50 protein-coding genes and 1 riboswitch (1 of these 51 running past the window's edge) are annotated in these 57,671 nt (G+C 62.9%); of the genes, 33 read left to right on the top strand and 17 right to left on the bottom strand.

Annotated features, from left to right (window positions below; translation table 11 throughout):
• The 4 genes in view from NUH19_RS11655 to NUH19_RS11640 are tightly spaced (at most 3 nt apart) and all read left to right on the top strand, a layout consistent with a single transcriptional unit that may run on beyond the window.
• Positions 1–355, top strand: partial view of an ATP-binding cassette domain-containing protein gene (locus NUH19_RS11655; RefSeq protein ID WP_262316729.1) — the final stretch only. Its footprint begins 512 nt before the window's first position; the window shows 355 of its 867 coding nt (coding positions 513–867); its start codon lies beyond the left edge, outside the window; it ends in the stop codon at positions 353–355.
• A complete protein-coding gene (locus tag NUH19_RS11650) occupies positions 345–1,058 on the top strand; it encodes a hypothetical protein (RefSeq protein WP_262316728.1) in 714 nt (237 codons plus the stop codon). The genes NUH19_RS11655 and NUH19_RS11650 overlap by 11 nt, the downstream gene beginning before the upstream one ends.
• Entirely contained in the window at positions 1,058–1,972 is a 915-nt protein-coding gene (locus NUH19_RS11645; RefSeq protein ID WP_262316727.1) for a hypothetical protein, read from the top strand. The genes NUH19_RS11650 and NUH19_RS11645 overlap by 1 nt, the downstream gene beginning before the upstream one ends.
• Positions 1,973–1,975: 3 nt before the next feature.
• A complete protein-coding gene (locus tag NUH19_RS11640) occupies positions 1,976–2,125 on the top strand; it encodes a hypothetical protein (protein ID WP_262316726.1) in 150 nt (49 codons plus the stop codon).
• 1,306 nt (positions 2,126–3,431) lie between these two features.
• Here NUH19_RS11640 and NUH19_RS11635 read toward each other — a convergent pair.
• Positions 3,432–4,841, bottom strand: coding sequence for a C69 family dipeptidase (locus NUH19_RS11635; RefSeq protein WP_262316725.1), 1,410 nt, complete (start codon positions 4,839–4,841; stop codon positions 3,432–3,434).
• Between the two features lie 76 nt (positions 4,842–4,917).
• Here NUH19_RS11635 and NUH19_RS11630 point away from each other — a divergent pair, with 76 nt between their 5' ends.
• Positions 4,918–5,625, top strand: a complete 708-nt coding sequence (locus NUH19_RS11630; RefSeq protein WP_262316724.1) for an alpha/beta hydrolase — start codon at positions 4,918–4,920, stop codon at positions 5,623–5,625.
• A gap of 367 nt (positions 5,626–5,992) precedes the next feature.
• Here NUH19_RS11630 and NUH19_RS11625 read toward each other — a convergent pair whose 3' ends face one another.
• Positions 5,993–6,820 carry a Cof-type HAD-IIB family hydrolase gene (locus NUH19_RS11625; RefSeq protein WP_262316723.1) on the bottom strand — a complete coding sequence of 276 codons (828 nt, stop codon included), beginning with the start codon at positions 6,818–6,820 and terminating at the stop codon, positions 5,993–5,995.
• Positions 6,821–7,511: 691 nt separating this feature from the next.
• Here NUH19_RS11625 and nagA point away from each other — a divergent pair.
• From nagA to NUH19_RS11610, 3 genes are all read left to right on the top strand, one after another.
• Complete coding sequence (gene nagA / locus NUH19_RS11620) at positions 7,512–8,669, top strand: N-acetylglucosamine-6-phosphate deacetylase (protein ID WP_262316722.1); 1,158 nt, start codon at positions 7,512–7,514, stop codon at positions 8,667–8,669.
• Positions 8,670–8,749: 80 nt separating this feature from the next.
• The gene (gene rlmH / locus NUH19_RS11615; RefSeq protein ID WP_262316721.1) at positions 8,750–9,229 is read left to right on the top strand and encodes a 23S rRNA (pseudouridine(1915)-N(3))-methyltransferase RlmH; all 480 of its coding nucleotides are present in this window, start codon (positions 8,750–8,752) and stop codon (positions 9,227–9,229) included.
• A 54-nt stretch (positions 9,230–9,283) separates the two neighbouring features.
• Positions 9,284–9,823 (top strand): TetR/AcrR family transcriptional regulator, encoded by a 540-nt coding sequence (locus tag NUH19_RS11610; protein WP_262316720.1) that lies wholly within the window; start codon positions 9,284–9,286, stop codon positions 9,821–9,823.
• On the opposite strand, the gene NUH19_RS11605 is transcribed toward NUH19_RS11610, so the two are convergent.
• Positions 9,807–10,634: an N-acyl homoserine lactonase family protein gene (locus NUH19_RS11605; protein WP_262316719.1), complete on the bottom strand. Its 828-nt coding sequence runs from the start codon at positions 10,632–10,634 to the stop codon at positions 9,807–9,809. The genes NUH19_RS11610 and NUH19_RS11605 overlap by 17 nt on opposite strands.
• A gap of 128 nt (positions 10,635–10,762) precedes the next feature.
• On the opposite strand from NUH19_RS11605, the gene NUH19_RS11600 reads away from it, so the two are divergent.
• On the top strand, positions 10,763–11,353 hold the full coding sequence (locus tag NUH19_RS11600) for a TetR/AcrR family transcriptional regulator (RefSeq protein ID WP_262316718.1): 591 nt from the start codon (positions 10,763–10,765) through the stop codon (positions 11,351–11,353).
• A gap of 248 nt (positions 11,354–11,601) precedes the next feature.
• Here the strand turns inward: NUH19_RS11600 and NUH19_RS11595 are convergent, their stop codons facing one another.
• The 4 genes from NUH19_RS11595 to NUH19_RS11580 all read right to left on the bottom strand — a co-directional run bounded on the left by NUH19_RS11595 (position 11,602) and on the right by NUH19_RS11580 (position 15,896).
• Positions 11,602–11,955, bottom strand: coding sequence for an ArsR/SmtB family transcription factor (locus tag NUH19_RS11595; RefSeq protein ID WP_262316717.1), 354 nt, complete (start codon positions 11,953–11,955; stop codon positions 11,602–11,604).
• A 9-nt stretch (positions 11,956–11,964) separates the two neighbouring features.
• Complete coding sequence (locus tag NUH19_RS11590) at positions 11,965–13,158, bottom strand: iron-containing alcohol dehydrogenase (protein WP_262316716.1); 1,194 nt, start codon at positions 13,156–13,158, stop codon at positions 11,965–11,967.
• Between the two features lie 412 nt (positions 13,159–13,570).
• A complete protein-coding gene (locus NUH19_RS11585; protein ID WP_262316715.1) occupies positions 13,571–14,512 on the bottom strand; it encodes a DMT family transporter in 942 nt (313 codons plus the stop codon).
• 211 nt (positions 14,513–14,723) lie between these two features.
• Positions 14,724–15,896, bottom strand: a complete 1,173-nt coding sequence (locus tag NUH19_RS11580) for a multidrug effflux MFS transporter (RefSeq protein WP_262316714.1) — start codon at positions 15,894–15,896, stop codon at positions 14,724–14,726.
• Between the two features lie 268 nt (positions 15,897–16,164).
• Between NUH19_RS11580 and NUH19_RS11575 the strand changes: the two genes are divergently transcribed.
• Complete coding sequence (locus tag NUH19_RS11575; protein WP_262316713.1) at positions 16,165–17,109, top strand: Dyp-type peroxidase; 945 nt, start codon at positions 16,165–16,167, stop codon at positions 17,107–17,109.
• Positions 17,110–17,189: 80 nt separating this feature from the next.
• Here the strand turns inward: NUH19_RS11575 and NUH19_RS11570 are convergent, their stop codons facing one another.
• A complete protein-coding gene (locus NUH19_RS11570; RefSeq protein ID WP_262316712.1) occupies positions 17,190–18,200 on the bottom strand; it encodes an aldo/keto reductase in 1,011 nt (336 codons plus the stop codon).
• Between the two features lie 197 nt (positions 18,201–18,397).
• On the bottom strand, positions 18,398–18,796 hold the full coding sequence (locus NUH19_RS11565) for a tautomerase family protein (RefSeq protein ID WP_262316711.1): 399 nt from the start codon (positions 18,794–18,796) through the stop codon (positions 18,398–18,400).
• Positions 18,797–18,897: 101 nt separating this feature from the next.
• Between NUH19_RS11565 and NUH19_RS11560 the strand changes: the two genes are divergently transcribed.
• Entirely contained in the window at positions 18,898–19,644 is a 747-nt protein-coding gene (locus NUH19_RS11560; RefSeq protein WP_262316710.1) for a LysR family transcriptional regulator, read from the top strand.
• 105 nt (positions 19,645–19,749) lie between these two features.
• The gene (locus NUH19_RS11555) at positions 19,750–20,571 is read left to right on the top strand and encodes a glycosyltransferase family 8 protein (protein ID WP_262316709.1); all 822 of its coding nucleotides are present in this window, start codon (positions 19,750–19,752) and stop codon (positions 20,569–20,571) included.
• Positions 20,572–20,668: 97 nt separating this feature from the next.
• Here the strand turns inward: NUH19_RS11555 and NUH19_RS11550 are convergent, their stop codons facing one another.
• From NUH19_RS11550 to NUH19_RS11535, 4 genes are all read right to left on the bottom strand, one after another.
• The gene (locus NUH19_RS11550) at positions 20,669–21,373 is read right to left on the bottom strand and encodes an MIP/aquaporin family protein (RefSeq protein WP_262316739.1); all 705 of its coding nucleotides are present in this window, start codon (positions 21,371–21,373) and stop codon (positions 20,669–20,671) included.
• A 53-nt stretch (positions 21,374–21,426) separates the two neighbouring features.
• On the bottom strand, positions 21,427–23,253 hold the full coding sequence (gene glpO / locus NUH19_RS11545; RefSeq protein ID WP_262316708.1) for a type 1 glycerol-3-phosphate oxidase: 1,827 nt from the start codon (positions 23,251–23,253) through the stop codon (positions 21,427–21,429).
• Positions 23,254–23,347: 94 nt separating this feature from the next.
• A complete protein-coding gene (glpK, locus tag NUH19_RS11540; protein ID WP_262316707.1) occupies positions 23,348–24,850 on the bottom strand; it encodes a glycerol kinase GlpK in 1,503 nt (500 codons plus the stop codon).
• 269 nt (positions 24,851–25,119) lie between these two features.
• Positions 25,120–26,904 carry a glycerophosphoryl diester phosphodiesterase membrane domain-containing protein gene (locus NUH19_RS11535; RefSeq protein WP_262316706.1) on the bottom strand — a complete coding sequence of 595 codons (1,785 nt, stop codon included), beginning with the start codon at positions 26,902–26,904 and terminating at the stop codon, positions 25,120–25,122.
• Positions 26,905–27,034: 130 nt separating this feature from the next.
• On the opposite strand from NUH19_RS11535, the gene NUH19_RS13120 reads away from it, so the two are divergent.
• The 3 genes from NUH19_RS13120 to NUH19_RS11520 are packed head-to-tail and all read left to right on the top strand — an operon-like array spanning position 27,035 to position 28,988.
• Positions 27,035–27,997, top strand: coding sequence for a GNAT family N-acetyltransferase (locus tag NUH19_RS13120; RefSeq protein WP_338085563.1), 963 nt, complete (start codon positions 27,035–27,037; stop codon positions 27,995–27,997).
• Complete coding sequence (locus tag NUH19_RS11525) at positions 27,994–28,554, top strand: phosphotransferase-like protein (protein ID WP_262316705.1); 561 nt, start codon at positions 27,994–27,996, stop codon at positions 28,552–28,554. The genes NUH19_RS13120 and NUH19_RS11525 overlap by 4 nt, the downstream gene beginning before the upstream one ends.
• Positions 28,551–28,988 (top strand): GNAT family N-acetyltransferase, encoded by a 438-nt coding sequence (locus NUH19_RS11520; protein ID WP_262316704.1) that lies wholly within the window; start codon positions 28,551–28,553, stop codon positions 28,986–28,988. The genes NUH19_RS11525 and NUH19_RS11520 overlap by 4 nt, the downstream gene beginning before the upstream one ends.
• A gap of 87 nt (positions 28,989–29,075) precedes the next feature.
• Here NUH19_RS11520 and NUH19_RS11515 read toward each other — a convergent pair whose 3' ends face one another.
• The gene (locus tag NUH19_RS11515) at positions 29,076–30,209 is read right to left on the bottom strand and encodes a hypothetical protein (protein ID WP_262316703.1); all 1,134 of its coding nucleotides are present in this window, start codon (positions 30,207–30,209) and stop codon (positions 29,076–29,078) included.
• Positions 30,210–30,361: 152 nt separating this feature from the next.
• Here NUH19_RS11515 and NUH19_RS11510 point away from each other — a divergent pair, with 152 nt between their 5' ends.
• The 5 genes from NUH19_RS11510 to NUH19_RS11490 all read left to right on the top strand — a co-directional run bounded on the left by NUH19_RS11510 (position 30,362) and on the right by NUH19_RS11490 (position 34,761).
• Positions 30,362–32,299 carry an elongation factor G gene (locus NUH19_RS11510; protein ID WP_262316702.1) on the top strand — a complete coding sequence of 646 codons (1,938 nt, stop codon included), beginning with the start codon at positions 30,362–30,364 and terminating at the stop codon, positions 32,297–32,299.
• Between the two features lie 285 nt (positions 32,300–32,584).
• A complete protein-coding gene (acpS, locus tag NUH19_RS11505; protein ID WP_262316701.1) occupies positions 32,585–32,941 on the top strand; it encodes a holo-ACP synthase in 357 nt (118 codons plus the stop codon).
• Between the two features lie 2 nt (positions 32,942–32,943).
• On the top strand, positions 32,944–34,071 hold the full coding sequence (gene alr, locus NUH19_RS11500) for an alanine racemase (RefSeq protein WP_262316738.1): 1,128 nt from the start codon (positions 32,944–32,946) through the stop codon (positions 34,069–34,071).
• A gap of 72 nt (positions 34,072–34,143) precedes the next feature.
• Entirely contained in the window at positions 34,144–34,386 is a 243-nt protein-coding gene (locus NUH19_RS13115) for an antitoxin (protein ID WP_338085562.1), read from the top strand.
• 18 nt (positions 34,387–34,404) lie between these two features.
• Positions 34,405–34,761: a type II toxin-antitoxin system PemK/MazF family toxin gene (locus NUH19_RS11490; RefSeq protein WP_262316700.1), complete on the top strand. Its 357-nt coding sequence runs from the start codon at positions 34,405–34,407 to the stop codon at positions 34,759–34,761.
• Between the two features lie 812 nt (positions 34,762–35,573).
• Here NUH19_RS11490 and NUH19_RS11485 read toward each other — a convergent pair.
• Positions 35,574–38,096, bottom strand: a complete 2,523-nt coding sequence (locus NUH19_RS11485) for a hypothetical protein (RefSeq protein WP_262316699.1) — start codon at positions 38,094–38,096, stop codon at positions 35,574–35,576.
• 117 nt (positions 38,097–38,213) lie between these two features.
• Positions 38,214–38,259: riboswitch (PreQ1 riboswitch) on the top strand.
• A 2-nt stretch (positions 38,260–38,261) separates the two neighbouring features.
• Between NUH19_RS11485 and NUH19_RS11480 the strand changes: the two genes are divergently transcribed.
• Positions 38,262–38,777, top strand: a complete 516-nt coding sequence (locus NUH19_RS11480) for a QueT transporter family protein (RefSeq protein WP_338085566.1) — start codon at positions 38,262–38,264, stop codon at positions 38,775–38,777.
• 208 nt (positions 38,778–38,985) lie between these two features.
• Here the strand turns inward: NUH19_RS11480 and cbpA are convergent, their stop codons facing one another.
• Both cbpA and NUH19_RS11470 read right to left on the bottom strand, forming a co-directional pair.
• The gene (gene cbpA, locus NUH19_RS11475; RefSeq protein ID WP_262316697.1) at positions 38,986–39,654 is read right to left on the bottom strand and encodes a cyclic di-AMP binding protein CbpA; all 669 of its coding nucleotides are present in this window, start codon (positions 39,652–39,654) and stop codon (positions 38,986–38,988) included.
• Positions 39,655–40,478: 824 nt separating this feature from the next.
• On the bottom strand, positions 40,479–41,456 hold the full coding sequence (locus NUH19_RS11470; RefSeq protein WP_262316696.1) for an L-lactate dehydrogenase: 978 nt from the start codon (positions 41,454–41,456) through the stop codon (positions 40,479–40,481).
• A 410-nt stretch (positions 41,457–41,866) separates the two neighbouring features.
• On the opposite strand from NUH19_RS11470, the gene pth reads away from it, so the two are divergent.
• From pth to lysS, 12 genes are all read left to right on the top strand, one after another.
• Positions 41,867–42,424, top strand: coding sequence for an aminoacyl-tRNA hydrolase (pth, locus tag NUH19_RS11465; RefSeq protein WP_262316695.1), 558 nt, complete (start codon positions 41,867–41,869; stop codon positions 42,422–42,424).
• Positions 42,425–42,471: 47 nt separating this feature from the next.
• Positions 42,472–45,954, top strand: coding sequence for a transcription-repair coupling factor (gene mfd, locus NUH19_RS11460; RefSeq protein WP_262316694.1), 3,483 nt, complete (start codon positions 42,472–42,474; stop codon positions 45,952–45,954).
• A gap of 201 nt (positions 45,955–46,155) precedes the next feature.
• Entirely contained in the window at positions 46,156–47,736 is a 1,581-nt protein-coding gene (locus NUH19_RS11455) for a putative polysaccharide biosynthesis protein (protein WP_262316693.1), read from the top strand.
• A 1-nt stretch (position 47,737) separates the two neighbouring features.
• The gene (locus NUH19_RS11450; protein WP_262316692.1) at positions 47,738–47,998 is read left to right on the top strand and encodes an RNA-binding S4 domain-containing protein; all 261 of its coding nucleotides are present in this window, start codon (positions 47,738–47,740) and stop codon (positions 47,996–47,998) included.
• Between the two features lie 70 nt (positions 47,999–48,068).
• Positions 48,069–48,410 carry an FtsB family cell division protein gene (locus tag NUH19_RS11445; RefSeq protein WP_262316691.1) on the top strand — a complete coding sequence of 114 codons (342 nt, stop codon included), beginning with the start codon at positions 48,069–48,071 and terminating at the stop codon, positions 48,408–48,410.
• 94 nt (positions 48,411–48,504) lie between these two features.
• Entirely contained in the window at positions 48,505–49,026 is a 522-nt protein-coding gene (locus NUH19_RS11440; protein WP_262316690.1) for a S1 domain-containing RNA-binding protein, read from the top strand.
• A 319-nt stretch (positions 49,027–49,345) separates the two neighbouring features.
• Positions 49,346–50,674: a tRNA lysidine(34) synthetase TilS gene (gene tilS, locus NUH19_RS11435; RefSeq protein ID WP_262316689.1), complete on the top strand. Its 1,329-nt coding sequence runs from the start codon at positions 49,346–49,348 to the stop codon at positions 50,672–50,674.
• Positions 50,667–51,209 (top strand): hypoxanthine phosphoribosyltransferase, encoded by a 543-nt coding sequence (hpt, locus tag NUH19_RS11430; RefSeq protein ID WP_262316688.1) that lies wholly within the window; start codon positions 50,667–50,669, stop codon positions 51,207–51,209. Before tilS ends, hpt begins: the two co-directional genes overlap by 8 nt.
• Before the next feature lie 90 nt (positions 51,210–51,299).
• Complete coding sequence (ftsH, locus tag NUH19_RS11425) at positions 51,300–53,435, top strand: ATP-dependent zinc metalloprotease FtsH (RefSeq protein WP_262316687.1); 2,136 nt, start codon at positions 51,300–51,302, stop codon at positions 53,433–53,435.
• A gap of 394 nt (positions 53,436–53,829) precedes the next feature.
• Positions 53,830–54,723: an Hsp33 family molecular chaperone HslO gene (gene hslO / locus NUH19_RS11420; RefSeq protein ID WP_262316686.1), complete on the top strand. Its 894-nt coding sequence runs from the start codon at positions 53,830–53,832 to the stop codon at positions 54,721–54,723.
• The gene (gene dusB / locus NUH19_RS11415) at positions 54,716–55,720 is read left to right on the top strand and encodes a tRNA dihydrouridine synthase DusB (RefSeq protein WP_262316685.1); all 1,005 of its coding nucleotides are present in this window, start codon (positions 54,716–54,718) and stop codon (positions 55,718–55,720) included. The genes hslO and dusB overlap by 8 nt, the downstream gene beginning before the upstream one ends.
• Positions 55,721–55,773: 53 nt before the next feature.
• Positions 55,774–57,261: a lysine--tRNA ligase gene (gene lysS / locus NUH19_RS11410; protein ID WP_262316684.1), complete on the top strand. Its 1,488-nt coding sequence runs from the start codon at positions 55,774–55,776 to the stop codon at positions 57,259–57,261.
• Positions 57,262–57,671: the final 410 nt, after the last annotated feature.

Here is a 57,671-nt window from a genome sequence, read left to right as displayed (position 1 = left end):
GCTCGCGACCTACGCGCAGCGGCCGCGAACCTTCGTCATCGCGACGCACCTGATCGAGGAGGTCGCGACGCTGGTGGAAAACGTCAACGTGCTGGCCGGCGGCGAGATCGTGCTGGCCGAAGACGTCGCGACCGTGCTGGCCAAGGGGCGCATCGTGTCCGGTCCCGCCGGCCTGGTCGCGGACTACCTGAGAGACACGCCGGTGATGCGCAAGCAGGCACTGGGCGGAATGCTGACGGCCTATACGCTGGACGCGCCGTTGGAGCGGCCGCTGCCGGCCGGCGTGACGCTCGACGCCATGGACCTGCAACGCCTGATCATCGAGCTGACGCGGGGTGAGCGGCATGAAAAGTAAGGCGCTCTTTCGCAGCCTGGCCAACACGGTGCTGGTCAGCATGGTGGTGATGGTCGTGACCACGGCGATCGTGATCGTGGGGCTGCCGTTGCTCTTGGACCAGCACGACTTCAGCCTCGGCGACCTCTTGATTGCCATCGACGTGGCGTTCGGCGGCATGATGCTGATCGACGTCGGCGTCGACCAGGCCTTCCAAAACGGCGTGACCCGCCGCACCATGCGCCGGGTCGGTGCAGCGCTATTGCTGCCGCTGGTTGTCTTGGGGGCCGCCGCGCTGCTGGTGATGCAGGCGGTGGTGCGGCTGATCGGCGCCAATCCGGTCAGCCTGGTGACGCCGTACGTGAAAGGGGTCTTCGGTGGCCCGGTTTGGGCGCCGGTTTTGGTCGGATTAGCCATGGCGCTGTTCGCGTTGCTCGGCGTGATCGGTGGCCTGGCGATGCGCGGCCGCGGCAAGCGGGTGACCACCTGGATCAGCGTGGTGGCCTTCACCGTCGCCGGGCTGTTGATCGGCACGGCGATGATTCTGGGCGACACGACGATTCACGCGGCGGTGTTGACCGGTCCAAGGCTGGCCATCGGGCTGCCGGCCGCCGGTGTGGCGCCGCGGCCGTGGCTGGCCGCCGCGTGGCTGCTGGCGCTTGACGCGCTGGTCGGCTGGCTGGCCTGGCGCGGCGTGGCCCAGGTGGAAACGGGGGCGAAGTGATGAAATTACGCGCAATGCTGAGACTTGAATTCAAGGAGACGCTGGCGATTTTCGGTGTTTTCCTGGCGGCGCTGGCGGGATTGACCGCCGCGTTTTGGGCGCTGTTCTACGTGATTCTGCCAAGCGACGGACCCGACACGGTCGGCACCCCGCTGATCGTGCCGAGCGTCGTGATTTTCCTGGCCGTCGCGGTGGCCAAAACCCCACGGTGGCTGCGCCTGGCCGCTTCGATGGGGGTCGCGCGGCGCAGCGTGACCGCCAGCCTCCTGGTGACCTGGGCGACGCTGGCCGCCTTGATGACGGCCATCATGTGGGGCTACGCGCGGCTGCTCGGGACGCCCGAGACTTTCCTGCACGAGCTGGGCTACCCGGGGGCCGAGACCGCGACGCTGTGGCTGGCCAACAGCCTGTTCATCTTCGCGCTGTTGCTGGGCGCCGCCTTGGTCGGCGTGTTCATCAACGCGCTGCACTACTACGTCAATCCCTACGCGTTCGGCGTGGCGGTGCTGGCGCTGCTCGCGGTGTTTTTCCTCGGCTTCGATCCGGTGGTCAAAACCATCGCGCCGAGCGACAGTGCGGCGGCGCAACTGACCCGGGCCCTGGCCAGCGGGAGCTTTGACCACCAGCTCGACCCGGCGGCGGCGACGCCGTGGCTTTTGCCCGGGCTGGCCGGCATTGTGCTGGTGCTGCTTTTGCTCGCCGACGTGGTGCTTTTGGCCGGCACCGACCTGAACGTGACCGGTCCGGTCTGGACCCGGCTGCTTGGCGGCCGCCACCGCCAGCCGCTGCGCATCGCGCTGATCGTGCTGGCCGTCGGGGTGCTGCTGTTCGCCCCGATGCTGTTCATGACCCGGGTGTTGTTCTTAATCGTGGTGGCGGTGTTCCTGGCGCTGCCGGCGATGAGCCAGAGGTGAAACATGGCTAGAAAAATCATTGGCACGTTGCTGGCCCTGGCCCTTTGGGCGGCGCTTGCGCTGACGGCCAGCTGGCCGCTGCGCGTGGCGGTGGCCGTCGCACTGTTGGTCACCATCTGGTGGCCGGAAAAGGAGGCAACGCATGGGCAATAATTCTACCAATAACCGGCCCGGCCTCGGGTCACTCCAGGGTGGAGAAGCGCGGACTTAGCGGATCGAATAGCCTAGCGCTAGCGATGAGGCGGGTCTTGCCTCAACGCTAGTGCGTAGCTATTCGCATCCGCGTTGCGCGGCGTAGCCCGACGATCCTTCTGGACCTGCTGCTGGTCGTCGTCTCAACGGCGACGCTGCTGCGGGTGCTGCGCGATCCACTGGGGTCGCCGGTGACGTACGTGGTGGCCGCGGTGGTCGCAGTCGCCGGCCTGGCGCTGACCGTCGTGCGGTTCCTGCGCGGCCGCAAGCCGTGACTAAGCGCGTGAGGCGCGAACGCGTCTGCCGGTGGCAGGCGCGTTTTGGCGTGGTGAGGGCAAACAAAAACCGCGTCAATCAACGCATCTATGGCGTTGACGATCACGGTTTTGCTAGTCCAGCACCTACTCCTAGGGCCCTCCGGACTTGATCTCGTGTTTCTAGTATGCCGGGTTGAATTGTAGGCGTCAACCTTTTGAAAGTGAATCCTAATCTGACGCGGTTTTACGGCGAAAAAAGCGTTTTGCCTGGGCCGTCGGGCTACGCCAGGCAACGCGGGAACGGCTAGCTAGGGCCGGCACTCGAGGCCAAATGCAGGCCTCAAGCGCCAACCCTACGCTAGCCGTCCCGCTAAACCCGCGCTTCTCCGCCCTGGGTCGTCGGGCTACGCCAGGCAACGCGGGAACGGCTAGCTAGGGCCGGCACTCGAGGCCAAGTGCAGGCCTCAAGCGCCAACCCTAAGCTAGCCGTCCCGCTAACCCCGCATTGCTTCGCCCTGGATCGTCGGGCTACGAAGCGCAACGCGGATGCGACTAGCTACGCACTAGCGTTGAGGCAAAACCCGCCTCATCGCTAGCGCTAGGCTATTCGATCCGCTAAGCCCGCGCTTCTCCGCCCTAGTTCGTCGGGCTACGCCAGGCAACGCGGGAGCACATAACTAGGGCCGGCACTCGAAGCAAAGAACGCTTCAAGCGCCGACCCTACGTTATGTGTCCCGCTAAGTGCGCCTTGCTCCGCCCTGGATCGTCGGGTTCCGCCAGGCAACGCGGGAGCGGCTAGCTAGGGCCGGCACTCGAGGCCAAGTACAGGCCTCAAGCACCAACCCTACGCTAGCCGTCCCGCTAAACCCGCCTTGCTCCGCCCTGGATCGTTGGGCTACGCAAGGCAACGCGGGAGCACATAACTAGGGCCGGCACTCGAAGCAAAGAACGCTTCAAGCGCCGACCCTACGTTATGTGTCCCGCTAAGTGCGCCTTGCTCCGCCCTGGGTTTAGTCGTGCAGCGTGAACTGCAGGGCCATCCGTGGGGCGGCGAGCTCGACCATCTGGCCCAGCAGCTTGTTGCTGTTTTTGAAGGAGATGTCGGCCATTTTGGCGTTGGCCTCGGTCAGGTAGGCCTTCAGATCCGCCTGCGTTGCGGCCGCCGCGTCGGTCTGGCGCTGCAGGTAGCGGCAAGCGGCCACGGTGTTCTCCTCGAAGACGTTCTCTTGGTCCTCGAACAGCGTGAAGTCGGTGTCGCCGAAGGTCGCCATCAGGTTGGACAGCCAGTACATCTTGGTCGGGTCGAACTCGGCCGTGGTGTCGCGGTAGGTCGCCGGGGTGTCGTTGACGTTGGCGTAAAACGGAATCACCGCGTTGAAGGTGTTCGGCCCGAACGCCAGCCAGTGGATGCCGGCGATTGCGGCCGGCACGTTGTTGCGGATCTGCAGGATGTGCAGCTCCTGGTTGCGGTTGATGCCGATCGGGCGGAACCGCTTTTTCTCCTCGGCTGTGCCCTGGCCGCCGTAGACGTCGTAAGGCGTGTTTTGGTAGTGGGAGGACAGCACCAGCTTGACGTCTTCAATCGAGATCTTGTGGTCGGTCCGGCAGATGAACGGCAGGTCCTGGTCGATTGGGGTGGTGTCGAACTCGGGGTTGAAGTACTTTTGGCCGTACCAGGCCCGGGGGTTGTTGTAGCGGGTGTCCTTGAAGGAGGCCGAGCCGAAAATGTGGCGGAGGTTGTAGCCTGCCGGATCCGGGTTCAGCTGGTTGTCGTCGACCAAGGCCTTCAGGTCGGCCGAGCACAGGGTGTCTGCGGAATCGAAGTCGAAGTCCGTGATGTTGAAGCGGTTCGGGGCAACCACGTAGGCGTCGTCGGGGATGCGAACGGCGGCCCAGTGGTGGCCGGCGATGCTTTCGAAGTACCAGACCTCATCCTTGTCGGCAAAGCAGATGCCGTTGGTCTCGTAGGTGCCGTACTGGGTCAAAAGTGTCCCGAGGCGTTCAACGCCTTCGCGAGCACTGTGGATGTAAGGCAGCGTGATGGTCGGCATGTCCTCTTCGCCCAGGCCCTCTTCAACCAGCGGGTCGATGCCCAGGATCCGGCTGTTGGTGGTGATGGTTTCCGTCGAGGTCATCGCGACGTTCTCGCTGTTGATGCCGGCGGCGGCCCACAAGCCGTGACCGTCAACGGCCTCCGGGGTGGCTGTGTAAGCCAGCGGGTTGTCCGGCAGGTCGAGGTTGAAGGTGCTCAGGACGCTTTGGTAGTGGCGCGGCTGCTTGTCCGGGGTCACCAGCACGAACTTCTGCGGGTGCAGTGGGGCGTTGCCGTCTTCGTTACGCGCGATGATGGTCGACCCGTCGAGGCTGGCCTTCTTGCCGACGAGAATGGTGGTGCAGGAACCTTTGATGCGTTTGGTCAATTCGCTCAACTCTTTTCTGAATGATGCTTCTATTGTAAGCCGTTCACGCGTGGTATGCTACCTAAGAGGTGATTCGATGAGAAAATGGCAACGGCTGTTACTCAGCTTCGTGGTGGCGCTGGTCCTTTTGGCCGGCATCGGCCACGTGGTGCTGACCCGCCAGGAACACGCCCCGACGGCCGCGGCCCGAGTCGCGCAAAAAGCGGCGACCACGACCGCCGGGACGCTGTTCTTCGGCCCCAAGGACGCCAAGCTGACGGTGGTGGTGTACCCCGGTGCCTTCGTTGACCCCGGCGCCTACAGCATCTGGGCCAAGCGGGTCGCGACGGCCGGCTACCGCGTCGCCATCGTCAGCTTTCCCTACGACCTGGCGGTGCTTGGCGCCAACCGGGCCGCCCGGGTGGTGAAGCCCGGCACCCGCTACGTGATCGGCGGCCACTCGCTGGGCGGCGTGATGGCCAGCCGCTATGCAAAGGCGCATTCGCGCGGGTTGGCCGGGGTGTTTTTCCTGGCCAGCTACCCCGACGCCAAGGGGGCCTTGAAGGCGGTGCCGGTCATCTCCTTGACCGGCAGCCGCGACGGGGTGCTGGACTGGGCGGCCTACAAGAAGGCCAAGGCCAACTTGCCCAAGGCGACCAGCTACCGCCGCCTGGCCGGCGGCAACCACGCCGGGTTCGGCGCTTACGGCAAGCAGGCCGGCGACCAGGCGGCGACGGTGAGCAATGCAGCGCAGCAGCGCTGGATTGCCAAGCAGCTGGTGGCGTGGCTGAATACGCTAGAGTGAGGCGAACGAAGGCCCGATGCGCAGCTGCGCATCGGGCCTTCGTGGCGCCGGGGGGGACGCTTGGGGTTTGCTTTGGAGGAGAGAGGTTGTTTCATCTCTATGTCTAATAGCTTACCCGGCATCTGTGACCAAAGCGTGAGGATTTCCTCAAGAAAAACTTGGCTTGCTTAACTTTTGGTTACGGCCGCGGCCAAGCCAGCACCGTGGCCGCCCAGCCGGCCGGCGCGTCCGGACTCCGGTGGTGCTGGGTGCGGCGAGGGCGGGTCTTGAGACCGGAACGGGCGACGGGAGCCCTACGCGTTTCGCCGCCTCGGCCGGCGCCGTCACCAGTGGTCCGTCCGGTCGCCGTCCGACTTGTCGGCGCGACCTACGCCAAATCCGGGAACAGCCGGGCCGCAATCTCGGTGACCGGCGAGTCGTTGTTGGTCGCGTCCAGCACCAGGCCGGCCGCCTGCTTGGCCGCGGGGATCGCGTTTTGCACCGCGACGCCCAGGCCGACCTTGGCCAGCATGCTCAAGTCGTTGGAGTTGTCGCCCAGCGCGATGATCTCGTCTTGGGCGATGCCGATGCGCCGACCCAGCGCCAGCGCCGCGTCGCCCTTGTCGATGCCGGCGGGGTTGAACTCCACGTAGCGGTTGGATGAGTAGGTGACCGTCAGCGGCGTCTCAATCGCCTTGGCCACCGCGTCCTTCAAGGCGGCGCGGCGCGTCAGGTCGCGATTTTCGAAAATCACCTTGGCGATGCGGCGGTCGGCAAACGCGCTGAGGTCGGCGGCGGCCAGCTCGGTGTAGGCGACGCCGCGGTTCTTCAGGTAGGCACGTTCGTCCGGGTTGGCGTTGACCACGTAGACGTGGTGCATGGTGTAGATGTGGGCACAAAACGCGCCGCTGGCCATCGCCAGGCGGTAGATGGCGTCGGCCACCGCGCTGTCCAGCGCATGGGCGATCAAAATCTGGTTTTCGGCGTTGTCGACGATTGCCCCGCCGTTGTACGAGATCACGTACTGCCCGGCGATTCCGGCCAGGCCAAGCGTTTGCAGCAGCGGCTGCACCGACGCGAAGCCGCGGCCGGTGTTGGGCACGAACTTGACGCCGGCCTGCCCCAGCCGGTGAATGGTGGCGATATCTTGTTGGGAGACTTGGCCGTCGTCTTGCAGCAGGCTTTCGTCCAGGTCGCTCACGATCATTTTGTACATGGGTTGCCTCCTTGACTGTGCCTCCAGCATACCACATCAGGACCGCGGCCTTCTTAAAAACATCGGCCGCTGGCGCGAGTCACATTGCTTGACGACAAATTGGTATGGTGTTAAGATATGCCCGAATGATTATTCTTGCACGGGGAGGCAGCAAAAGGCCACAGCTGCTTTGTTATCCACCGCGCGGGGCACATCCTGCGGCTCGCACCGCAGCCCCCACCCATGCCAAGCCGCAGTGTATTGCCACACGGCTTTGAGCTCGAGAGTTTTAGTGCAACCCCGGAATCAAGCGAGGGGAAACCAGGGACCCGGATTCGCACCACCCCACCGGCTGCAGGCCGGCCACCGCCACTCCCAAGCGAGTTAGCCGCGCGGATGACCGGAACCGCTGGGTGCAATGGCACCACCACGGTCAGTAGAAGTCAGGAACGTAACCGAATCAGGCCGAGGCCACCGGATTCACCGAGTCCGGTGGCTTCGGCGCGGCCGCCGCCAATCGCGGCGGTTTTTGCTTGCGGCGGTGGCCCGACCCTCACAGCCACGCGGGAACCGTGGCCCCAGCCGCGAGGCGAGTGGTCCTGTTGCGGGACGTGCGATTTTGGATTAACCGGGCGTTGGCCTAGACCAATACCCGGGGTTGTGCTACACTGGTGTTGGCAACGGATAACAACGATGATAAGGAGATCATGTGATGAGCTACTACATTCATGCTGCGAAGTTTTTCCTGAAGAACACCACCGAAAACGACGGCTGGCTTGAGGTCACCGATGAGGGCAAGTTCGGCGATTTCATCCCGTCTTACGGGCAGAAGCCGGAGGGGGAGATCAAGGATTACGGCAACCAGTGGATCGCCCCTGGCCTGGTTGACACGCACATTCACGGCTCGCTTGGCCACGACGTCATGGACAACGACTGGGAAGGCATCAACGCGATGTCCGAGGGCCTGCTCAAGACCGGTGTCACCAGCTGGCTGCCGACCACGCTGACCGGCCCGTTCGACCAGCTCAACGCCGTCTGCAAGACCATTGGCGACCACGCCGGTGAGGAAACCGGCGCGAAGATCCAGGGCATTTACTTCGAAGGCCCGTACTTCACCGAGGAGCACAAGGGCGCCCAGAACCCGAAGTACTTCCGCGACCCATCGATTGAAGAGTACGACGAGTGGCAAAAGAGCGCCAAGGGCCTGCTGCAGAAAATGGCCCTGGCACCGGAACGCGACGGCGCCGTTGAATTCACCAAGCACATGAGCCAGGACGGCAAGGCCGTTGCCCTGGGCCACAGTAGCGCGACCTTCGAACAGGCCAAGGCCTGCATCGAAGCCGGGGCCACCGTGTTCTGCCACACCTTCAACGGCATGTCCGGGCTGTCCCACCGCGAACCCGGCATGGTCGGCGCCGCCATGTTCTTGAACATCGTCGACGACGAGCTGATCTGCGACGGCCACCACGTCCGTCCAGAAGTCGCGGCCTCCCTGATCCGCGAGAAGACCCCAGAGCACATCGCCTTGATCACCGACTGCATGTCCGCCGGCCTGATGCCTGAAGGCGACTACATGCTCGGCGAGTTCCCGGTCATCGTTAAGGACGGCACCGCCCGTCTCAAGAACGGCGGCAACCTCGCCGGCTCCATCCTGAAGCTCAACGACGCGATCAAGAACGTCGTGGACTGGAACAACAACACGCCGGAAGAGGCCATCATGATGGGCTCCTACGTGCCAGCCAAGTCCTCGAAGATCGACGACAAGTGCGGCAGCATCCTGCCGGGCCGCGACGCCGACTTCCTGGTCCTGAACAAGGACATGAGCCTGGCCGAAACTTACCTGAACGGCGTTTCCCGCTACCAGGCCTAACCAGACAATGGGGTCCCACCGCTTTTAGTGAAAAGCGGCGGGGCCTTTTTTGTTATAATCAGGGCAAAGGGAGTGGTCTGTTGAACATCAAAATCGTGGCGGTCGGCAAGCTCAAGGAGAAGTACTTCAAGGACGGCATCGCCGAATACGCCAAGCGCCTAAGCAAGTTCGCCAAGTTCAAGCTGGTCGAGGTGCCGGACGAAAAGGCGCCGGAGTCGCTGTCTGAGGCCGAGATGGCCCAGGTCAAGCAGGTCGAAGGCGAGCGCATCCTGGGCAAAATCCAGGACAAGGAGTGGGTGATCGCCCTGGCTATCGAGGGCAAGCAGCGCAGCTCCGAGGCCTTCGCCAAGGAAATTGCAGACCTCACCACGTACGGCCACTCGGACATCACCTTCGTCATCGGCGGGTCGCTCGGCCTGTCGCCTGAGGTGATGCACCGCGCCAACAACACGCTGAGCTTCGGCAAGCTGACGATGCCCCATCAGCTGATGCGGCTGGTGTTGACCGAGCAGATTTACCGGGCGTTCATGATCAACATCGGGAGTCCGTACCACAAATGAAACGGTTCAGACGTTTGGCCGTGTTAGGTCAAACGTCAGAAGGGGGGAAATCTGATGACGGATTTACGCGAATTCAAAACTCAACGCGATATTCAAGCAGGTTTAATTGCAACCCTCGCCGATCAGCGATTTGCGCAAGTAACGGTCAATGATATTTGTACTGCAGCGATGGTGGGGCGCAGCACCTTCTATCACCATTATGCCGATAAATATGCACTCCTTGAGCAGATGGTGACGCAGCGAGCCGACACATTCAATCGGCTGTTAGATGAGCGGGTGGCGGAGATGAGGCAAGACGGGCCATTGTTGGTGTTGTATCAACGACTCAAAGATGACGCGCCAGCGATTATCCAGTTGCTTGAGGTGCATGAACAAGCAGGCGACCTCACTCAGCGCTATCTTGAGAGCCTTTCGCACCATGCACAAGCGACGTTGCCGAAGCTGACCCTGGCCGTCCCGCAGGCATTTGCGGTTGAGCTATATTCAACCACTGCGCTGACTGCCATCAGTTGGTCGCTGCAGCACGGCGAACCAGAAGCCATTTCGCGGTTTATGAACCAATTGGTGACTACAATACTCAATACGGAAGCGTGATCAGGTGCGGGTCGGTATGAGGATCGTGATTGGCTAACGCCTCGATGCAATCCGCGTCATGCGCCATGTCGCGCACCCAGCCGAGACTGGTAATGGCGGCTTTGCGGCTGGTGCAGATGCCTGGTGTCAACATTTCTTCCCAAGACCGGTTCGCGTAGCCAACGTCCGCAGCGAGGAGCACGTAACGACCTTCCGCACCGCGCACCAGCGTCGCCGACATCCCCGTTGCGTGACCAGCGGTGTGTACTTGAAGCAGGCTACCGTCGCCGAAAACATCATAGCTTTCGCCGGTGGGGCCAATGCCGGTATCTTGGTACTGATAGGTCTGAACGTCAACGCCGTGCCACTCGCTGGGTAGGTAAACCAAAGGCAAATGATTGGCGACGCGCCATTCCGGTTCGGACACGAGGATGTGCTTGGCATGAGTCACCTGCTTGAGGCCGCTCACGTGGTCACAGTGCAGGTGGCTTAACAGCACATAATCGAGGTCTTCGGGACGATAGCCCAACGCCTGTAAGCGTTCGTCGATGGCCCATCCGGCGGGAAGATAGCCTGTGTTGATTTGCACCTGGAGCCCGAGTTCTGCCCAGTTGCTGCGGCGTACTTGCTTGTTCCAACCAGTATCGACCAAAACTAAGCCCTTAGGATGTTCGATGAGGTAACTTGAGACGGGCAGGGTGACTTGATTCTTTTCCGTCCGAAATAGTCCGGTAAATGCTAGGGGATTGCGATAGACGCCGTGAAATGGCAATGCCTTGTCGACCTTAACGAGTCCGGTGTGCAGCACGTGGATCTTGATTTGTTCAGTCATGATGGGGCCTCCAATGAATTGATGACCTCAGCTTACCGGTGAAATCGCCTGCGGGATAGAATCAATGTTGATACGTGTGTGCCAAAAGAGACAATTGATGCGGGAGGTGTCTCTTATGGGCCATCGAATTGAAGATTGGTCGATTATCCCGGTGCTCAAGATATAAAGGATACGCACGGACGACGACGCACGATATTGCGAGGCTTGCTGGTGTTGCGGAGGGGACGGTATCTAAGCAGTACCGGACGAAAGATGCGCTGTTGGAGGCAGTCCTAGATCCTTTTGTGGATCAAATTGTTCCTAAAGTTGTCACTGAATTCGCGGAAAAAATGAAGTCGACGGCCGATGACCAGTTTGAGCAGTTGGTTGAAGTTCTATTGGCAGATCGCATTCAATTTGCGATGAGCAATCGGCAATGTCTGCGACTATTGATTGATCAACTGACTGAGCACCCTGAATTTGTGGCTAAGCTTACAACAACGCTGGATACGTTTATCATGCCGGTATGGGAACCGCTGGTTAAGCACTATCGTTTGCTCGGACAACTACCAGATTGGCCGTCGATTGAGATATTGCGACTCATTACCGGTGTGTTGTGCAGTTATATCGTTCCGTTGGCCTTGTCGTCAGATTGTTCAACTGATTTTGATGTCAGTGTTCGTCAAGCGATAATGTTCATCAGTCGAGGATTGAAGCCATTGTCTGGGTTGCGGGAATGAAGGTGCATACTCACGTCTTGAATTTAATCAGGTGGATTCTCAAATCAAGGGCAGCAAACTAACTAGTTGAGTCGTTCGGCGGATTATGGGATGTCAACGCCAATTAGGTTAATCCAAGGATGATTAACCACAGAAACGATTGACCCGCCAGCCCGTACCACAAGTGAGGCGGCTGATTGTGTTGTCATGCAGGGACCACAGTGAATGAAAAACCCCCGTCGATTGCCGTCGACGGGGGTTATTTGTTGCTAGCGCTCTGCTTCAGCCTCTTGAATTTCTTGTCGGTATGCGACCAAGGCGGCTTGAACATCGCCGAGGAGTTGGCCAATTTTGGCTAATTCAGCGGTATCGGGATTAAGGTAGTAGTAGATTTTTGTCCCTTCTTTTTGGGCGGTGACGAGGCCCGCACTCTTTAAGATCTGCATATGATGAGAGACGGCGGGGCGAGACAGGTTGGTTTGTTTGGCAATGTCGATCACGCGTGCCCCGCACTGACCTTCTAACATCGCACAAATCAAATGTTGGCGTTGCTCATCGCCAATCGCGTTGAGCAGCTGACTGCTGGCGCGGAATTCGGCCTCTAGTTGTTGTGTCAGTGGCATATCGGCCTCCTACTTTAATTGCTGTAACACTGAAACAAAGTCTGTCTTATCCCAGATGTCAGGAACTGGATATAGTGGGTTGCCTTCATTATAGGCACGTGTTGCAATTTCGTCGATGTCCAAGGCGTTGAGTTGGTTTAGGCTGCTCGGAATCTTAAAGTGTTGATTTAAGGATTCAATGAATTGAATCAAGGCGGTGGCCTGAGCTTGATCATCGCCCGGTTGGCCGATGCCGGCCGCTTGAGCGAGTTCCGCGAGCGGCCTGGCTGCGGCCTTACCGTATTTTCTTAAAACGACTGGCATCAGGATGGCATTGATGTAGCCATGTGGTAGACCAGACAACGCGCCAATCGCATGTGACAGCGCGTGGATGTAGCCGACAAAATTATGCGTGATGGCATAGCCTGCGAGATAAGACGCCTCAAGCATATTTTCACGTGCCGTCAGGTCATCGCCGTCATCGTATGTTTGGACTAGGTTCTGTGAGATGAGTGACATGGCCTTCAAGGCGGCTTGCTTGGTCTTAGGTTGAGCAAAACGGTTCGTATACGCCTCAATGATGTGCGATAGTGCATCCATTCCAGTATAGGCGGTGATTTTTTGCGGCATTGTGCGAGCTAAGACCGGATCCAAAACGGCAACGTCAGGCGTGATGTGTAAATCGTTGATTGGATGTTTATAGTGCTCGTCATGAATGACTTCGGTGATGACCGCCGCAGGGGTGATTTCCGAGCCTGTGCCTGCAGTCGTCGGCACTGCGATGAAGAACGGCGTCTTATGTCGAATTTGCATTAAACCTGAAATCTGTTCCACCGACTTGGTTGGATTAACGACTAAGGCACCGGCAATTTTCGCGCAGTCAATCACTGAACCACCGCCGATTGCGACGATGGCCTCACATTGATTGGTTACATAGGCGTGTGTACCTGTGACTGCGTTAGCAGTTGTGGGATCTGGGACGATATCCGTAAAAACGGTGACGGCGATTGCATTAGCTTTAAGGGCTTCTAGGAAGGGATCCAGGGTGCCGCGCTGGACTGTGCCCTTGGTCGTTGCCAAAAGAATGCGACTGATTTGTTTTTCTTTAAGTAGGCTAGGAACTTTTAGCAAGCTATCTTGTCCTTGTAGTTTCAGCTGCTTGTCGGGCAAATGGCCCATGACGAGGCTAAAAGCCAGCTGGCGGATTCTTGAAAAAATGTGCATTTATTTTCCTCACAATCGGTATATTGGTTAAGTGGTTAGATGCTTGAACGGTTAACTGGAATATACCATGTTTAATCCGAAAGAGGTCAACGGTAAAGAATATCGAGATGGATACGCTCGCCAATAGCAAACTTGAATACACCCAGAGGGCGACGACTATTCATTCATGATTATTGGCAATGATCTGGTTGCTTTTTGCCGGCCAAGGGCAGGGTGAACCCCCAACACAGTTGGGCTTTTCTGAGTGTGGAAACCCGTCGTTCGGATTGTTACGCTAGCCCGTCTCACAGGTGGTGCGGTTAATTGGTGTTCAGCACAAGAACCAACGCTGACCGAAATGGGAGGATCGGCTGCGATGCTGGCCCAATAATGTCAGGATGTAGGTCTAAAGAAGCCTGAACACCGGCTTAATTCAGTGTTCAGGCTTTTGGACTTCATGATGTTTACGGTGGAACGAGTTGTTGGCGGTATAAACGCCACAGATAATAATGGCGGCGCCTAGTAGCTGCAGGCGACTAAAGGCCTCACCGAGCAGCAACACGCCGGCGACGATCGACACGACCGTAGAGATGCCGATGAAGGAGGCGGTTTTGTTGACCCCAATCTTGGCAATCGCGAAGTTCGACAAGAACAAGGCCAATACCGAGCTGCCGATACCTTGATACAAGACCGCAATCGTGAAGTCTATGTGCTTCACTGGTAAGCTAATCAACGCTTGCGTGTTGCCGTGGGTGATGGATTCGATCACCGCCATGGTGACGAACACCAACGCCCCGGCAACCAGCATGACATAGGTGATTTCAATGCCGGTGTAAGCGGCGGCTTTTTCAACGTAGACGCTGTATAGCGCATAGGTAATGGTGGCCAACAGCAAGAACGCATAGCCGACCAGCGACAGGCTGGCACTCGCCCCAGCGGCCATCACGGTCACGATCACACCGCTCAAGGTAATCAAAATCCCGATCACCTGTGGTCGCGTCGGATACTTGTGTAAAATGAGCGTCGAAGCAATCAAGGCAGCCACGGGAATGCAAGCCAGGAAGACCCCGCTTTCCGAGGCTGTGGTATGACTAATCCCGAAAGTCTCGCCGATGAAGTATAAGACGGGATCAAATAGGGCGACTAGCAGCAAGGGGCGCAGCTTTTTACCTTTGAAGTCAACGCGAATGACGCCGCCGCCAATCAGGAGCGTCATCACGATGAAGGCAATTAAGAAACGCCACCCCAGTAGTGCCAAGGGACTGGCAATGGCGGTGGCCGACTTGGTGAAAATGTAGCTCAATCCGTACAAGGTTTCGCAGCCGAGCGCGGCCAGGCTCCCCAAGACTAAGCCACTCGTGCTTGATTTGTGCATAAGTTTCCTCCAGCGACATTAGCTATAATAAGTTACATTATAGCGCAAGAGCGCTTGGACTGAATTTCAGATTGCAGTCGCGGGCCGAGAGTCTTCGCCCACGCGCAAAAGGCGGTCATCACGCGTTTCCTAAGTTCGGGAAACACGTGGTGACCGCCTTTTGTACTCTGGGCTAAGTGCGACTTATGCCCAGCTTCTTTGTTCGTGGTTCCTACCGCCGCTTCCGGTGATTGACCAGCAGCCAATCGGCCGCAACCATGCCGCCGCAGAGCAGCAGCACGTACCGCGGCAGGGCATGCACACTGCCGTCGTGCATCGCGCTCATCAGCATGGTCAGCGCGCTGATCAGCAGGTAGTAGACGAAGCTCAACAGTCCGCTAGCCGTGCCGATGACAGGCTCGAAGCCAATCAGGGCACGGTTGAGCACGAGGGGCAAGGCAGTGTAAAGCCCGCCGAACATGATGAAAATCGCACAGAGCGAGGCGATCAGGTGGTCGGCGGTCACCCACGTCCCGCAGGCACCCAGCAGTGCCGCGAGCAGGCCACCGGTGATCAGCGCGCGGGGCGCGAGCTTGCCGGCGGCGTAGTTGGTAATCAGGGCGCCGAGAATGCTGGAGGCGGCGATCAAAAGGCCCAGCCAGCCGTACTGCACCGCGGTCAGGCCGAAGTGCCGCTCGAATAGGTACGGCGCCTCAGCGTAGTAGCTGAACAGGATGCCGTTGATGCCGCTGATCAACAGGCAGTAGCCCCACACCCGGGGACTGCGCAGCATTGCCACCGCGACGGCGGGCCAGGGGGCGGGCGTTGGCAGCGTGACGCGGGTCTCTGGCAGGCGCCACAGAATGTAGCACCACAGCAAGCCGGCCACCGCCATCAGGGCGATGAACACGCTGCGGTAGCCGCCGCAGTAGGTCGTCAGCGCGCCGCCGAGCAGGGGCCCAAGGGCGGGCGCCAACGCCATGGCGGCGCTGATTTTAGCAAAAACGCGCTCGCCGTCAACGCCGGCGAAGGATTCGCGCATGATGGTCTGCGTGATCACCGACCCGACCGCGGCGCCGAACGCCTGGAGCACTCGCGCGAGCATGAGCCACGCGAAGCCCGGCGCCAGCCACAGCGCGAGGTTGCCGAGCAGGTAGACGGTCAGCCCCCAGAGCATTGCCGGACGCCGCCCGATCCCATCGGACAGCCGTCCCCAGAACAGGACCCCGACGGCGAACCCGACGAAGTAGCTGCCCATGGTCAGCTGGCTGGTGCGTGCGGACACCGCCATGGCCGCGCTCAGGGCGGGCAGCACGGGGGTGAAGATCGATTCGCTGATCTGGGGGAAGCCAACCAGCGCAATTAGAAGTAAGACAGATGGAACCGATTTTTGGACGTTTTTCACAAGATTTCTCCTTAGATTTAGTCTGCGGAAAAACGTCCTTTGCCAGTTACGGTGGCGCATGTGATGAAGCCGACGTAGGTCGTCATCACGTTCACCTCGCTTTCACTTGTTTCAGCATACCGGGGCGCGTCGGGCTTGTCAAAACGCGGCAGGCCGGCTCGCCATGTCCCCGGAAAATAAATAGTCTGTGATTCAATCGGCCAAGTTCTTTGATAAAGTGTCCGCGGTTCGCTATAATGGAATCGGTATCAATAAGGAGGAGTGTCGAATGCCAATTGACCTGAAAGATGTCCAAGACGTCTACAAGGACGCCGGGGACAACATCATTTTTGCCACCATGGACCTGAACCGACAGGATCACGACGCCGACTTGGCGATGATTCAAGACCTCGCGGAGCGGCTGCCCGCCTTCGAATCGTCTTTGAACGTCCGCTACCCGGAGGCCGGCTTGGCCGTCGCCTTCGGGCTGTCGCGCCGGGCCTGGGACTACCTGTTCCCGGCCGGGCCGCGGCCGGCGGAGCTTGAGGAATTCGCGCCGGTGGTCGGGCCCAAGTACACCGCGCCGGCGACCCCGGCCGATTTGTTTTTCCACATTCGGGCGAAGAACTCGGCGGTGCCGTTCGAGCTGATGAGCCAGGTGATGGACCGCATCAAGAACCAGGTGACCGTGCTCGACGAGACCCACGGCTTCCGCTACTTCGAAGGCCGCGCCATCATCGGCTTCGTCGATGGCACCGAGAACCCGACGGCGCTGGAAACGCCGGATTACGCGGTGATCGGTGACGAGGACGAACGCTTCATCAACGGTTCCTACGCCTTTGCCCAGCAGTACCACCACGACATGGACGCGTGGAACAAGCTCAAAACGGAGCAGCAGGAGGCCGCCATCGGCCGCAAGAAGTTCACCGACGTCGAGCTCGAGGACGACGAAAAGGCCCACAATGCCCACAACGTGGTGTCCCAGGACAACGAAGGCGGCGTCGAGCACAAGATTGTGCGGATGAACGTGCCGTTCAGCAACCCCGCGGAGGGCCTGCACGGGACCTACTTCATCGGCTACGCCCGGCACTGGACGGTGACCAAGCGGATGCTGCAGGGGATGTTCGAAAAGTCCGATCGCCTGCTGGACTTCTCGACGCCGGTCAGCGGTGAGGTGTTCTTCATTCCGTCCCGCAGCCTCTTGGCCAAGATTGCCGACGGGGAAGCGTTCTAAGGCGTCAAACCGTGAGCTGCACAGTCCAAAAAGGAGCTGGCCGAGTGATGGCCAGCTCCTTTTTGCGGTGGGTGGGGCGGTTACGCCTTGGAATCCGCGTCCAGCAGCACGACGCCGGCCGCCGGGTTGTGATCGATTGCGCCGACGACCTTGTGCGGCAGGTAGGCTTCCTCAAGGTAGGCGATGTCTTCGGGCGTCAGCTGCACGGCGAAGGCGCCGGTTGCGTCGGTGAGGTACTTGGCCTTGGTGGCGCCGACGATCGGCGCGGCCACGCCCATGGCCCACTGCCAGGCGAGGCTGATCTGCGCCATCGTCGCGTCGTACTTGGTGGCCAGCTCGTGGACGCGTTGCGCGATGCGCAAGTCGGCTTCCTTGGTGTGGTCGTACTTGCCGGCGGCGACGCGGTCCGACTGGCTGCGCTTGGTGTTCGCGTCCCAGTTCGGCCGGGCGAGGCGGCCGGACGCCAGCGGGCTGTAAGGCATCAGCGAGACGCCGAGTTGCTTACACAGCGGAATCAGCTCGCGTTCGTCCTCGCGGTACAGCAGGTTGTAGTGGTTTTCCATCGCGACGAACGGCGTCCAGCCGTGGTCTCTGGCGGCCAGCTGCAGGTTGTAAAACTGGTAGCCGTACATCGCGGAGGCCCCCAGGGCTCGCACCTTGCCGGCCACCACCAGGTCGTTGAGGGCTGCCATCGTCTCCTCAATCGGGGTGTTGTAATCGAAGCGGTGGATGATGTACAGGTCCAGGTAATCCGTGCCCAGCCGCTTCAGGGTACCGTCGATTTCGCGGTTGATTGCCGCGCGGGATAGCCGGCCGGGGTTGAAGTAGACCTTCGAGGCCAAGACCACTTGATCGCGCGGCACCAGCTGCCTGATGGCCGCGCCGAGGTACTGCTCGCTGGTGCCGGCGGAGTAGACGTTGGCGGTGTCAAAAAAGTTGATGCCCAGGTCCAGCGCATGGGCGATGACGGCCTGGCTCTGCGCCGCGTCCAGCGTCCAGTCGTGCATTGTGCCAGCCTGGCCGAAGCTCATCGCACCGACGCACAGCTTGGAGATGCGAATGTCGGTGTGACCTAACGTTGTGTATTCCATAGTTGCCTCCCTAACTTGTGCCGATAGCAGCGGTTGAGGTCAGTGTACAACATTGGCGCAGGACCAGAGCAAGCCATTAGATTAAAATTTTTGTGGCAGGGCCGGGGCCCCGCCGCGGCGAACGCCGCAGCACCGCAATGTACCACAAACCCGCCTCGCGGCCCAGCAGGGTCGCGAGGCGGGTTCGCGTTGGGCCGTTACTGGCCGGTTTCGTAGCGGAAGCTTTGGGTCTTGCCGCCGTAGCCCCAGTCCGAACCGGGGACGTCGGTCACGACGACGTAGCTGGTGGCGGCAATCGGGCCGAGCAGCCGCTGCATCGCGGCGAACACGGCCTGCACGAAGGCGGCCTTGTCGGCGCGGGTGTTGGTGCCTGACGTGACCTTGACCTCGACGAAAAAGCTGCTCTGGTGGGTGGCAGTCAGCGCCTGGCCGCCGATGAACCAGCTCGCCGGGTCGCGGTACCGGATGTCGACGGCGGCCGCCGCGGCGTTTTTGCCCAGCTTGGTGACGACCAGCTGGGTCAGCGCCTGGGCGACCTTCGCGGTGGTGGCAGGGGTGTGAGAAGCGGTGGCGAGTCTAACGCGTAAGTATGGCATGATGATTCCTCCTTTGGATAAGGTCAGCTTAACGCCATCACCCCTTGGCGCCTATTACCAAATTGTGCTATGGTTATCGTAAATAGTGATAGGAGGCCGCGATGCAATTACAGGACTTTGAGGTGTTCAGGCAGCTCCACGAGCTGCGGTCGATTAACCTGACGGCCCAGGCCATGGGGTTCGCCCAGTCGAACATCACGGCGCGGCTTCAGGCCATCGAGCGGGAGTTCGGCGCCACCCTGTTCACGCGCAGCTACCAGGGGATCGTGCCGACGCCGGCCGGGGAGCGGTTCTACGCGTATGTGCAAACCGTGCAGGCGGCCACGGCGCAGGTTCGCCAGGCGCTGAGCGAGCCGGGCCGCAAGCCGCGGCTGGCGATGTCCAAGCTCCTGTACAATCTGCTGGTGGTTCAGGAGAACCGCTACGCCATCGATCGGACCGACATTCGGCTCCTCACGTCGACGCAGATGCGCGAGCTGACGCCGGCCGCGGTCGACGCCATCGTGACCTACGCCGACGTGCGGCCGGCCGGTTTTGAGCAGACGGCCCTGGCCCACCTGCCGGCGGCCTTCCTGGCGGTACCGGGCGGGGACTGGCCGCGGCTGCCAATTCTGGTCAACGCCGATCGGCTGTGCCCGTTTCGGGCCCGGACGCTGCGTGTTTGCAAAAGCGAGCTGGCCCGAATCGCGACGCTGGACGATTGGGACAGCATCATCGCGACGGTGGCCAGCGGCCGCGGGGTGGCGCTGTTGCCGACGTACCTCGCCGCGGCTCACGGCCTGGTGAACGCGCGGCCACAACACCGCTACCGGGTCGCCTACCGGACGTTCGCGGCCGCTCGGCGGTGACGGTCTCTCGAGACAGAAACGGCGGCGCGGTCGACCGGCCAATCAGCCCGGCGGTGCCCGGCCAAGGCCGGGGACAAGCCAATCGATTCATAGGAGGACAAGCATTTGGATCTGTTATTCACGTTAGACGCCGGCTACCTGGAACCGCTGAAGGTCGCCTTGACCTCGCTTCACGCCAACGACCCGGCAGCGGCCGTCACGGTGTGGTTGATTCATGCGGAGATTCCGGCCGCCCAGCTTGAGCCGGTTGCCCGGCTCACCGCGGACTTTGGCTGGTCCTTTCGCCCCGTCGCCGTCGACGGCCGCCGCTGGGCCGCTGCCCCGACGCAGGACCGCTACCCCAAGGAGATGTATTTTCGCCTGCTGGCCGGTGACATTTTGCCGGCCGACTTGCACCGCGTGTTGTACCTCGACCCGGACATTTTGGTCCTGAACGCGCTGGCGCCGCTGTGGCAGCTTGACCTGCACGGCCAGATGCTGGCGGCGGCGACCCACACCGGCCTGGTCGATGTCACCACGCCGTTCAACAACTTGCGGCTGAACACGGATCACGCCTACTTCAACTCCGGGGTGCTTTTGATCGACCTCGACCAGGCCCGGGCCCGGATCCGCTGGGCCGACATCCGCCGCGTGATTGAGACCCAAGGCGATTTTTTGATGCTGCCGGACCAAGACATCCTCAACCACCTGTACGGCAAATACATCCAGGAGGTGCCGGACGAGCGGTGGAACTACGACGCGCGAAGCTACGCCAAGTACTTCCTGCGCAGCAAGGGCGAGCAAGACATTCATTGGGTGATGACCCACACGGCGATTCTTCACTTCGACGGCCAGCCCAAGCCCTGGTCGACCAAGCACGACAACCGCTTCACCGCGCTGTACCTGGCGTATCAGAAGCTGGCGGCCAACTTGGTGAAAACCGACTGACAGCAAAAATGGTTCCCCAGTTGCCTCACGTGAGGCGCTGGGGAACCATTTTTTAGACTCAGTTCAGCGCAAGCGGTGGGGCGGTGAGAGCGGGAGCTCAGATCAGTGCAAACAGCAGGGCCGCCACGACGCCGCCGATGATTGGGCCGACCACCGGCACCCAGGCGTAGCCCCAGTCGGAGTCACCCTTGTTGGCGATCGGCAACACCGCGTGAGCCAGGCGGGGGCCGAGGTCACGCGCCGGGTTGATCGCGTAACCGGTGGTGCCGCCCAGGCTCAGGCCGATGCCGGTGATCAGGATGCCGACGCCGATCGGGTTGAGGCCGGCGGTCCACTGGCCCTTGGTGAAGGCGAGCAGCCCGAAGACCAGCACCGCGGTGCCGAGGATTTCACTGAACAGGTTGGCCAGCGGCCGGCGAATGGCGGGGCCGGTGGCAAAAGTGCCGAGAATCGCGGCCTCGTCCTTGGTCGCCGCCCAGTGCGGCAGGTACTGCAGCCACACCAAGGCGGCGCCGACGAACGCACCGAGCATCTGGGCGATGATGAACGGCACCACGCCGCCCCAGCTGAACTTGCCGATTGCGGCGAACGCGAGGGTGACGGCCGGGTTGAGATGAGCGGGGCCGAGGAACCCGGCGCAGTAGACGCCGAGCGTCACGGCCAGGCCCCACCCGAGGGTGATGGCGATCCAGCCGGCGCCTTGCGCCTTGGACTTGTTGAGGCTGACGCCGGCGACGACCCCGTCGCCGAGCAGCACCAGGACCAGGGTGCCGATGAACTCGCCCAAGGCCTGGGTCATGATGGTAGCAGACATAGTTTTTCTCCTTTGCGGGGGTCACCCCCCTTGTGATTGCCTCAGTTCCGGTGCCCGGCGCGTTTGAGCTCGCGCAGGCTGGTTTCGTCGTAGGCGGCGGCCAGCCGCTGCAGCTGACCGCGCGTTTCGTCCGGTCGCCAGCGCAACAGCCGCGCCAGCTCGTTGGTCACCGGCTCCGCCAGGTGGTGGCGTTCGTCGGCGTGAAAAAGCATCGCGGTGGTTCGCCGCAGCAGGTAGTCGACCGGCGTCAGGACCGCCTCTTCTGCCACGCAGTAGCGCAGGCTGGCGGATTCGGCCAGCGACAGGCCCGGCGCCGCCCCGCCCTTGAGGTGGGTCAGGACTTGGTCAGTGTTGCTGCCGAAGCGTTCGGCCAGCGTTTTGGCGTCGGCCTCGGGTAGCCCGGCGGCCACGCCCAGCTGGGTGAAGCCCTGCATCGCGGCCGCGACGGCGTTGGCCGCAAAGTCCCCGCCGGACACCGGCAGCTTGGTCGAGTCGATCACCGTGGCGGCGACGCCGAAGCGCTCGGCCAAGTGCTTTCGAATCAGCGCCATCGCGCCTGCGGCCATTTTGCGGTAGTCGGTGAGCTTGCCCCCGGCCAGCGTCAGTAGCCCGTCTTGCTCAACGGTCAGGGCCGAGCCGCGCGACACGGTTGACGGCGCCGCCGCGGCCTCGGCCGGCCGCAGCGCGGCCACCACCCGCTCGAGGGCGGTCTGGTCGGCGGTCCCGGCGGCAAAATCCTGCACCGTTGCGACCAGCTTGGCCAGCCCGGCGGCGCTCAGGTGGTGCGAGGCGCCGCCGTTGTAGTCGTCGCCGCCGGCAATCAGCGGCCGCAGCCCCGCCCAGGCGGCCTCGATGTCGGCCAGGCGAACGCTGGCCTGCGGGAAGCGCCGGTTGATCACGCGCAGCAGGTAGTCGACGTCGGGCTGTTCGACGCGGGGGTGGCGGTAGTCGCCGCGGTAGTCGGTGTCGGTGGTGCCGAAGTACGTTTTGCCCTCCCGCGGCACCACGAAAATCATGCGGCCGTCGCCGAGCCCGGAGTCAAAATACAGGGGCTGTGGCACCTGCAACACGCTCGCGTCGACCACCAGGTGAACGCCCTTGGTCGGCCGCAGCGTCGGCGTGTGGACGAGCTGGGCGTCTGCCTCGCGCAGCTGATCCGACCACGGCCCGGTCGCGTTGAGCAACACCTTCGCAGACACGGTGAACTCGCCGCCGTTGAGGTGGTCGTGAACCCGCACCCCGGTGGCCTGGCCCTGGTCGTCGTGCAGGATTTCCAGCACCTCGGCGTGGCTGACCGCCAAGGCGCCGCGAGCGACGGCGGCCTTGAGGTTTTCGATCACCAGTCGCGCGTCGTTGTTGACGTAATCGAGGTAGACCCCGCCGCCGGTCAGGTTGGTCGTGGCCAGGGCCGGCACCGCCGCGGCCACGGCCTTGGCATCCAGCGTGGTGTTGGCGTAGGGCGGTCCGGTGATGCCGGCCAGCCGGTCGTAAAGGTCCATGGCGACCTTGACGGAGAAGTCATCGAAGGTCGCGCCGGGTTCTCGGAAAAGCGGCAAAAGCATCGGCGTCGGGCGGGGGATGTGCGGGGCGATGCCCTGAATCACGGCGCGTTCTCGCACCGTGTCGGCGACCACCTGCACATCGAAGGTCTTGAGGTAGCGAATGCCGCCGTGAACCAGCTTGGTGGAGCGAGACGAGGTGCCGGCACCGAAGTCTTGCATCTCGAGCAGGCCGACGCGCAGGTCGCTTGCGGCCGCCTGCAAGGCGACGCCGGCGCCGGTGATGCCGCCGCCGATGATCAACAGGTCGAGCGGGGCGGCCGCAAGCTGTTGAACGGTGGCGGCACGGGTGTGAGCGGAAAAAGCCATCGGGTGAGCCTCCTTTGAGCCGCTGCGGCGGCAGCGGCGAGGTGACGGGACGGTTGTGTTGGGGCGAGTCGCCTCCGGGTTGTGGGGGCGACGCCTAGTGCTTGAAGGCCATGGTGGCCTGAACGGCGGCCTGCCAGCCGGCGTAGAGGTCGGCGCGACGGGCGTCTTTCATCTGCGGCTCGAAGCGCTTGCCGATTTTGGCGATGCTTTGCAGCTCGTCCGTGTTGGCCCAAAAGCCGACGGCCAGGCCGGCCAGGAAGGCGGCACCCATCGCCGTGGTTTCGAGATTGGCGGCGCGTTCAATTGGGGTGTTTAGGATGTCGGCCTGAAACTGCATCAGGTAGTCGTTGTTGGCCGCCCCGCCGTCGACGCGCAGGGTGGGAATGGCGATGCCGGTATCCTTGTACATGGTGTCGACCACGTCGCGGGTCTGGTAGGCCAGGCTTTGCAGCGTCGCCTTGATGAAGTCCTCGCGGGTGGTGCCGCGGGTGATGCCAAAGACGGCGCCTCGGGCGTCGGCGTCCCAGTACGGGGCCCCAAGGCCGGTGAAGGCCGGCACCACGTAGACCTCGTCTTGGGACTGGGAGGCCAAGGCCGCCTCCTCGGAGTCCGGCGCGGTGGCGACCAGCTTCATCGCGTCGCGCAGCCACTGAATCGCCGAGCCGGCGACGAAAATCGAGCCTTCCAGGGCGTAATGAACCTCGCCGTCGATGCCGTAGCCGATGGTCGTCAGCAGGTTGTTGGCCGACATGGTTGGCTCAAGGCCCGTGTTCATCACGATGAAGGCGCCGGTGCCGTAAGTGTTTTTGACCATGCCGGGCTCAAGCGCCAACTGGCCGAACAGGGCCGCCTGCTGGTCGCCGGCCATCCCGGCAATCGGCACCCCGGAGCCGTAGAAGTGGTAGTCGGCGGTTTGGCCGTAAACCTCGGAGTTGCTGCGAACCTCCGGCAAAATGGCCTTGGGAATGTTCAAAAGCGCGAGGATGTCGTCGTCCCACTGCAGCGTGTGGATGTTGAACAGCATGGTGCGGGAGGCATTCGTGTAGTCGGTGACGTGAAAGGCGCCGCCGGACAGCTTCCAGGAGATCCAGGTGTCGATGGTGCCGAACAGCAGCTCGCCTTTTTCGGCGCGTTCCTGGGCGCCTTCGACGTGGTCGAGGATCCAGCGAATTTTGGTCGCGGAGAAGTAGGCGTCGATGAGCAGCCCCGTTTTGTCGTGAATCAGGTCGCCGTGGCCGGCCTCCTTGAGCTGGTTGGCGATCGCGTTGGTCTGGCGCGACTGCCACACAATCGCGTGGTAGATCGGCAGCCCGGTCTGCTTGTCCCAGATCACCGTGGTCTCGCGCTGGTTGGTGATGCCGACGCCGGCCACCTGCTTGGGCTGAATACCCGAGTCGATGAACGCCGTGGCGATGGTCGACAGCACCGCGTTCCAGATCTCGTTGGCGTCGTGCTCGACCCAGCCGGGCTGCGGGAAGTACTGCGTGAACTCGCGCTGCGCGTCGGCCACCTTGTTGCCGGCGTGGTCGATGATCAAAGCCCGAGTCGAGGTGGTGCCTTCGTCGATGGCGAGGATGTAGTCGCCTTTTGTGGTCATGTCTTTTCCCCCTGTATCAAAATATTTGTGACATCGCTTACATTAATATGATAACGAACCGGCCGGCGGCGGAACAACTCAGAGCCTGCTGCCGTTAACCCGGTTGACGGTCTTCCCTACTGTACCACGCAGCGGGTGAAAACGGTAACAAAACCGCGGCGGCACGGCTAAACAGGAATGACGACTTCCTCGGTAGCCAAACAGGCCGGCGCTTCGCAGCTTGCGAGGCGCCGGCCTGTTTGGTTCGCGGTTCGGCCTTTGGTTCGGTGCTAGTTGCCGATCACCGGGTCGCCGAAGTCTTCCAGCGTGGTGGCGAACAGGCGCAGCCGCTGGGCGTAGCTGGGGTGATCGCTTTGTTCGGCAATCACCCGCTTGAGGTCGCTGAGGTTGTCGGTGATGATGCCGTCGACGTCTTCAAAGAGCATCTGCGCCATCGTATCGGAATCGTTGACCGTCCAGGCCCAGACGCTTTGGTGCCGGGCGTGAACCGTGTCGACCAGCTCCGAGTCCAGCGTGGTCTCCTCGACCGTGTAGCCGGACAGGTCCGTCTGCGGTGCGACCAGGCTGAAGGGCATGATGAAGCCGGCGTAGAGCTTCGGGACCCGCTTGTGCAGCCGGGTCATCAGCCGGTAGCTCAGCGAGTGGATGCGGTCGCCGTCGCGCTGCAGGCGCTTGGCGTAACGCACGATGAAGTGAGCGAGCATCTCGGGGCTGTCGCCCGGTGCCGGCTTGAGCTCGACGATCAGCCGCTGGTCCAGCGCTTCGGCCGCCGCGAGGTAATCGTCGAAGCTCGCGAGCTTGGCGTGGTGACCGTTTTCCCGGACCGTGATGCGCTTGAGCTGGGCCAGCGTCAGCTGCCGCGGGGTGCGAGCGACGCCGGCCAGTGCCTTCAGGTTCTCGTCGTGCAGCACGATGAACTGACCGTCCTTGGTCTCGTGCAGGTCCATTTCGACAAAATCGGGGTGCAGCGCCGCGGTTTTGCGCAGCGCCGGGATGGTGTTTTGCACCCCGTTGCCGGCATCGACGCCGCGGTGGGAGATGGTCAGCGGATGCTCGGCCAAGGCGCCGGTCATGTAGAAGGCGCCAAAGGCCGCCATGATCAACACGACCGCGCCGCCGGAGGTCACAACCACGATGCGCCGCAGCCAGTGGTGCTTGGCCGGAATCGGCCGGCTCGCCTTGACCAGGCCGTCCGGCGCCACCAGAAACAGCAGGTACAACACGCTGGTCGCCCCGCCCAAAAGCGTCTGCCCGGCCAGCATCAGCGTCAAAAGCACCACCGCCGCCGGGAAGGCGAAGGCGGTGCGGTCCAGCTGCGTCTGCAAGGCAATCAGGCCGCTGGACCACGCCCAGCCGACCACCGTCGACAGCAGGGTCAACAGCGCCAGGCGCCAGCCGTAGCGCCAAAACCGACCGCGGGTCTGCCGCCAGGACTGCCGGGCCGCCGCGCCGAGCGGCTGGTCGCGCAGGATGGTGTTGGGCAACACCCGCACCCACCGCAGCCCGAGGTAGGCCGCCCCGAGGTAAAACGCGGCGACCAAAACCGCCAGCGCCGGTTTGGCCGTCAGCCAATCGAGCACGAAGGTCGGAATCTGCACCTTGTTGAGCAGGGCCGATTGCACCACCACGCCGGCGAACGGCACGATCAACAGCAGGTAGACGACGAAGAAGCCGAAGCTCGAGGGCCGCAGGTGGCGCAGGTCGGCCAGCCCCTCTTCGATGATGGCGACCACGCCGCGGCCCTCGCGCTGCTGGATGCTGACGATGCCGCCGAGTAGCACCGCAAATTGCAGGTAAACCAGCACCAGCAACAGCAAAAGCAGTGCCAGCAAAAGCGCCGCCGCCCCGGGGTGGCGCAGCACCACGGTCGTGAGGTTATCCACCCCGAGGTAGGGAATGCCGGCCCGGCGCAAAATACCGGCGGTGGCCCAGCGCATCAGCGGCACGGCGACGCCGGCAGTGACGGCGGCGACCAGCTCGACCAAGAGCAGGTAGCTGCCCCAGCGCGACGCGAACTCCCGCAGCAGTGAGCCTGTGTAACGTAATGATTTCATCGTTCGTCCTCCATGAAGACGATTATAACGCGCGGCGCAACTCGGCGCCTCCGGCTTCGGCACGACGGCGGGGCGACAAGGCCGGCCGGGATGGGGTGAAATACAGGGAATGAGTACAGGAGGCGGTTCGATGGTTGTGAACCCAGTGCATCGCGATCCCCAACCGGTCACCCGGCTGGCGCCGGTGACGTTGGTGGTGGTACCCGTGGCCGCTCGCACCGCGGCGCTGACCACCGCGCTGGTGGCGGTGTGGCGTCAGTCCGTTACGGCGACCCACCACTTCCTCGACGCGGCGGCCATCGCCGCCATCGCCCCGGTGGTGCCAGCGGCGTTGGCGACGGTGCCGGTGCTGATCGTGGCCCAAGACGCCGCAGGGCGGCCGCTGGGCTTTGCCGGCATCGCCGAGGCGAAGCTTGAGATGCTGTTCCTGGCGCCGGCGGCTTTGGGCCGCGGCCTCGGGCGGCGGTTGGTGGCGACGGCGGTTGAGCGCTTCGGGGTGGCGACCGTCACCGTCAACGCGCAGAACCCGGCCGCGCTGGGCTTTTATCGGCACATGGGGTTTGCGGTGACCGGCCGCAGCGCCACCGACGAGCAGGGTGGCCCCTACCCGGTGCTGTTCCTGCGTCGCCGGTCAAGCGGCGCCTGGGCCGAGGCCCAGCGGCTGGCCAGGGGTCTCAACCGCGTCGGCATCCGCCCCTACCTGCTGGGCAGCCTGGCCGCCGGGCGGTTGCTCGGGCGCGATTTTGCGCCGCACGACATCGATTGGCAACTCAGGGCCGCCAACCTGCGCGACTGGCGGCGGGTGACCGGCGTGATGGTCGGCGCCGGCTACCACCTGGTCGACCCGCACGAGCGAGCGTTCAGGCGCGGCCCGTGGCTGGTGGGGTTCGGCGACGTGGAGACGCTGGCCCCATACGCCGGGGTCGACTACCGCACGTTTACGCGGGTGACGGCCGGCGGCGCGACCCTGAACCTGCCGACCCAGGCGCAGCTGGCCGCCGTCTACCGGGCGTCGGTTCAAGACGCCTGGCGAGCCGGCAAGCCCAAGGACCGGCGGCTTTGGGCCGCGCTACGGGGTGGTGAAGCACAGTGAAAAATGGCCAAATCATCGTGCTGAGCGGCCAGCCTCGGGCCGGCAAGTCGCGCATCGCCCGGGTCATTCAGGCGACGTTCCCCGGCGACTGGCTGGTCACGGGCGTCGACGCGCAGATGCAGGCGCTGCCTGCGCAGCTACAGCCCGGCATCGGGCTGCGGCCCGGCGGCGAGCGACCGGCGCTTGAGCCGGTCATCCGCAGGCTTTACGCCGTGCTGTTCGCGACCCTGGCCGCCTACAGCCGCCAGGGCTTCAACGTGGTGGCGGATGTTGGCCTCCACGACGGCTACAGCCAGCCGCTGGGGCTCGTGGCGCTGCTTCACCGGCAGCTGGCCGGGCTGCCGCTGGTGGTGGTCGGCGTGACGGCGGCGCCTGAGGTCATCGCGGCCCGGCGCAAGGCGACCTGGCACAAGCTGCCACCGGCCGCGGTGCTGGACCGCTGGGCGACCGCCGTGGCGGCGACGCCGGTGGATCTGACCGTCGATTCCGGCGAGCTCGGGGCGACCGGCTGCGCGGCCCGGATTCGCGATTTTATGAAAGAAGGCGGGGCTTTTTGATTGAACGACTGACTAACCCACGGCCGGCCCAGCTGGACGCCTTGATGGCGATTTGGCTGAGCGGCAACCTGGAGGCGCATGCCTTCGTGCCGGCCGGCTACTGGCGGGCCAACGCGGCGGCGGTGCGGCAGGCGCTGCCGGTGGCGACGTTGTACGTGGCCGCAGAAGCCGGCAGGATTGTCGGCTTCGCCGGGGTGCAAGACGGCTACGTGGCCGGCCTGTTCGTCGCGGCCCAAGCGCGTGACCGCGGCGTCGGCCACCAGTTGGTGGCGGTGCTTCAGGCCACCTACCCGCGGCTGACGCTTCACGCTTTTGCCCAAAATCGTGGCGCCGTGCGGTTCTACCGCCGCGAGGGCTTCACGGTGACCCAGGTCCAGGCGGCGGCCGAACTGCCGGACCAAGCGGAGCTTGAGATGACCTGGATGCGGCCCTAGCCGCGAACCGGTCGCCAAAGGGCCCGGCACCGATGTGTACTGCAAAACACCGGCACCGGGTCTTTTTGGCTTGCCAGGGGCCTGGCGTCAGCGGCCGAAAGCGCCGAGTGCCGCCAGGAACTGCTCGGCGATCGCCGCCTCGCCGATGGCCGCAAGCAGCGGCCGTGCCGGCGGCGCCGGGGGTTCGGGTGGCCGCCCCACCGAAGGCAGCTCGCGGTTGCGGTACAGCGCGGCACCTTCCAGATAGGGCAGGGTGACCACGAAGCGGTCGGTGCCGGCGACCACGGTGGTCACCAACACCGCGTTGGCGTCCTTGGTGCGGGTCACCCGGCAGTCCGGACAGGCCGCGACAGCCAGCCGGTGGCCTTGGTAAAACGCGAGGCGGGTGGTCAGGCCCGACGCGCGGTACTGCTCCCAGTGGGTCGGACACAGCGTCACCTGAATGCGGTCGGGATGCGGCGGTCGGTACAGGCCGTGGCCCACCCCGCCGCCGGTGACCGCGATCAAAACCGCCAGCCCCCGGGCCTGCAACGCGTCGTAATCGTGCAGGCCGCTGCGGTGCGGCGTCGTGTGGCGCGACCAGTACCGCCCGAGCCGCCCGACCTCCCCCAGCCAGTAGGCCAGGGCCCCGAGCCGGCGCTGGGCCTCGGGCAGTGGCGCCAGGCGGGTCTGCAAGGTCGCCCAGGTGGTCCAGTAGGCGGCCGCCTGGGCCTGCAGCCGCGCCTTTTGGCTGGCCCTGACGGCCGCTTGGACGCGGCGTTCGGCCTGCCAGGCGGGGTCGTGGCGCTGGCGGTTGTGCAGTTGCGCGAGCAAGGCGGTGCGACCGGGCTCGCCCAGCGCCTGCAGGTTGAACACGGACAAGGCGGTGTAGGCCGGGACGTCGACCTGGTGGCCATACAGCCGCACGGACTGGCTGGCGCCGACGGTCAGGTACCCATACGCGGTCAGCAGCTTGCGTTGCGCGTAGCTGATGGCAAAAGGCAGGTTGCCCGGTGCCACCAGCGGCTGGGCGGCGGGATGGGCCTGAAAATAGTCGGCGAGGCGACTGGGCGCAACCGCCAGCAGGGTGGTGGCCGCGTCAACCAGCTGCTGGCGCCGGGCGGTCGGACCGACCGGTCGCTGGGCCCAGGCCAAAAAGGCGTAGAGCTGGCTGCGGGTCATCAAGGCCAGCAGCTCGGGTTGAAACTGGGTGATGAGAACGGCAAGTGGGAGCTTGAACATGTGATCGCCTCCTTGTGGTTGTCACAAGGAGATTACGCGACCGGCCGCCGGTCGCCCGTCGGGAAAGTCAAAAATTTTGGCGACAAGCGGCCGCTTTTTGGTTGGCGGCAATAAGTGTAGAATGGGGGAAACAACACCCGGGAGGTCACCACATGAAGGAATTGGTCGCAGGCATCGTCGCACATGTCGACGCCGGGAAAACCACGCTGTCGGAGGCGCTGTTGTACCGCACCGGCACCGTGCGTAAGCTCGGCCGCGTCGACAACGGGGACGCGTTTTTGGATTCCGACGCGCTGGAGAAGCAGCGCGGCATCACGATTTTCTCCCACCAAGCGCGGCTGACTTACGGCGACCTGACGCTGACTTTGCTCGACACGCCGGGGCACGTTGATTTTGCCAGCCAAACCGAGCAGGTGCTCAGCGTCTTGGACGTCGCGATTCTGGTGGTGTCGGCCACCGACGGCATTCAGGGCTACACCCGCACCTTGTGGCAGCTCTTGGCGCATTACCACGTGCCGACGGTGGTGTTCGTCAACAAAATGGACGTGGCGACCCAAGACGCGCAGGCGGTGCTGGCGACGCTTCAGCGCGAGCTGGATCCGGCGATCACCGACTTCACGGCCCCGGATGCGGCGGCGACGCAAGAGGCGATCGCCGTGTGTGACGACGTGGTGCTTGAGGACTACTTGGACACCGGCAACCTCGCCGACGCGACGGTCCAGCGGCTGATCGCCACGCGGCGCGTTTTTCCCTGCTACTTCGGCGCGGCATTGCGGCTGGACGGGGTGCCGGACCTCTTGGCGGGGCTGGCGCGGTTCGGCCAGGCGCCGACGTTTGCGCCCGAGTTCGGCGCCAAGGTGTTCAAAATCTCCCGCGATGAGCGCGACGAGCGGCTGACTTGGGTGCGGCTGACCGGCGGCCACCTGGCGCCCAAGGCCAGCATCGGCGAGCAGAAAATCAACCAGCTGCGCGTCTACAACGGCCAGCGCTTTCAGGCGGTGCCTGAGGTGGTCGCCGGCACGGTTTGCGCGATTCCCGGGTTGAGCGACACCGCCCCGGGTCAGGCCTGGGGGGCGGCGACGCCGGCCCCGGCGCCGCTGATCCAGCCGGTGTTGACCTACGCGGTTCGGCCCACGGCTGAGGCGCTGCCGCAGGTGCTGGCGGCGCTGCGGCGGCTGGAGGAGGAGGACCCGCAGCTGGCGGTGACCTGGTCCAGCCGGCTGCAAGAGATTCGGGTGCAGGTGATGGGGGCCGTGCAGCTGGAGGTGTTGACGCAGCTGTTGGCCCAGCGCTTCGGGCTTGACGTGACGTTCGGGGAAGGCAGCATAATGTATCGCGAGACCCTGACGGCACCGGTCGAAGGCGTCGGCCACTTCGAGCCGCTGCGCCACTACTCGGAGGTGCATCTGCTGATGGCGCCGGCCAAGCGCGGGTCCGGGCTGCACCTGGCCACCGATTGCTCACTTGAGGTGCTGCCGCGCAACTGGCAGCACCAGGTGATCGCCAACCTCCAGGCCAAAACGCAGCTGGGGGTCTTGGTCGGGGCCCCCTTGACCGACGTGTCGATCACGCTGGTCGGCGGCGGCTTCAGCATCAAGCACACGGTCGGCGGCGACTTTCGCGAGGCGACCTGGCGAGCCGTGCGGCAGGGGCTGATGATGGCGCGTCGCACCGGCGACTGCCAGCTGTTGGAGCCGTGGTACCAGTTTTGCCTGCAGGTCGCCACGACCCAGGTGGGCCGCGCGATGAGCGACATCCAGCAGATGGGCGGCACCTTCGAGACCCCGGCGCAGCAAGGCGATTACGCGGTTTTGTCCGGCTTTGCGCCGGTGGCGGGGATGCAGGACTACCCGGCCACGCTTCGCGCCTACACCCATGGGCAGGGAACCCTGGACTGCGTCGTCGCCGGCTACCGGCCGTGCCACAACGCGGCGGCGGTGATCGCGGCGGCGGCCTACGATCCGGTGGCCGACCTGCCCAACACACCGGACTCGGTGTTTTGCGCCCATGGCGCCGGCTACCCGGTGGCCTGGGACAAGGTGCCGCAAACCGCGCATTGCCCGTACCGCCTGGCGCCGCGGGAGGCGTGAGGGGCCGCGCCGGCGTCGCGCGAGGCCGGTGCGAGTCGCGGTGGCTGGCGGCGGTGCCGGTGCGACCGCGCCTTCGGATTGGCCCTGGCTTGCGGTGCCACTCGCAAGCCAGGGCCGCTCGGGCCGTTGTCAGCGGTTGCCCCCGGGCCGGCGCAACCGCTGCCACGGCCGGTGCGACTGGGCCTTGAGCCAAGCGCATGCTGAGGTGACCAAGTTTCAGGCCCGGCTGCCTCCCGCGGCCGCGCCGAGGCGACTATAATGGAACCCAACACAACGGAGGTAGTTATGATCAAGGGACTGGGCATCGACCTCACAGAGATTGCGCGAATTGAGCAGGCGCAGGCCAAAAACCCGCACTTTGCGGCCAAGGTGCTGACGCCGGCGGAGCTTGCGCAGTACCAGGCGCTGAGTGGTCGCCGGGCGCTGGAGTATTTGGCCGGGCGCTTTTCGGTCAAGGAGGCCTACGCCAAGGCGTTCGGCACCGGGCTCGGCCGCGTCGGGCTGCAGGACGTCGAGACGCTGAGCGAGGCCCTCGGGCGGCCGGTGATCACCGCGCAGCCCTTCGCCGGCCGAGCCCATGTGTCGATCAGCCACACGCAAGACCTGGTCATGACCGAAGTGATTTTGGAGGAAAAAGCATGAGCATGGTTACGGCAACACACCGCGAGAGTCGGGTCCTGGTTTCGGAGGCGGCGATTCAACACAACATTCACCACGCGCTGAGGCGGCTTGCGGCCGGCACCGCCCTGCTGGCGGTGGTGAAGGCCGACGGTTACGGTCACGGCCTGCTGCGGGTGGCCAGAGTCGCCGCGGCCAGCGGCGCCACCGGCTTTTGCGTCGCGGTGCTGGACGAGGCGCTGGCGCTGCGCCAGGCCGGCTTCACCCAGCCGATTTTGGTGCTGGGCATTGTGGATCCGCGCTACGCCGACCTGGCCGCGGCCCAAGACATCGCGCTGCCGGTGGGGAGTTTGGCCTGGTTGGCGGCCGCCCTGCCGGTGCTTGAGGCGGCCAAGGTGAAGCCGCTGCGGGTTCACCTGGCGGTCGATTCGGGGATGGGCCGCATCGGCTTCCGCGACCCGGCGGCGCTGAAGGCGGCCGCGGCGTTTGCGGCCGCGCAGTCGGTGTTTGACATCGAGGGGCTGTTCACGCATTTTGCCACTGCCGATGCGGCGGATACCACCTACTTCACGACCCAGGTCGCGCGGTTCAAGGCGATGCTTGCGGCGCTGCCGACGCGGCCGCGCTACGTTCACGTCGCCAACTCCGCCACCAGCCTGTGGCATGCGGCCTGCGCCTGCAACGCGATTCGCTTCGGCGTCGCGATGTACGGCCTCAATCCCTCGGGTCGCGAGATTCCGACCACGCCTTACGAGCTGGAGCCGGCCCTGTCCGTGGTGTCGGCTTTGAGCTTCACCAAGCGGCTGGAGGCCGGCGCGGCGGTGTCTTACGGGGCGACGTACCGCGCCCAGGCGGCCGAGTGGATCGGCACCGTGCCGATGGGCTACGCCGACGGCTGGCTGCGGCGCCTGCAGGGCTTTCACGTGCTGGTCGACGGGCAGTTTTGCGAGATCGTCGGGCGCATCTGCATGGACCAATTCATGATTCGCCTGCCGCACGATTACGCCCCGGGAACCCCGGTGGTGCTGGTCGGCCGCAGCGGCGGCCAGGCAATCACGCTGCAGGACGTGGCGGATTACAGCCACACCATCCACTACGAAATCGCCTGCGGCCTGAGCGAGCGGCTGCCGCGCGAGTCGGTCAACCGCATCTAGAACGGATGTTCGCCGTTGCGTTTCGGCCCCCTTGTGATAGCATTGAACCAAATAGGTGCAGGGGGAAAAACGATGGCGAATGCGATTGACATGCAGTTGGATCCGCAGCTGGCGGCACAGCTTGCGACATATTGTGCCGGGCACCATGTGGCCCCGGAGGCGGTGGCCGAGGTGGCGCTGCGAACGTTTTTGGCTCGCGGCAACGAGGCTTTGGCCCAGATGATCAGCGGGTACTTGGACATGGGCGCCTTGAACACGGAGATCTGCCACGAGTTCACGGCGTGTGAAAGCGAGGCCTACGCCCACCTGGCGTAGTGAGGTAACGGAGGGGTCATGGAGGAATCGGTCAAGCGCGGGGACGTGTTTTTCGCGGATCTGTCACCGGTGGTGGGTTCGGAGCAAGGCGGCTTGCGGCCGGTGCTGGTGATTCAAAACAACGTGGGGAACCGCTTCTCCCCGACGGTCATCGTGGCGGCGATCACGTCGCGCATCACCAAGCCGAAAATGAAGACGCACGTCGGGCTGCGCGGCGATCAAGACGGCATCGAGCGCGACTCGGTAGTGCTACTCGAGCAGATTCGCACGATCGACAAGCAGCGGCTGATGGACAAGGTGACCGCGCTGTCGGCCGCGCGAATGGCGGAAGTCGACGCAGCGCTGGCGGTGTCGGTGGGGCTGCGGCCGCTGTAGCCCCGCGGCGCGACCCGCGGGGCCCGGCACCAAGACGGCGCGACTCGCGAGGCCCGGCACCAAGCCGGCCGCTTGGCTCCCGGCGCTAACCGGCGTGACCCAACATGACGAACGCAAAAAGGCGGCCTGCAGGTTGATTCTGCAGGCCGCCTTTGCTGTGCCAGGCGGGGTCGGTGCGATAGGACCGGTGCGATGGGGCCGCGACCGGTGCGATGGGGCCGCGGGACCAAGGCCGCCAGCGACCTTGCGCGGGGACTGGCCTGGGGCCGGTTGCAGTCGCTCGCAAGCCGCATCCGATTGGTGGCGCAGCGGCCGCAACGCCGCGCCACGCAAAGGGTACCGCGGGTTGCCCCGCAGTACCCCGGTTGCGATTGGATTGAGGAACCGACCGAACTGCAAGGCAGACTGCCCCCGCTAGCTGGTGAAACCGATTCGCTTGCTGGTACGCACTGTGGTGGACCCGGCAGTCGCAGCTCCCTGGAATCAAACCAGTTAAGCTGTTTTCTTTTACGCGAATTTCTTCGTCGCTAGACACTCACGCCGCGGACGTGGTCGACATAGGTCGACGTTCATCAGATGAGGATGATAGTCACTGCGAGCTGCCTTGAGCTGCGCTTCGGCCGTGCGACCGAGAGGCGCTGTCGAATTCTACGCAGATAGAATAACACCGGGGCGCCGCTTTTGCCAAGCAACTTGACTCGCGTTAGTGTAAATATTTGGTAAATGTTGTGTAAATAAAATAACGTTTTTCGATACAAAACAGCGTCGCCCGGGTTGAGCCTGGGCGGCGCTGTTTTGGCTATTCGGGTGGGTTAGCGACCACCGGCCAGCAGGGTGGCGACGTTGTTCAGCGCGTCCTCGGCCACCTTCAAGGCGTCGGGGTCGATGCTGAACTGCGGCAGGGTCGCGTCGGTGTAGTGAAGCAGCGAGCTTGCGCGAGCCGCCATGTCGTACCAGTTTTGGAACGGCATCTTGTTGATCGCACCGTTGACCGAAGACGGGGTGATGGTCAGCAGCTGGTTGATCACGAGCTTCGCCTGAACGAAGGCGTCTTCCGGCACTTGGGTCATGGTCGCGGCCTTGGAGGCGAGGTTGAACAGGCGCATCGCGATGTTCAAAACCGGGCTCTTGAAGCCGCTAGTCGGGACCACCGCGGTCGGCCGCTCATCCAGCAGGTACTTTTGCAGCCCGACCATCGCGTAAAGCGTGAGCTGGTCGCCCAGCTCGGCGCCGATGTCGGCAAGCCGCACCATGCCAGCGGTTTGCATCTGCGCCGCGGTGAAGAACATGGCGGCGTGGCTGGCAAAATCGCTGTACTGAACGCCAATCGTGTTCTTGGAATCCGCGGTGCGGAAGAAGAACGAAATCTCGCGGCCGGTTTGCGACTTCAGGTAGGCGTGAAGCATCCGGGCGGCGAGGCCCAGCTGCTCCGTGGCGATTTCGCTGCGCTGGTCGAGCGTGACCCGCACTTTTTGCGGCAAAACGGCCTGGGCGTCGATGATCCGCAGCAAGGCGGCGACGTATGGGTACATCACGCCGAAGCTCATACTGAAGTTGCCGGCGTCCGAAAGCGGGGAGTAAACGGTGTAAACCTTCACGGCCGGATCCAACGCCTGGGCCATCATCGCCTGAATCTGGGCGCTGGACTTACCCCGCGCCTTGACCTCGTCGCCCGGCTGCCAGCCGAACGGGTAAAGCGTGTTGGTGAAGCTGTCCAGCGCGTGGTCGTCGGCGGGGTCGATCACCGTGGCGCCAATGGACATGTTGCGCTGGTAATCGGAGCCACCACCGAAGGATTCGTCCATGAACACCTGCAGCGTGGTGCTGCTCGGCCGCGGCTTGGTGGCCGGCTTGGCCTGCTGCTGCGGCTGGGTGCTTTGCTCGTTTTGCTTTGCGGCCTGTTGTTGCTTGGGCTGGTCGTTTTGCTTCGCGGCCTGTTGTTGCTTGGGCTGGTCGTTTTGCTTCGCGGCCTGTTGTTGCTTGGGCTGGTCGTTTTGTTTTGCGGTCTGCTGTTGCTTAGCCTGGTCGTTCTGCTTAGCAGCCTGCTGTTGCTTAGGCTGGTCGTTTTGCTTCGCGGCCTGTTGTTGCTTGGGCTGGTCGTTTTGTTTTGCGGCCTGCTGTTGCTTCGGTTGTTCGTTTTGCTTTGCGGCCTGCTGCTGCTTGGGCTGGTCGTTTTGCTTTGCGGCCTGTTGTTGCTTAGGCTGGTCGTTTTGCTTTGCGGCCTGCTGCTGTTGCTTGGCCTGTTCGTTTTGTTTGTTGCCCTGGCGCTTGGCCTGGTCGCCGGCTTTTTCCGTCTTGGTTGACTTCGGCCGGCCCGGCTTGCGCTTGGTGTCGGCGGCTGGCGTCGGCTGAGCGGTGGCTTGCTCGACCGCGGCCGGTGCCGTTTTGGCCGGGGTTTGGTCGGCGAGTTGGGCCTTGCGGGTGGCCTCGAAGTTGGCCTGCTGGGCGCCTGGTTCCAGGCTACCGACCGGGTTCTTGGGGGCCTGTTGCGCGGCGTTGCGGTTGGCCTTTGGCTGCTCGGACTGGGCCTGCTGCTTAGGCGCCGCCGCGGTGGCCGGGGCCTGTTTTGCCTGGATTGGCTGGCCGGCCTTTGCCTGCTTGCTCTGGGTCTTGGCGGCCTTTGGCTGGTCGTTTGGCTTGGCGGCCTGGGTTTTGGCCTGCTTCGGCTGGGTGGCCGTCTTGCTTTCGGCCTTGCTCTGCTTGGCCTGGGCCTTGGTGGCCGGTGTTTGGTCGCCCTTGGCTTGGGTCTTAGCGGCCTGCTTGGACTGGGCCTTGGTGGCCGGTGTTTGGTCGCCCTTGGCCTGGGTCTTTGCGGCCTGCTTGGGCTGGGCCTTGGTGTCCTTGTTTTCGGCCTTGGCCTGGGTCTTGGCGGCCTGCTTGGCCTGGGCCTTGGTGCCCTTGTTTTCAGCCTGGTTCTGGGTCTTTGCGGCCTGCTTGGCCTGGGTGGCGTCCTTGCGCTCGGCCTTGGCCTGCTTTGGCTGCGTGACCTGACGCTTGGCCTGGGAAGCGTCTGGCTGGGCCGAGGTCTGCTTGGCCGCCGGTTGCGGGGCGTCTGGCTTGGCGGCGGCCGCCGGCTTGGCGCCTGGCTGGGTCGGGGTTGCGTTTTTCTCCGCCGCTTCCGAATCGAAAATGGTGAAGGTGTGTTCGGCCGGGGCCACCGGATGCGCCTCGATGAAGCGGTTGATCTTGAACATGATCGGCCGGCTCATCGGTGTGTCCTTGAGCACCTTGCGCATGCTCGAAGGCGAAATGCCGATCAGCTTGGCCGCCTGGGTCAGGCTCAGGTGCTCCGCCGTCATGATTTGCTTGAGACGGTACGCGATTGCTTCTGTCATTCAACTACCTGCTTTCCTGCTATCTGCAGCGATTTTTTCAGTTACCTCTAGCGTACACCAATCGGCCCCAATTTGCAGAAAATCTCTGGACAGCGCCGCGATTTCATGCAAAACTTAACCGTCGTGGTTCGAAATTCCGCCCACGTAAAAAAACTAGGAGGCTTCATTATGAATCAAAAAACCCGCTCGCTTGCGGTCAATGCCTTGGTCATCGCGCTGTACGTCGTGCTGTCGTGGGTGTCGGGGCTGTTCGGCTTCGCCGCCGGGCCCATTCAGTTTCGGCTGTCCGAGTCGCTCAACCACCTGGTCGCGTTCAACCGCAAGTACATCGTCGGCGTCACGCTCGGCGTGGTCTTGTACAACGCGCTGTTTTCCCCGATGGGCTGGGTCGACGTCGTGTTCGGCGGCGGCCAGACGCTGCTCGGCCTGGGCCTGGTTTACTGGCTCGGCCCCAAGTGCTCGAAGCTTTGGCAGCGCATGGCGCTGGTCACGGCCAGCATGTCCTTGACCATGATCATCATCGCCTGGGAAATCGTGTGGACCGGCCACATGGGCTGGGACAAGCTGTTGCCGATGTTTGGGACGCTTTTGCCGTCCGAGCTGGTGATGCTTTTGCTCTCCGCACCGGTGATGCTCGCCATCGACCGCGCCGTTCACTTCGCCAAGCGCGTCGAGGCCTAATTCAGACCAAAACAAAAAGTCGCCTGCTGGCGGCTTTTTTCAGTTGCGACGCGGCGATTGTTCAGACGGCGCGGCTGGCCAATCCCGGCGCGTTTGTCCGGCGCCAGATGCGTGGGTGCGGCCTTGCGCTGCGGCCCGTGCGGTTGCCCGGTCGCGCCAAGCCACGCTGCCGGCGGCCGCTGGCCGGGTACCTGCACCGCCGGCGAACTCAGGCCTGCTCGGACTCGAGCCGCAGCGGCTGGCCGCTTTGCAGGTCGTCGATTTCCACCACGCGAAAATGCTTGCGCTCGAGCTTTTTGACGCAGAGGTTCAGCGTGGCCTCGTCAATGCCGGCCGGCAGGGTGAACAGGGTGCGGCGGACGACCTCGCCGCGCTTGCCGTCAAGCGTCAGGCAGCCGGAGATCGAGACGTAACGCGCCAGAATTTTGGACATGGCGGCCAGGTCGCCGCGCTTGCCGGTCGACATCACGGTCATGACGTACGAGCTGACGTCGATGTTCCAGGAATCCGACAGCATCGCGAGCAGCCGTGAGTGGGTCAGGATGCCGTAGAAGTTGGCGTTTTCGTCCAAGACGGCGATGTACGGCAGGTCCTTGATGTTGAAGAACACCTTGAAAAACGGCGCGTTGACCGGAATTGTCTTGGTCGCGTTCTTCAGCAGGTAGGTGACGGGCAGGGACATGTCGCCGCCCTGCGACTTGTGGCGGTACAGGTGCATCTTGTAGATGTTGCCGCGGAAAATCTGGCCGCTTTCGTCCACAATCGGGACGCACCGGAACCCGGAGTCCTCGAGTACCTGCAGTGCCTCGGCCAGCGTCACGGATTCCTTGACGGTGGTCAGGAGCTCCTTTTTCAGTACCAGTGATTTGGTTAACATGATGCCCTCCATCGGTGCAACGATTATTAAATCTCTCTCATTTTAATCCATTTTACCATAATCTGAGCGATGCACAACCCCGCCGTGACTGCGCTGGCTCGCGATTGGAGGAATATGAGAGAATCGATTACTCGAAATGAAAATAGTGCTTATGCGGGAGGCAAATCAACCCCTCGCGGCGACTAAGTTCGCTGAGGTCGCGCAACGCGAACCCACCTAGCTTGGGCCGACACTCGAGGCTAGACCCAGGCCTTAAGACCGGCCCGGCGCTACGTGGTTCGCTAAACCCGCCGGTCGTCGCCGTGGATTGTCTGGTTCCGTCCGGCTAATCCCGCCGGTCGTCGCCCTGAATCGTCGGGCTCCGTCCGGCACCGCGGGAGCGGCTAGCTACGCCGCGTCACTCGTGCCAGGCCCGGGCCCCAAGCGCCACGGCTAGGCTAGCCGTCCCGCTAAACTCGCCGGTCGTCGCCCTGGATCGTCTGGTTCCGTCCGGCAACGCGGGAGCGGCTAGCTCGGACCGGCACTCGAAGCAAGGACCGCTTCAAGCACCGGCCCAGCGCTACCCGTCCCGCTAAATTCGCGCGACGTCGCCCTGGATCGTCTGGCTCCGTCCGGCAACGCGGGAGCGGCTAGCTACGCCGCGTCACTCGTGGCCAGGCCCGGGCCCCAAGCGCCACGGCTAGGCTAGCCGTCCCGCTAAACCCGCCGGTTGTCGCCCTGGATCGTCGGGCTCCGTCCCGCTAAACCCGCCGGCCGTCGCCCTGGAACCAAAAAAACTCCCCCACCTTACGCGATGGGGGAGTTTTCAGTTAGGTCTGATTGGATTACTGACGGGTCTCGATGTCGTTCTTGGCAAAGGCGTCGTCGATGATCTTCTTCAGCTGAGCCGCGGACTTGTCCATGGATTCCTGTTCGTGGTCGGTCAGAGGGATTTCCAGAATGTTCTGAATCCCGTTGGCGTTGATCACGGCTGGGGAACCGATGTAGATGTCGTGCTGGCCGTACTGACCGTCCATGTAAACGGACAGTGGGAGAACGGCGTTTTCGTCGTTCAGGATGGCCTTACTGATGCGGGCCAGGGCCGTTGCGATCCCGTAGAAGGTGGCACCCTTCAGCTTGATGATTTCGTAAGCGGCGTCACGCACGTTTTCGAACATGTCAACCAGCTTGGATTCATCGATTTCTGGGTGGGACTTAACCCATTCGGAAATCTTGATGCCGCCGATGTTGGCGTGGGACCAAACAGGGAATTCGGTGTCGCCGTGTTCACCCATGATGTAGGCGTGGACGGAACGGGCATCGACGCCGACCATCTCAGCGATGGACTGACGGAAACGCGCGGTGTCCAGGGAAGTACCGGAACCAACGACGCGGTTCTTCGGGAAGCCGGACAGCTTCCAGGTCGCGTAGGTCAGGATGTCAACCGGGTTAGCCGCAACCAAGAAGATACCATTGAAGCCGGACTCAACGATCGGGTCAACGATGGACTTCAAGATCTTCAGGTTCTTGTTAACCAGGTCAAGACGGGTTTCGCCAGGCTTCTGAGGGGCGCCGGCGGTGATGACAACCAGGTCAGCATCCTTAGCGTCGCTGTACTCAGCGGAGTAGATGGTCTTTGGCGAGGTGAATGGAAGCGCGTTGCTCAAGTCAATCGCGTCACCCTTCGTCTTGTCCTTGAAAATATCAACAATCCCGATTTCCTGGGCGATGCCCTGCAGAACCATTGCGTATGCGTAACTTGAACCAACGGCGCCGTCACCAACAAGAATTACTTTTTGGTGATCTTTGTTTGCGTTTGCCACGGTGATATCATCCTTTCGTATTTGCCTTTGTGCAATTCATCTTGAAGTATAACACATTTGCTCAGAGGTGCGCACGTTTTGCAGAAAAAAATCGCGACCTTTTGAAAAGCGTTACATTTGACAAAATCCCGGTTTGTGGGGATTTCTGTGAAATAGTTCACTGTGTCACGACTGTACTTGCAATCGTTTACAATAACAGCACCTGAAACTTGCACACCGCTTCCATGGCCGCCGTTGACCGGTTTCGACTGTAATAAATGCACCAATACACCGTCTCGGGAACTGTACTTATTTTGGCTGAGCAAACTAACACACACGCCAGCTCGTGCAAGTCCGGCCGTTCTGGTATACTAGAGGCGACCTGGAAGGGGTACTTTCCGGCTTTTTTGCGTGAACGGAGGAAATAGACTTTGAAAATGATCGTTGGCCTGGGTAATCCAGGCTCGCAATACGCGAGAACCAAGCACAATGTCGGCTTCATGGCCGTCGACCGGCTGGCCGCCGAGTACGGGGTGACCATCGCCAAGCAGGAGATGAACGCACTGACCGGTAGCGCCTTTGTCAACGGCCAAAAGGTCCTGCTGGTCAAGCCGCAGACCTTCATGAACGACTCCGGCCGGGCGGTGGGGCAGCTCAAGGCCTTCTACCAATTTGCACAATCGGAGATTCTGATCGTCCAAGACGACATGGACATGACGATGGGCCGGCTGCGGCTGCGGCAGCGGGGGTCGGCCGGTGGCCACAACGGCATCAAGTCGATCATCAACGTGCTGGGCACCCAGGACTTCTACCGCGCCAAGATCGGCATCCAGCACCCGACGCGCCAAAAGGTCGTCGACTGGGTGCTCACGCCGTTCGATAAGGACCAGCAGGTGGACATCCTCAGCGGCATCGACAAGCTGCAGCTGGCGGTGGCCGATTGGCTGGGCGGCGCCGACTTCGCCGCCTTAATGAATAAGTACAACTGACACCACCCGGCCGGTTCGGCAAGCGGCGACGTTGACATGGAGGAAACATGGATCTGATCACATTAATGGCGCAAGCGCCCGAGCTTGCGCCACTTTGGCCGCAGTTGAAGGCCGGTCGCCACCTGGTGACCGGCCTGAACGGCTCGGTCAAAACGCTTTTTCTGGCGGCGGCGGCCAAGACCCTGAACCGCCAGCTGGTGGTGGTGGAAAACAACCGCTACCACGCAGACGAACTGGTCGCCGACCTGACCGGCCTGCTTGGCGATTCGGCGGTTTGGTCCTTCCCGGTCGAGGACGTGATGGCCGCCGAGGTCGCCGTGTCGTCGCCGGACACGCTCAACGAACGCATCAACACGCTGAGCTTTTTGGCGACCGCTCGGCCCGGCGTGGTGGTGACCAGCCTCGCCGGGCTGCGCCACCAGCTGGTGCCCAAGGCGACCTGGCAGGAAGCCGCGCTGCACCTGGACCTGGACTCCGAGATCGAGCCGGCCAAGCTCGCGGCGACGCTGGTGGCGATGGGCTACCGCCGCGACAGCCTGGTGGGAACGCCGGGCCAGTTCGCCATTCGCGGCGGCATCATCGACATCTACCCGCTCAACGCCGACAACCCGGTTCGCATCGAGCTGTTCGACACGGCCGTCGACAGCCTGCGTGAGTTCGACATGGGAACGCAGCGCAGCATCCAAAGCATCGACCACCTGGACCTCGCCCCGGCGACCGACCTGATTGCAACGCCTGAGGTCCTGAAGGCGGCCGGCGAAAGGCTGCGGACCCAAGGCCTGGCCGCCAAGGCGAAGGCCAAGACCAAGGTCGCCAAGCAGGCCTTGACCGACGGGGTGCTGGCGGTCGCAGAGCAGCTGGCGCTGGGCGAGCGGCCGGAGGAGCTGGCGCTTTACATGGCCGCGCTGTACCCGCAGGCCGCGACGCTCTTGGATTACCTGCAGCCAGATGCGCTGGTGGTGTGGGACGACTTCACCAAGCTGGCCGACACCGACGTCACGCTGCTTCAGGAAACCACGGACTGGGCGGCCAGCCTGCAGGAAGGCGGCCGCCTGGCTACGCTGCCCAAGCCCCAGTCGCTTCAGGAAATCGACCGCACCGACCGCCGCACCCACCTGTACCTCAGCCTGTTTCAAAAGGGCATGGGCAACCTGCGCCTGCAGTCGTTGACCAACGTGGCTAGCCGCAACGTGCAGCAGTTCTTCAGCCAGATGCCGCTGCTCAAAACCGAGGCGGACCGCTGGCGCAAGCAAAAGCAAACCGTGGTCTTCCTGGTTCAAGAAGAGGCACGGCTGACCAAGCTGAACCAGACGCTGCGCGATTTTGAGGTCGACACGGTAATCAGCCCGGCCGACGATCTGTTGGCCAACACGCTGCAGCTGACCGTCGGCAACTTGCAAAACGGCTTCGAGCTGCCCAGCCTGCACTTGGTGGTGGTGACCGACCACGAACTGTTCAACGCCAAGGTGCATCGCAAGGCGCGGCACCAGACGCTGGCCAACGCCGAGCGGCTGCGCTCCTACACCGAGCTGACCCCGGGCGATTACGTCGTTCACGTCAACCACGGGATCGGCCAGTACGTCGGTCTGCAGACGCTTGAGGTCGATGGGGTTCACCGCGACTACATCACGATCGTCTACCAGCAAGGCGACAAGCTGTTCATCCCGGTCGATCAGCTTCACCTGGTCCAAAAATACGTGGCCGCCGACGGCAAGACCCCGAGGATCAACAAGCTGGGCGGTTCGGAGTGGCAAAAAACCAAGAAGAAGGTCGCCGGCAAGATCGAAGACATCGCCGACGACCTGATCAAGCTCTACGCGGCGCGTGAGGCGGAGCCCGGCTTCGCCTTTGCCCCGGACGACGACCTGCAGCGCCAGTTTGAGGCCGAGTTCCCGTACCCGGAGACCCAAGACCAGCTGCGGTCGGTAACCGAAATCAAGCAGGACATGGAGAAGCCGCGGCCGATGGACCGGCTGCTCGTCGGCGACGTCGGTTTCGGCAAGACCGAAGTGGCGCTTCGGGCGGCCTTCAAGGCGATCGAAAACGGCAAGCAGGTCGCGCTGCTGGTGCCGACCACCATTTTGGCCCAGCAGCACTTCGACACGATGAGCGAACGCTTCGCCGACTTCCCGGTGACCGTCGGCATGCTGTCGCGGTTTCGCACCCCCGGGCAGATCAAGGAGACGCTGGCCGGCCTGAAGGATGGTACGGTTGACATCGTGGTCGGCACCCACCGGCTGTTGTCCAAGGACGTGCAGTACAAGGACCTCGGGCTTTTGATCGTCGACGAGGAGCAGCGCTTCGGCGTCAAGCACAAGGAGAAGCTCAAGGAGCTGCGCCACAACGTCGACGTGCTGACGCTGACCGCCACGCCGATTCCGCGAACGCTGAACATGTCGATGCTCGGCGTCCGGGACCTGTCCGTGATCGAGACGCCGCCGACCAACCGCTACCCGATTCAGACCTTCGTGATGGAGCAAAACCGCGGCGCGATGCGCGACGCGATCGAACGCGAACTGGAACGCGGGGGCCAGGTGTTTTACCTGCACAACCGGGTCCATGACATCGAAAAAACGGTGGCGGCAGTCGAGGAGCTCGTGCCCAACGCAACGGTGGCCTACGCGCATGGCCAGATGACCGAGACCCAGCTGGAAAACGTGATCTACGACTTTCTCCACGGCGCCTACGACGTCTTGGTCACGACCACCATCATCGAAACCGGCGTCGACATGCCCAACGTCAACACGCTGATCATCGAAGACGCCGACCACTACGGCCTGTCTCAGCTCTACCAGCTGCGCGGTCGCATCGGCCGCTCCAGCCGCGTCGCCTACGCTTACTTCATGTACAAGCCCGATTCGGTCCTGAGCGAGGAGGCGGAAAAGCGGCTGCAGGCGATCAAGGACTTCACGGAGCTTGGGGCCGGCTTCAAGATCGCGATGCGCGACCTGTCGATTCGCGGCGCCGGCAACCTGTTGGGCAGCCAGCAGCACGGCTTCATCGACGCGGTCGGCTACGACCTTTACACCCAGATGCTCAACGAGGCGGTCGCTCGCAAGCTGGGCAACAAGGCCAAGCCGCGCTTTGATTCGCAAATCGAGCTTGCCCTTGAGGCCTACCTGCCCGAGGATTACGTCGCCGACTCGAGGCAGAAAATCGAGCTGTACAAGCGGCTGCGCGAAAGCACCACCGCGGCCCAAGAGGACGAGGTGGCCGACGACCTGATCGACCGCTTCGGCGATTACCCGCAGCCGGTCACCAACCTGCTGGCGATTACGCGCCTGAAGCGCTTCGCCGACGCCGCCCGGGTCGCAAAAATCACCCAAAGCGGCAACCAGCTGACGCTGCGGCTGAGCAAGCAGGCCAGCGCGAAGCTGGGCGGCCCGGCCCTGTTCAAGAAGCTTGATACCACCAAGCTCAAGGCCCGGGTGGCCGAAGACGGCGGCGAGCTGGTCGTCACCTTCCTTTTGTCCGGCCACCCCGATTGGCTGCGTGAGCTGACCGCGTTTTGTCAAACGCTGGCGGCCTGACGTATACTAGGTGGGGCGTAGCGGCTGGCCGCGCTTGAAGATTCGGGCTTTTGGGCCAGTAACGGCGTGTTTGCGCCGCCGTCCGGTGCCGCGGTCTCGCCGATAATTGGCGCCTTTTTGGCGAGAACCGAACCGCAAGGCCCAATCCGCCCGGGGCCCCGAGACCGCGGCCCCCAGAAACTGCAGTGAGTGAGGAAAGCGATGCAAAATGACCAGATGAAATCCCTGATGCGCGGTGCGTGGATCCTGAGCCTCGCTGCCTTGGTCGCCAAGGTCTTGAGCGCCGTGTACCGGGTGCCGTTCCAGAACCTGGTCGGCGACACCGGTTTTTACGTCTATCAGCAGGTCTACCCGCTGTACGGCATCGGCATGACCTTCGCCTTGTCCGGCTTTCCCGTGTTCATCTCCAAGCTGATTGCCGAGGCGCGGGAGCCCGAGACGCAGGCGGAGATCACGCACCGGGCGTTGGTCTTGATGACCTGGCTTGGCCTGGCGATGTTTCTGGCGCTGGAGCTTGGCGCGACCTGGATTGCCCGGCTGATGGCCGACGTCGCGCTGACGCCGATCATCAGAAGCGTCGGGCTGATGTTTTTGACTATGCCGGTTTTGTCGACGGCCCGAGGGTACTTCCAGGGCACCTTCGACATGACCAAAACGGCGCTGTCGCAGGTGGTCGAGCAGATCGTGCGGGTGGCCGTGATCCTGGTCGCCGCCTGGGTGGCCTACAAGCAGCACTGGGACCCGTACCGCATGGGGACCTGGGCGATGAGCGGCGCCTTTTTCGGTGGCCTGGCCGCCTTGTTGACCGTGTGGTGGGCCTACGCTAAGGTGTTTGCCCACAAGCACTTCGCCTTCGCCGGCTTTTCCACCTACCTGGCGCTGTTGCGGCGCTTTCTCAAGGAGGGCGGCTCCATCGCGCTGTTCGCCACGATGCTCATCGTGCTACAGCTGGTGGACTCCTTCACCGTGACCCGCGGCCTGGCGACGGCCGGCGTCGCCCCGGCGGCGGCCAAAGCGCTCAAGGGGGTGTACGACCGCGGCCAGCCGCTGGTGCAGCTGGGGCTGGTGGTCGCGACGTCGTTGTCGGCGACGCTGTTGCCCAGCCTGACGCGCAGCGCGGCCAGCGGCCACATGGGGCGTTTCTTGGCGACGGCCCGGCAGCTGATCCACTTCAACCTGTCGCTGTCCATGGCGGCGACCTCGGGGCTGATCGCCTTGATGCCGTTGATCAACTGGCTTTTGTTCGGCGACCGGCAAGGCACGACGACGCTTCGGATTTACGCGCTGAGCATCGCCTTGGTCGCGATGATCAACGCCTACAACGCGATCTTGCAAAGCCTCAACCGCTTCCGGGTCACGACCTACGCGCTGTTTTTCGGCTTCGTCGTCAAGCTGCTGTTGAACCTGCCGCTGGTCGCGGTTTACGGCACGGAAGGGGCGGCGATTGCGACGGTGGTCAGCCTCGCGGTGATTCTGGTGGCGCTGTACATCCAGCTGCCGGATGTGATCCGGCGGCCGGATCCGCACCAGTTCGAGCTGCGGCTGCTTTTGGTGATCGCCGGCATGAGCCTACCGGTCCATGCGCTGGCGGTGCGGCTGCCGTACCAGTCCCGCACGGACATGTTCTCGCTGGTGTTGGCCACCGTGTCGGTCGGCGTGATCCTCTACGTCGGCCTGGCCGCCTTGGTCAACCTGTACTCGATTCGCGAGGTGCTGGCCTTTCCAATGGGTCGGCGCTTCCTCAAATTCTTGCACCGTCTCAGAAATAGGAAGGAAAAATGACATGCGATTAGATAAATACCTGAAGGTCTCCCGCATCATCAAGCGCCGCACCGTGGCCAAGGAAATCGCGGACAAGGGCCGCATCACCATCAACGACAAGGTCGCCAAGTCCTCCAGCGAGGTCGGCATCGGCGACGTTTTGGTCATCGCCTTTGGCAACAAGACGCTGACGGTCAAGGTCACCGCCTTGGTCGAAACCACCAAAAAAGAGCTGGCCGCCGACATGTACTCGGTGGTAGGCGAAACTTACAAAGAAAATTAGCCAATCGTGTGCGTCGCGCGGGATTCTTTGCTATACTGAGTTTAATTAACGAGGTAAGGTGGGGTCCGCGATGCAGGCGATTCGACACGTCCAGTTCAAGGCACCAAAGCAGGCCAAGGCGGCCGGTCACACGCGGGTTCACCGGCGGCGGCTGGTGACGCTTTTGCTCGCGCTGCTGGTGATCTGCGGCGTCGGCGGCTACCAGCTGTTTTCGACCCACCAGGCCATCGCCACCCGCAGCGTGGCGGTCAGCCGCGCCAAGCGCGACCTGGCCCGGGTCAAATCGCAGAAAAAGGCGCTCAACGTCCAGATCGATCAGCTGAAGAACGCGGATTACCTGGAGAAGCTGGTGCGGCAGAAGTACGCGATGTCCAAGAAGGGCGAAACCATTTTTACATTACCGGGTGAATAGCCGACACGTGAGCCGATTTGCGACAGCTTGCTTGCGTGTCGGCTTTTGCATGGTATACTAATAGACACAATTCACTAGGAGGGCAACTTTTTATATGGCAGTTGAAGTCGGCGCAAAAGTTTCTGGCAAGGTCACTGGGATCACGAATTTTGGCGCTTTTGTTGACTTGGGAGAAGGCAAAACGGGACTGGTTCACATCAGTGAGGTCTCCGATGCCTATGTCAAAGACATTCACGACGTCCTGACGGTGGGTGACACCGTGACGGTCAAGGTGATGTCGATCAAGGACGGCAAGATCGGGCTGTCCATTCGCAAGGCGGTCGATGCCCCGGCCGGTGCCCACAGTGGTGCCCCACGCGGCGGCCACACCGGCGGCCCTCACGGCAGCGCCCCGCACCAAGGCGGCGCCCCACACGGCAACGGCGGCTCGAACTTCGGGCGCGGCCCAAAGCCCCACCGCGACAACGGCCGCGGCGGCTTCGGTAAGCCGCAGGCCCCGAAGGACGATTTTGACGGCATGATGTCCGGCTTTCTCAAGGAAAGCGAGGACCGCCTGAGCAGCCTTCGCCGCAACACCGAAGGCAAGCGCGGCGGCCGCGGCGGTCGTCGCAGCTGATTGACAGACAACACTGGCGTCACCTCGTCGATACGAGGTGGCGCCTTTTTGCGCCGCGCCGTGGGGGGCGGCCGACCCACTCGGCCGCCGGCTCGGGGCAACCGCTCGCCGGTCGGCTTGCCCGGCGGTGGTGGCGGCCCTTCGCGCGGCCGGCTGAGCGAAGCGCTGCCTCGAAGCGCCGTTGCGCCGGGCCCGGGTTTTCGGCCGTGCCGGGGCTTGCCACCGGGGCGACGGCTTGGCAGAATGGGACCTAAGGCGGATGGTTCATCTTGGTGCGTATGCTATGGTGGATGACATCCTGTCATATCGGAGGTGTGAGATGCTAGACGGTGAGGCGCTGATGGCGCCGTTCGGACTGCCGGCCCAGACGCCGGTGCTGCTGGCTGTGTCCGGCGGCGTGGATTCCATGGTTTTGATGACGCTGCTGGCGCCGCTTCACGGCAACCAGCTCCAAGTGACGGTCGCCCAGTTCGACCACCAGCTGCGGCCGACCAGTGCGGCCGAGCAGCGCCAGGTGGTCAGCTACGCAACGGCACTGGGGCTGGCGACCGTTTGCGGCGCGTGGCCGCAAGCCGCACAGCCCAAGCGGGTGACCGAGGCGGCGGCGCGAGCGGCGCGATACGCGTTTTTGACTCGGGCGGCGGCTTCGGTCGGCGCCAAGGCCATCGTCTTGGCTCACCACGCCGACGATCAGCTGGAGACCCTGCTGTTTCGCCTGCTGCGAAGCGGTTCGGCCCAAGGCGCGGCCGGGATGCGCCCGGTGCAGCCACAAGGCGCCGTCACGCTGCTGCGGCCGCTGCTCGCCGTGCCGAAACAGGCGCTGCGCGATTACGCCGCCGCCCATGCAGTGCCATACGCGGAAGACGCCAGCAACACCGACCGGCGCTTCACCCGCAACTGGTTGCGCCACGCCATTGTGCCCAGCTTGAAGGAACGCAGCCCCCAGCTTTTGGCTCACGCCAGTCGGCTGAGCGTGGAGCAGGCGGGGGTGCTCGAACTCGCCAACCGCCAGGCGGATGCGCTTTTGATTCGGGCGACCGGGCCAGCCGGCGTCGATTGGCGCAAGCTAAACAGCGAGCCGGCGGCGGTGCAGCGCGTGGTGCTCGAGCGGCAGCTGGCCGCCTGGCAGCGCCACGCCGATCAGGCGACCTTGACCGCGATGCTGGCCGCACTGGCCGAAGCGGCCGGCACCAAGGCCTTCGATCTCACCGGCGGCCGCGTCTGGGTCAGCTACGCCACGCTTCGTCGGGCGCTGCCCGAGCCCGTGGCCCAGCCCAGCGTGACGCTGGAACGCGCCGAGCAGTGGTACCCCCTGCCAGCCGGCCGCGTCGGCCGCTTCGGTCAGCGGCCGCCAGCCGCCACCGCCTGGAGCCTGGTGCCGGCGGGGCCGCTGGTGGTGCGAACCGGCCAACCCGGGGACGTCGTGCTTTTGCCCAGCGGCCACACCAAGCCGCTGCGGCGGCTGTTCATCGACGCCAAGGTGCCGCGGCCAGAGCGCCACGCAAGGCTGGTCGCGGCCACGCCGGCCGGGGTGGTGTGGGTGCAGGGAAAAGCCTTCGCTGAATTGTTTCAGGTTCCCCGAACTGATATAATTCAAGCTGTACTAGCATTTCAATCCCCATGCCAAAGGACGGATGACGATGAATGATGATATCCTGAAAGTGCTGTATTCCAAGGCCGACATCGAGGCAATCACCACGCGGCTGGCCGCCGAGATCAAGCGCGACTATGCGGGGCGTAACCCGTTGGTCGTCTGCATCCTCAAGGGTGCCATCATGTTCATGACGGACCTGGTTCGCGCGGTGGACGATTACCTCGAGGTCGACTTCATGGACGTGTCCAGCTACGGCACGGCGACGGAAAGCTCCGGCGAGGTCAAGATCATCAAGGACCTGGACACCTCGGTGGCCGGTCGCGATGTGCTGATTGTCGAAGACATTGTCGACACCGGCCGGACGCTGAGCTACCTGATGAAGCTCTTTGAGACCCGCGACGCGGCCTCCGTGAAGATTTGCACGTTGATGGACAAGCCGGAGCGGCGCGTCAAGGACGTCCACGCGGATTACGTCGGCACCATGGTCCCCAACGAATTCGTCGTCGGCTACGGGCTGGATTACGCGGAGCGTTACCGCAACCTCCCGTACATCGGGGTCTTGAAACCCGAAATCTATAATCACGATTGACCTTTATTTCACCGGCCGGTGGTGTATGATTGAACTTGCGTTGAAGCACCACGGACCACTTTTTTCGCTAAATGTTGCTGGAGGTTATGCATGAATAAAAAACAAAATGGGTTATTCGGGAGCACGCTGTTTTACGTCGTGTTGTTCGTGATCCTGGTGACCAGCTTTGCGCTTTACCTGCGGGGAAGCGGCGGCAGTCAGACCCAAGAGCTGCAGTCCAGTGAGTTCATCTCACAACTGAAGGACAATAAAATCAAATCCTTCGAGGTGCAGCCAAGCGGCGGCGTCTACAAGGTCTCCGGTGAGTACCGCACCGAGCAGAAGATCAAGGGTGCCACCGGTGGCCTGAGCCTGCTTGGCGCGACCAGCACCACGACCAAGCGCTTCTCCGCCTACCTGCCGACCAACGATTCGACGATGGCGACGGTGCAAAAGGCGGCGGAGGCCAACGACGTCAAGAGCGACACCCTGACCGAGTCGCAGTCCGGCGTTTGGCTCAGCCTGCTGATCACCGTCGTGCCGCTGGTTCTCTTCATGGTGTTCTTCTACATGATGATGAACAACGCCGGCCAAGGGGGCGGCGGCAACGGCCGGGTGATGAACTTTGGCAAGTCCAAGGCCAAGCAAGCCGACAAGAAGGCTAACAAGGTTCGCTTCTCCGACGTCGCCGGCGCCGAGGAAGAGAAGCAGGAGCTGGTCGAAGTTGTCGAGTTCCTGAAGGATCCGCACAAGTTCTCCGGCCTGGGGGCTCGCATCCCGGCCGGGGTCCTCTTGGAGGGCCCTCCTGGTACCGGTAAAACGCTGCTGGCCAAGGCGGTCGCCGGCGAGGCCGGCGTCCCATTCTTCTCGATTTCCGGTTCGGATTTCGTCGAGATGTTCGTCGGGGTCGGCGCGTCGCGTGTCCGTGACCTGTTCGATCAGGCCAAAAAGAACGCCCCGTCGATCATCTTCATCGATGAAATCGACGCCGTCGGTCGCCAACGTGGCGCCGGCATGGGCGGCGGCCACGACGAACGCGAGCAGACCCTCAACCAGTTGCTGGTTGAGATGGACGGGTTCACCGGCAACGAAGGCGTGATCGTCATGGCGGCGACCAACCGTTCCGACGTGCTGGATCCCGCGCTGCTGCGGCCGGGTCGTTTTGACCGGAAGATTCTGGTCGGGCGGCCGGACGTCAAGGGACGTGAGGCCATCCTGAAGGTCCACGCCAAGAACAAGCCACTTGCGGCCGACGTCGACCTCAAGGAAATCGCCCGGACCACCCCAGGCTTTGTCGGGGCGGATCTGGAGAACCTGCTGAACGAGGCGGCCCTGGTGGCGGCCCGGCGCAGCAAGAAGGAAATCGACGCGTCGGACATCGACGAGGCCGAAGACCGCGTGGTCGCAGGTCCGGCCAAGAAGGACCGTGTGATTTCCGAGAAGGAACGCAACATGGTGGCCTACCACGAGGCCGGCCACGCCTTGATCGGGCTGGTGCTGTCCGACTCCCGCGTGGTTCGCAAGGTCACGATTATTCCGCGCGGCCGCGCCGGCGGTTACGCGATCACGCTGCCTAAGGAAGACCAGTTCCTGCTGACCAAAAAGGACATGACCGAGCAGATCGTCGGCCTGATGGGTGGTCGCACCGCCGAGGAAATCATCTTCGGTGTCGAATCCACCGGGGCCTCCAACGACTTCGAGCAGGCGACCCAGCTTGCCCGGGGCATGGTCACCCAGTACGGGATGACCGAGCGCCTCGGCACCGTCAGCCTGGAATCCGACGGCCAGCCGTTCGTCGGCGCCAGCTACGGTCAGATGCCGGCCTACTCGCAGGAAACGGCTGCGGCCATCGATGACGAGATTCGTAAGATCATCGCCGACGCCCATGAACAGGCGCGTGAGATCATCGAGAGCCACCGCGAGCAGCACAAGGCAATTGCCGAGGCCCTGCTGAAGTACGAGACCTTGAACGAGAAGGAAATCCTCGAGATTTTCAACACGGGCAAGATGCCGGAGAAGAGCCAAGACGAGTTCCCAAGCGAAAAGGCGGCCACCTTCGAGGAGGCCAAGAAGGCCCTGGAGCAAAAGGATGCCCAAAAGCAGGCCGAGGAAGGCGACGCCGCGCAGCCAGCCGATAAGACGCTGACGCCGGCCGACCCGACCACCCAAGACGCCCCAAGCGGCGACGCGGATGCGCCAACGGACCAGGAAACACCGGATTCAAGCGACGACCACGATAACCAGTGATTGCCAAGACCCTGCCACGCGGCGGGGTCTTTTGCTTGGGGCAAGTGCGGCATCAAGCGCCACGGCCAGGCAGTATCTGGAAGCAAAATCAGTTCGGATTTAGCCTTGAAAACCACTAGTTCGTGGATTAGTCACTGGGTAGGCAGCGGTGCGGATTTTCAGATACGACCTAGGTGATGAGCCCTGCTAACTGCGCCGCCCTTCGCCCTGGTTCGTCGGGCTCCGGTCGGCAACGCGGGAGCGGCTAGCTACGCGGCGTCACTTGGGGCAAGTGCGGCCCCAACCGCCGCCGCTAGGCTACCCGTCCCGCTAACTGCGCGGCCTTCCGCCCTGGTTCATTTGGCCCCGCGGCCACAATCTGTTATCATATTGACGGTTAACAAGGAGAGAGAATATGGCAGATACAATGATTACGGCGGTCACGGCAGACGGGTTCTTCCGCGTCTTTGCCGTTGACGCCACGGCGACGGTGCGGGAGGCGCAGCGCCGCCACGACACCTACCCGGCGGCCACGGCCGCACTGGGTCGCACCCTAGTCGGCACCAGCCTGCTGGCCGCCGCCGGCCTGAAGAACGAGAACGACCTGCTGACGGTGCGGATTCAAGGCGACGGTCCGGTCGGCGCCTTGGTCGCAGACGGCACCGCCAATGGCACGGTGCGAGGCTACGTGCAGCACCCGCACGTCAACCTGCCGCTGAACCAGGTGGGGAAAATCGACGTCGCCCGGGCGGTCGGCCACCAAGGCATTTTGGCCGTCACCAAGTACGTCGGCGTCGGCAAGCCCTTCACCGGGCAGGTGCCGCTGGTGTCCGGCGAACTGGGCGAGGATTTCACCTACTACCTGGCCAAGTCCGAGCAGATTCCCGCGGCGGTCGGCCTGTCGGTGTTCGTCAACGCGGATAACACGGTGCAGGTGGCCGGCGGATTCATGATTCAGGCGCTGCCCGGCGCCACCGAATCTGCCCTGACGGCGCTTGAAACCAATGTCAAAACGCTGCCGCTGGTCTCCGAAATGCTGCGCCAGGGCCTGACCCCGCGGCAGATCGCCACTCGCGCCACCGGCGATGATGCGCTGGAGGTGCTGAGCGAGACGCCGCTGCGTTTCGCCTGCACCTGCAGCAAGGAACACTTCGCCGACATCATGGCGACGCTTGCGCCCAGCGACCTGCGCGAGATGATTGAAAAAGACCACGGGGCCACGGTGACCTGCAAGTTTTGCGGCAGCACCTATGCTTACACGGAAGCGGAACTGAGCGAGTTTTTGAGAAAGGCGGAAGCGCATGACTGACACACTATCCTGGCAGATCGGCAACGTGACGATCCCCAACCGCGTGGTGGTGGCCCCGATGGCGGGCATCACCAACGCGGCGTTTCGCGTCACGGCCAAGGAGTTCGGCGCCGGCCTGGTGGTCTGCGAGATGATCTCCGACCGCGGCATCATGTACCACAACCAAAAAACTCTAAGCATGCTGTTCGTGGATCCGCGCGAACACCCGATTTCCATCCAGATTTTCGGTGGCACCAAGGAGACCTTGGTCAACGCCGCCAAGTTCGTGGATCAAAACACCGAGGCCGACATCATCGACATCAACATGGGCTGCCCGGTGCCCAAGGTGACCAAGACCGACGCCGGGGCTCACTGGCTGCTGGACCCCAACAAAGTCTACGAAATGGTGGCCGCGGTGGTTGACGCGGTTCACAAGCCGGTGACGGTCAAGATGCGAACCGGCTGGGACGAGGATCACATCTACGCGGTCGACAACGCCCTGGCCGCCGAACGCGCCGGCGCCGCTGCGCTGGCGATGCACGGTCGCACCCGCAAGCAGCTTTACTCCGGCAAGGCCGACTGGGAGATTTTGAAGCAGGTGAAGGCCCAGCTGCACATTCCGTTCATGGGCAACGGCGACGTTCGGACCCCGCAGGATGCCAAGCGCATGCTGGATGAGGTCGGGGCCGACGCCGTGATGATCGGCCGCGCGGTTTTGGGCAATCCCTGGCTGCTCAAGTCGGTCGAGGCGTACCTGCGTTCCGGCGTCTTGGTGCCGGAGCCGACCCCGCGGGAGAAAATCGCGACGGCCAAGCTGCAGCTGCACCGCCTGGTTGACCTCAAGGGTGAGGACCTGGCCGTGCGGGAGTTCCGCTCCCAGGCCGCGTATTACCTGAAGGGCATTCCCCGTGCCGCTCGCACCAAGGCGGCGGCGATGAGTGCCGAAACCGAGCAGGCGGTTGACGATATCTTCGATGCGTTTGTCGAGGAGAACGAGCAGCGGCCGGTCGGGCGATAGTTGCTTTTTGCCAACAGTATGGCAGAATGAGACGAGAAAGATCGGAGGAAAACATGGCAGAACAGCAAAATGAATTAAACGACCAGATGAAGGCGCGGCGCCAGAAGATGGACGCGCTGCGCGAGGCCGGCATCGACCCGTTCGGCAAGCGGTTCGACCGCACCGACACCGCCCAGGGGCTGCACGACAAGTACGACCAAGAGGACAAAGAGCAGCTGCTGGACAACACGCCGACGGTCACCATCGCCGGGCGCATGATGTCCAAGCGCGGCAAGGGAAAGGTGGGCTTTGCCGACCTGCGCGACCGCTCCGGCCGCATCCAGATCTACGTTCGCAAGGACATGGTCGGTGAGGAGAACTACCAGATCTTCAAGAAGGCCGACCTCGGTGACTTCCTCGGCATCGCCGGTGACGTGATGAAAACCGACGCCGGGGAGCTGACGGTTCGCGCCACCCACCTGACCCACCTGAGCAAGGCGCTGCGGCCGCTGCCGGACAAGTACCACGGCCTGACCAACGTGGAGCAGATCTACCGCCAGCGCTACTTGGACCTGATCGCCAACGACGACAGCTTCGAGCGCTTCGTTCGCCGCAGTAAGATTGTCAGCGCCGTGCGTGAGTACTTGGATTCCAACGCCTTTTTGGAAGTTGAGACCCCAGTTTTGCACAACCAAGCCGGTGGCGCCTCGGCGCGGCCGTTCATCACGCACCACAATGCGTTGAGCATCGACTTGTACCTGCGCATCGCCCTTGAGTTACACCTCAAGCGCCTGATTGTCGGCGGCATGGAGCGAGTCTACGAGATTGGCCGGGTGTTCCGCAACGAAGGCATCGACACCAAGCACAACCCGGAGTTCACGATGCTTGAGACCTACGCGGCTTACTGGGACCTGACCGATGTGATGGACGAAACCGAAGGCATTTTCCGCTTCGCCGCCAACAAGGTGCTGGGTACCGGCAAGATCACGTACCAGGGTCAAGACATCGACCTGGATGCGCCGTTCGCCCGAGTTCACATGGTCGACGCGATCAAGGACCGCACCGGCATCGACTTCTGGCAGCCGATGTCCCTCGAAGACGCGCGTAAGCTTGCGGCCGAACACAACGTCCACGTTGAGTCCTACTGGACGGTCGGCCACATCATCAACGCCTTCTTCGAGGAATTCGTGGAGCCGACTTTGATTCAGCCGACCTTCCTGTACGGCCACCCGATTGAGATTTCGCCGCTGGCCAAAAAGAGCGAGAAGGATCCGCGCTTCGTGGATCGCTTCGAGCTGTTCATGCACGGCAACGAGTATGCCAACGCGTTCACCGAGCTGAACGATCCGATCGACCAGCGTCAGCGCTTCGAGGCGCAGGCCGCCGAGAAGAGCGCCGGCAACGATGAGGCCCAAGGCATTGACGAGGACTACATCGAGGCCCTCGAGTACGGCATGCCGCCAACCGGTGGCCTGGGCATCGGCATCGATCGCCTAGTCATGCTCTTGACGGATGCCCCATCGATTCGCGACGTCCTGCTTTTCCCGACGCTGCGTCCGTAAGCCGAAAGTGAGCTCACTGAGCTCACTTTTTTGTTTGTGAAAAAGCGAAAATTGCGCGTGAAAATGCGACCACTATCGATGAAAATCCAAACATTGAATCGAACCCCCGGAGCACTGGTTCGGGAACCTGAAAAAGTCGCGAAAAATGTTGACGGGTCGCGGTTTCGCTGATATGATAAATAGCGTCGTTGAGGCAATGTGAGCTTGGCCGGCCGGTGATTCGCAACAAGTTGTTGTTGACAGTCGCCTGACAAAATGCTAAGATATCTAAGTTGTCTTATGGACACGGTAGTCCTTTGAAAACTGAACAAAGTTTCGTAAATGTGATAGGGCTTTTCTTAATTGAAAAGAATTAAACATTGCGAAGTCAATTCGCTAGTAACAACAAATCGAGCTATTCAAACAGCTCA

The organism is Lacticaseibacillus parakribbianus, from assembly GCF_025490915.1.
GTDB classification, from domain to species: domain Bacteria; phylum Bacillota; class Bacilli; order Lactobacillales; family Lactobacillaceae; genus Lacticaseibacillus; species Lacticaseibacillus parakribbianus.
The sequence above is the reverse complement of the archived record's forward strand: the minus strand, read 5'-3'. Positions and strand labels throughout refer to the sequence as shown.

Bases quoted from the DNA above. Each gene is read 5' to 3' on its own strand.
- alr (WP_262316738.1), top strand. From the start codon at position 32,944: ATGGTTACGGCAACACACCGCGAGAGTCGGGTCCTGGTTTCGGAGGCG.
- NUH19_RS11440 (WP_262316690.1), top strand. From the start codon at position 48,505: ATGGCAGTTGAAGTCGGCGCAAAAGTTTCTGGCAAGGTCACTGGGATC.
- NUH19_RS11570 (WP_262316712.1), bottom strand. From the start codon at position 18,200: ATGGAATACACAACGTTAGGTCACACCGACATTCGCATCTCCAAGCTG.
- cbpA (WP_262316697.1), bottom strand. From the start codon at position 39,654: ATGTTAACCAAATCACTGGTACTGAAAAAGGAGCTCCTGACCACCGTC.
- NUH19_RS11565 (WP_262316711.1), bottom strand. From the start codon at position 18,796: ATGCCATACTTACGCGTTAGACTCGCCACCGCTTCTCACACCCCTGCC.
- NUH19_RS11650 (WP_262316728.1), top strand. From the start codon at position 345: ATGAAAAGTAAGGCGCTCTTTCGCAGCCTGGCCAACACGGTGCTGGTC.
- glpK (WP_262316707.1), bottom strand. From the start codon at position 24,850: ATGACCACAAAAGGCGACTACATCCTCGCCATCGACGAAGGCACCACC.
- NUH19_RS11585 (WP_262316715.1), bottom strand. From the start codon at position 14,512: ATGCACAAATCAAGCACGAGTGGCTTAGTCTTGGGGAGCCTGGCCGCG.
- NUH19_RS11490 (WP_262316700.1), top strand. From the start codon at position 34,405: ATGGAGGAATCGGTCAAGCGCGGGGACGTGTTTTTCGCGGATCTGTCA.
- NUH19_RS13120 (WP_338085563.1), top strand. From the start codon at position 27,035: ATGGTTGTGAACCCAGTGCATCGCGATCCCCAACCGGTCACCCGGCTG.
- NUH19_RS11625 (WP_262316723.1), bottom strand. From the start codon at position 6,820: ATGTACAAAATGATCGTGAGCGACCTGGACGAAAGCCTGCTGCAAGAC.
- hpt (WP_262316688.1), top strand. From the start codon at position 50,667: ATGAATGATGATATCCTGAAAGTGCTGTATTCCAAGGCCGACATCGAG.
- glpO (WP_262316708.1), bottom strand. From the start codon at position 23,253: ATGGCTTTTTCCGCTCACACCCGTGCCGCCACCGTTCAACAGCTTGCG.
- NUH19_RS11575 (WP_262316713.1), top strand. From the start codon at position 16,165: ATGCCAATTGACCTGAAAGATGTCCAAGACGTCTACAAGGACGCCGGG.
- nagA (WP_262316722.1), top strand. From the start codon at position 7,512: ATGAGCTACTACATTCATGCTGCGAAGTTTTTCCTGAAGAACACCACC.
- NUH19_RS11515 (WP_262316703.1), bottom strand. From the start codon at position 30,209: ATGTTCAAGCTCCCACTTGCCGTTCTCATCACCCAGTTTCAACCCGAG.
- mfd (WP_262316694.1), top strand. From the start codon at position 42,472: ATGGATCTGATCACATTAATGGCGCAAGCGCCCGAGCTTGCGCCACTT.
- dusB (WP_262316685.1), top strand. From the start codon at position 54,716: ATGACTGACACACTATCCTGGCAGATCGGCAACGTGACGATCCCCAAC.
- NUH19_RS11590 (WP_262316716.1), bottom strand. From the start codon at position 13,158: ATGCACATTTTTTCAAGAATCCGCCAGCTGGCTTTTAGCCTCGTCATG.
- NUH19_RS11450 (WP_262316692.1), top strand. From the start codon at position 47,738: ATGCGATTAGATAAATACCTGAAGGTCTCCCGCATCATCAAGCGCCGC.
- tilS (WP_262316689.1), top strand. From the start codon at position 49,346: ATGCTAGACGGTGAGGCGCTGATGGCGCCGTTCGGACTGCCGGCCCAG.
- NUH19_RS11455 (WP_262316693.1), top strand. From the start codon at position 46,156: ATGCAAAATGACCAGATGAAATCCCTGATGCGCGGTGCGTGGATCCTG.
- NUH19_RS11640 (WP_262316726.1), top strand. From the start codon at position 1,976: ATGGCTAGAAAAATCATTGGCACGTTGCTGGCCCTGGCCCTTTGGGCG.
- NUH19_RS11630 (WP_262316724.1), top strand. From the start codon at position 4,918: ATGAGAAAATGGCAACGGCTGTTACTCAGCTTCGTGGTGGCGCTGGTC.
- NUH19_RS13115 (WP_338085562.1), top strand. From the start codon at position 34,144: ATGGCGAATGCGATTGACATGCAGTTGGATCCGCAGCTGGCGGCACAG.
- hslO (WP_262316686.1), top strand. From the start codon at position 53,830: ATGGCAGATACAATGATTACGGCGGTCACGGCAGACGGGTTCTTCCGC.
- acpS (WP_262316701.1), top strand. From the start codon at position 32,585: ATGATCAAGGGACTGGGCATCGACCTCACAGAGATTGCGCGAATTGAG.
- NUH19_RS11485 (WP_262316699.1), bottom strand. From the start codon at position 38,096: ATGACAGAAGCAATCGCGTACCGTCTCAAGCAAATCATGACGGCGGAG.
- NUH19_RS11445 (WP_262316691.1), top strand. From the start codon at position 48,069: ATGCAGGCGATTCGACACGTCCAGTTCAAGGCACCAAAGCAGGCCAAG.
- NUH19_RS11610 (WP_262316720.1), top strand. From the start codon at position 9,284: ATGACGGATTTACGCGAATTCAAAACTCAACGCGATATTCAAGCAGGT.
- NUH19_RS11645 (WP_262316727.1), top strand. From the start codon at position 1,058: ATGAAATTACGCGCAATGCTGAGACTTGAATTCAAGGAGACGCTGGCG.
- NUH19_RS11535 (WP_262316706.1), bottom strand. From the start codon at position 26,904: ATGAAATCATTACGTTACACAGGCTCACTGCTGCGGGAGTTCGCGTCG.
- NUH19_RS11595 (WP_262316717.1), bottom strand. From the start codon at position 11,955: ATGCCACTGACACAACAACTAGAGGCCGAATTCCGCGCCAGCAGTCAG.
- lysS (WP_262316684.1), top strand. From the start codon at position 55,774: ATGGCAGAACAGCAAAATGAATTAAACGACCAGATGAAGGCGCGGCGC.
- NUH19_RS11510 (WP_262316702.1), top strand. From the start codon at position 30,362: ATGAAGGAATTGGTCGCAGGCATCGTCGCACATGTCGACGCCGGGAAA.
- NUH19_RS11560 (WP_262316710.1), top strand. From the start codon at position 18,898: ATGCAATTACAGGACTTTGAGGTGTTCAGGCAGCTCCACGAGCTGCGG.
- ftsH (WP_262316687.1), top strand. From the start codon at position 51,300: ATGAATAAAAAACAAAATGGGTTATTCGGGAGCACGCTGTTTTACGTC.
- NUH19_RS11605 (WP_262316719.1), bottom strand. From the start codon at position 10,634: ATGACTGAACAAATCAAGATCCACGTGCTGCACACCGGACTCGTTAAG.